Consider the following 56,206-nt stretch of genomic DNA (forward strand, 5'->3'; position numbering starts at 1 on the left):
GCGGCGGGGGGCGGGCTGCGGCGGCGCCCGCCCCCCCGCGCGCCGCCCCCCCGGCCCCCCCCCCCCGCCCCCCCCCCCCCCCCCCCCCACTACAGGGGGAGCTCAGCCGGAGATCGCCAGGCGCTCCTGGCGGTAACGCCACACGGCTACCGCCCACAACAGCACTGCCAGCAGCACCGAAGCGCCCAGGTACACAGCCCATTGCGTGGCCGAAGGCATCTCGCCGCGGGTCACTTTCACCAGCATCTGGTTCTGCGACAGGAACGGCACCGCGTACTGCCACAGCTGGGTGTCCTTCAGCGGATACGCCATCAGTGCGTAACCCGGCAGCATCGGCAGCAACATCAGCCAGACCATGTGGCTCTGTGCTTCCTTCATGCTCTTGGAGCTGGCCGACAGGCACGTCAGCAGGGCGGTGCCGATCAACACCAGCGGCAGCAGGATCACCAGCAGCTTGCCCATCGCCGCGAAGCTCACGTCCAGCGAACGCGCCGCGCCACCACCAATGCTGGCACTGATCTTGAACGAGATCAGGATCAGCAGCATCGACGCCAGACCCAACAACACCGCCGCCAGCATCTTGCCGCTGACCAGCGCGCCGCGTGCTGCCGGCGTGGCCAGCAAGGGCTCCAACGATTGCCGCTCACGCTCACCGGCGGTGGTATCCATCGCCAGATGCGAGCCGCCGATGAAGGCGAACAACATCAGCACCAAAGGCAGCACCACCGACAGGAAGATGCCGCGCTTGGCCTCGGCCGTGGCCAGATCGCGGGTGCCGACATTGACCGGCGCGGCCACCATCGGATTGACGCCACGTGCCAACAAGCGCAATGCGCCCACCGATTGGCCGTAAGCAGTCAGCACACTGCGCACCCTTGCGATCTGCACGTCGCCGGTACGGCGGGTGGTATCAGCAACGATCTCCACCTTGGCCGGCTTGCCGGCCTGCCAATCGGCAGCGAAGTTCTCGTCGATCACCAAGGCCAGATCTTCGCGCTGGCTGCGGATCAGTGCTTCGTAGTCAGCCGGCGCCTCGGTGGCATTGATGCCGCGACTGGCCAGGAAGGCAACCAGGTTCGGGGCGCGGGCGATGCCCACCACCGGGATGCTCAAGTCCTTTTCCAACTGCGTCTCGGCGCGCAGGTTGGTGAGCTTGTTCATGCCCAGGAACAGCAGCGGGTACAGCAGCGGCGCGGTCAGCAAGGTAAGCAGGAAGGTGCGGCGGTCGCGGGCGAAGTCGCGCAGCTCCTTGCGCATCACCGTGAAGATGGCGCGGAAATATCCAGTCTGGCTCATGCGTGCAGGCCCTCCTCGCTGCCGATCAGTTTCACGAACGCGTCTTCCAGGTTGCTCTCATGGGCCTGCTCGCGCAGCTCATCCGGCGTGCCCTGGGCAACCACCCTGCCCTGCGCGACGATCACGATGCGGTCACACAGCGCGGCGACCTCCTGCATGATGTGGCTGGAGAAGATCACGCAGCGGCCTTCCTCGCGCAGTTCCTTGAGGAAGCCACGCAGGCCACGGGTGGTCATCACGTCCAGGCCGTTGGTCGGCTCGTCGAGGATGACGTTGCGCGGGTCGTGGATCAGCGCGCGGGCGATTGCGGTCTTGGTGCGCTGGCCCTGGCTGAAACCTTCGGTGGCACGATCGAGGAAATCCTCCATCTGCAGCGCCTTGGCCAGGCGCGCGGTGCGCTCGACGATGGCGGCCGAACTCATGCCATGCAGTTCACCGAAGTAGTCGATGTTCTCGCGGGCGGTCAGGCGCTTGTACACGCCACGCGCATCCGGCAATACGCCGAGGCTGCGGCGTACCGCATTGGGATCGACGGCGGCATCGATGCCATCGACCAGCACGCGGCCGCTTTCCGGCGTCATCAGCGTGTACAGCATGCGCAGCGTGGTGGTCTTGCCGGCGCCGTTGGGGCCGAGCAGACCGGTGATCTGGCCGTCGTGGGCGGTGAAGCCGACGTCATCCACTGCAATCACCGGCGTCTTGTCCTTGCCCCTGCCGGGGAAGGTCTTGCGGAGTCGTTCTGCAACGATCATGGAAGCAATTCCTCAGTCATGCGGTGATGTCACGGTTCCCAGCCATTGAAGCTGGTGAACGGCGGCACGTAGTTGAGTTTTTCCAGGCAGGCGCCGTCGAGCGCCTTCGGGTCGGTCTTTTCGATGAACTGCGCGAACAGCTTGGGCATGCAGCCAGCGCCGATGACGTTGTGGCCCTGGCCACGCAGCACGAACAGGCGCGCGTTATCCAGATGCTTGACCACTTCTTCGCCATAGCGCGGCGGCGTCACCGGATCGAACTCGCCTTCCAGCACCAGCGTCGGCACCTTGCCGGCCAGCGGCTTGTGGAAGTCAGCCGGTGCCGTGCCCTTGGGCCAGCTGGCACACATCGCGCCCATGGCTTCGGCCATCTGGTTGCCGAGCACGGTGTTCTCGTCGGCGCTGTTGGCGACCATGCTTTCATTGTCTTCGCTGCACACCACCGACAGCTGCATGCCCATCGCCATGGCGTCCTTCATCTCGCCTTGCAGCATCTGCGTCAGTGCCATCAGGTTGTCGTAGCGGCCGCCATTGGCTTCGTGGATGAGCTTGGGCAGCAACGCACCGGCTGCCGGCATGTAGGCGTACATGCGCACCAGGCCGGCAACGGTTTCGGCACGCAGCTCGCCTTGCTGCTGTTCGCCGGTGCTGGCGTCGCGGTACTGCACCGTCACCGGCTGCGCGCGCAGCTTGGCCAGCAGCGTGTCCAGCTCGGCACGTGGATCACCCAGCTTGTCCTTGCACGAGGCGGTCTTGGTGCATTGGGCGAACTGCAGCGCCAGTGCATCATCCAGGTTGCGCGCGAAGATGTTGCCCAGCTGCAGGCTGTTCGGCACCACCGAGTCGAGCACGATGCTGCGGGTGGCCTGTGGATGGCGCATGGCGTACTGCTGGGCCACACGGGTGCCATAGCTGACACCGACCAGGTTGATCTGGGTCGCGCCGATAGCCTGGCGCACCGCATCCAGATCCGCCACCGCCTCGGTGGTGGTGTAGAAGCGCAGGTCGGCCTTCTTTGCCAGCTCGGTTGCGCAGCCCTGTGCGGCGGCCTGCATCGACGCGGTTGTGAAATCGGCATCGTCCGGCGTATCGCAGGCCAGCAGGTTGGATTTGCCGGTACCGCGCTGGTCGACCAGGATCACGTTACGGTGCTTGCGCACCTCGGCAAATGCAGCATCCACCTGCGGATAGGTAGCGACCGCGGCCTGGCCCGGACCACCGGCGAGGAAGAACACCGGATCCGGCTGCAGGTCGCTTTCCTTCTCCGGGGCAACCCAGGCGATGTTCAAGGCGATCTTGCGGCCCTGCGGGTTTGCCCGGTCTTCGGGCACTTCCAGCGTGGTGCACTGTGCTTCCAGGCTGTCGCGGCTGCCGCTCGAGCTCAGGCTGCAGGGTTGGAAGTTCAAGCTGCCAAGCGTTTGTGGCTTGACCGCGCTGGCCGTTGCGACAGCAGCCCCGGCGGCGTCCGCTGCAGGCGTATCGGTTGACCGCACCAGGCGGTAACCGACGATGCCGGCGATCACAGCCAAGGCGAGGATGGTTTGGGTCTTACGGGACATCATCGGAACAGCCCCTCACGGTTGAAGAAAAACGGGTCTACCTGCATCCAGACGCGGGCGCGGCAGCTATGTGACATCAGGAAAGAAAATTTCTTCGATCCGGCTTTCATACAAACGGGCGATGCGGAAGGCCAGCGGCAGGCTGGGATCGTACTTTCCGGTCTCCAACGCATTGATGGTCTGCCGGGATACCTCCAGCTGCTCGGCCAATTCGCCTTGCGACCAGCCCCTGGCCTCGCGCAGCTCGCGCAATCGGTTATCCATCGTCGCGGCTCAGTGGTAACGCCGCGCGACAACACCCTTGGCCAGCCCGTACGACAGGCACACCAAGGGAAACACCCAGATCATCGCCACGTTGGACGGTACATCGATGACCTTGGCCGACTGCAGAAAGCCCCCTGTCAGGTATACCAGCGAAATGAACGCAGTAGCGAAGCTCACCGCTTCCAGCTCAATGCGCTGCTGCAGCTCATCCACATCACGGATGTAGCGGATCATCGCCCGCAGCACCAGCATCATCGGCGGCACCGGCAGCAAGGCGATCAACGCGCGCAGCAGGCCGTCCTCGACCCGCTTGAGCAGCAGGATCGACAGCACCAGCAGGACCACATAGCCGCCCATCGCCAGCATCACCTCGCGGGTATAGCGCTTGCGCAGCTTGGCCGGGGCGGCATCGCAGCCATCGGGCATCAGCCGGCGCAGCAGTGCCGCGATTGCCAGGCCCAGGGCGATACCAAACAGGATGCCGGAGAACCGCGGCTGTGCGCCCATCGGCTGCCAGAGCAGCAGCGCGCATGCGACCAAGGTGAATGCAGCGGCGGCAATCAGCATGCCGACCGTCCAGAGGTTGCGGCTCATCGACCGGCCCCTTGCAGCTGCTGCCGCGAGCCGGACGATACAACAGCACACCGGCGGGCAACGGAGTCCGTCGCCGCGAAACAAACAAGAAACCTGCAATGACGCATGGCCAACTCCTGTAAAGCACGCTTGACACATCCTGAAGTCAGCCGGGTCCGGCTGTCAAGCGACCTTTACAGACAAGCAAGCCAGCCGGCGACCGGTTGCACAGGCCAGTCGGTCAAAGCAGCGCCCATGACGAACAAAGGCGCGACCACAAGGATCGCGCCTTCACATGGATCAACATCAAACCAGCGGCCAGACAAGCCGGATCAACAATTGCGGTGGCGGACCGGTAGCCGCCAACCATCACTTGCTGCTGACGTACTTCTCGCGGCGGATCTGCGGCATCGGCAGACCGGCTTCCTTCAGCGCTTCCACGCAGGTATCGACCATGTCCGGGTTGCCGCACAGGTAGGCGATATCGCGGGCCGGGTCCGGCGCGATCTCGGCCAACTGCTGCTGCACATAGCCCTTGCGGACGTCGGCGTGCGGGTTTTCCGGCAGCTCGCGCGACAGGCAGGGCAGGTAGCGGAAGCCCGGATTGGCGGCGGCGAAGGCGTAGAAATCGTCGCTGTACAGCAGCTCTTCCAGTGTACGCGCGCCCTGCAGCAGCACCACTTCCACGCCGCGCTCGATCATTGCAGTGCGTAATTGCGGCAGCATCGAGCGGTACGGGGTGACGCCGGTGCCGGTGGCGATCAGCAGGTAGCGGCCATTGTGGTCGCCCGGCTGCAGGCAGAAGCGACCGAACGGGCCGCTGCCGCTGATATGGTCGCCGGCCTTCAGGCCCTCGAACAGCGCGGTGGCAGCGCCGCCGGGCACGAAGCTGACCGCGATATCCACCGCCTCACCCGGGCCCATCGCATGGTCATGGATGGTGGCCAACGAATAGCTGCGCTTGGTGGCGGTGCCGTCGGCGTAGTCGAAATGGACCTGAATGAACTGGCCGGGCAGGAAATCCAGCGGCTGGCCGTCGTCACGGACGAACTGGTAATGACCGACGCTTGGGGCCAGCATGCGGCAGCCGACCAGCTTGAGGGGGAATTGGATTGGCACAGGAGGGGAACAGTGTGTAACCGGGTATGGACCACGGGGCCTCCTATAATAGCCGCCTGCACTTATCCGACGCCTGTACCCGGCGCGAAGGCCACAGATTGGACTCCCGTACCCCATCCGGCGCAGCCGCCCTGCGCATCACCGACCTGCGCAAGACCTATGACAACGGCGTCCAGGCCCTGAAAGGCGTGTCGCTGGAAGTCGCCCCGGGCGACTTCTTCGCCCTGCTTGGCCCCAACGGCGCCGGCAAGTCGACCCTGATCGGCATCGTGTCTTCACTGGTGAACCTGAGCGAAGGCCAGGTACAGGTGTTCGGCAGTGATCTGGTGGCCAACCGCAGCGCGACCATGCGCCTGATCGGACTGGTGCCGCAGGAAATCAACTTCAACCTGTTCGAGAAGCCCTTCGACATCCTGGTCAACTACGCCGGGTTCTACGGGATTCCGCGTGCCGAGGCTGAAGTACGCGCCGAGGAAGAACTCAAGCGCGCGCACCTGTGGGGCAAGGCGCAGATGATGAGCCGCACCCTGTCCGGCGGCATGAAGCGCCGCCTGATGATCGCCCGCGCGATGATGACCCGGCCGCGCCTGCTGATCCTCGACGAGCCCACCGCAGGCGTGGACATCGAGATCCGCCGCGACATGTGGAAGACGCTGCAGGAAATCAACGCCGCCGGCACCACCATCATCCTCACCACGCATTACCTGGAAGAGGCCGAGCAGCTGTGCCGCAACCTGGCCATCATCAACCACGGCCAGATCGTCGAGCAGGGCCCGATGCGCGGCCTGCTGGCCAAACTCGACGTGGAAGGCTTCCTGTTCGATATCGACGGTGAGCTGCCCGCGCAGCTGCCGCAGATCGAAGGCGCCACCCTGGTCGCCACCGACGCGCATACGCTGGACCTGGACATGCCGCGTGCGATGGATCTGAACCGAGTCTTCGACGCCTTGAATGCCGCCGGCATCCGCGTGCGCTCGATGCGTACCAAGAGCAACCGCCTGGAGGAGCTGTTCGTGCGCCTCACCGGCAACCTGGAGAGCACCGCAGCATGAGTACCCCCGTTCCCGTGACCGACAGCAGCCGCAACTGGGTGGCGCTGGGCACCATCGTTCGCCGCGAGGTCAACCGCATCCTGCGTATCTGGGGCCAGACCCTGGTGCCGCCGGCGATCACCATGACCCTGTACTTCCTGATTTTCGGCGGCCTGATCGGCTCCAAGATCGGGCAGATGGGCGGCTACAGCTACATGCAGTTCATCGTGCCGGGCCTGGTGATGATGAGCGTGATCCAGAACAGCTACGGCAACATCAGCTCCTCATTCTTCGGTGCCAAGTTCGGCCGCCATGTCGAGGAACTGCTGGTCAGCCCGATGCCGAACTGGGTGATCCTGTGGGGCTATGTTGCCGGCGCGGTGCTGCGTGGTTTGATGGTGGGCGTGATCGTGCTGATCATCGCCATGTTCTTCACTCCGGTGCGCATCCCGCATCCGCTGGTGACCCTGACCACGGTGCTGCTGGGCGCGACGATCTTCTCGCTGGCCGGCTTCATCAACGCCGTCTACGCCAAGAAGTTCGATGACGTGGCGATCGTGCCGACCTTCATCCTGACCCCGCTGACCTACCTGGGCGGCGTGTTCTATTCGGTGACCTTGTTGCCGGGTTGGGCGCAGGCGATGACGCACGCCAATCCGATCTTCTACATGGTCAATGCATTCCGTTACGGCCTGCTCGGCAGCAGCGACGTGCCGTTGTGGGTGTCGTATGCGTTGATGCTGGGTTTTGTTGCCGCGCTTACCGCATTGGCCCTGTGGCTGCTTCGCCGAGGCGTAGGCCTGCGCAGCTGAAAAAAAAAAGGCGCCGAAAGGCGCCTTTCTTTTGTTCTCGTGGGAGCGGCGTAAGCCGCGAAGCTCGCACAAACTCAAGCCAGGATGACTCTGCATCCAGGATATTGCGAACCATGATTCCTGCAGCCGGAAGCAGTGTCAGCTTCGCGGCTTACGCCGCTCCTACAACACCCCCGAACACCTATGATGGCTTCACTCCCCTCTGTTGATGGATATCCAACCCGATGCGCATCCTGATTCTCGGTGCCGGTGGTACCGGTGGTTACTTTGGTGGTCGGCTGGCGCAGGCCGGCGTTGATGTCACCTTCCTGGTGCGAGCCAACCGCGCTGCACAACTGGACCGCGATGGCCTGGTGATCCGCAGCCCGCTCGGTGACGCCGCATTCCCGGTTGCGCATGTCACTGCCGATACCTTGCCGCAACTGGCGAAAGAGCAGCCCTTCGATCTGGTCATCCTCAGCTGCAAGGCCTATGACCTGGACAGCTCGATCGACGCGATCGCGCCAGCGGTTGGCGCCAATACCACCGTGTTGCCCATCCTTAATGGCCTGCGTCATTACGCTGTACTGGATGCGCGCTTCGGCCGCGAAAACGTGCTCGGCGGCCTGTGCTTCATCAGCGCAACCAAGGCCGAGGACGGCGCGGTGCTACATCTGGACAAGCCGGCCAAGCTGACCTTCGGCGAGCGCGATGGCGCTACCGACAGCGCACGCGTCGAAGCACTGGCCAAGGCCTGCGAACAAGCCGGCATCGATCACGTCGCCTCGGCCGATATCGCCCAGGAACAGTGGATCAAGTACACCTTCCTGACCGCGCTGGCGGCCGGCACCTGCCTGATGCGCGCCGACGTCGGCAGCATCGTTGCCAGCGACCACGGCAGCGCCTTCATGCAGGCGTTGTATGCCGAATGTCTGGCGGTCGCCGCGCAGGCCGGCCAGCCGATTCCAGCGAAAGCACAGGAAATCGCGCTGGGCGCGATCACCAAATCCGGCTCACCGATCAAGGCCTCGATGCTGCGCGATCTGGAAGCCGGGCAGCGCGTGGAGGCGGCGCATATCGTCGGCGACATGCTTGGCCGGGCACTTGTCGGCGGGCAATCAGCACCGCTGCTGCAGGCAGCGTATTGCCACCTGCAGGCCTACGAGGCGCAGCGCGCCGCTTGAGGTTTCGGCCTTGCGCCTGCCGTCAGACCGGCGGCAGGCGGAAGAAGCCGCGGGTTGCTGCGGTAGCGTTGGCGGCGGTGACCGCCACGTCTTCGCCGCGGTCGCGGGCCAGTTCCTCGACGATATGCGACAGGAACGCCGGCTCGTTGCGGCGGTCCTTGGGCAGCGGCCGCATCGTGCGCGGCAGCAGGTACGGCGCATCGGTCTCGATCATCAGTCGCTCGGCCGGGATGTGCTTGACCAGTTCACGCAGGTGCGCGCCACGGCGCTCATCGCACAGCCAGCCGGTGATGCCGATATACCAATCGCGGTCCAGGTAATCGAACAGCTCGCGGCGCTCGGCGGTGAAACAATGCACCACCGCCGGGCCGAGCTTGCCGTCGAAGTTCTTCATCATCGCGATGAAGTCGTCATGCGCGTCGCGCTGGTGCAGGAACAGCGGTTTGCCGTTCTCGCTGGCGATCTGCAGCTGGCGCTCGAAGGCCTTGCGCTGGGCTGGACGCGGCGAGAAATCGCGGTTGAAATCCAGACCACATTCGCCCACCGCCACCACTTCCGGATGCGCGTGCAGTGCGCGCATTTCCGCATCGCATTCGTCGGTGTACTCACTGGCGTGGTGCGGGTGCACGCCGGCCGTCGCGTACAGGAAGCCCGGATGGCGCTGCGCCAGCTCCAAGGCCATCGGCGAGTGCTCGCGGCTGGCCCCGGTGATCACCATCTGCACCACGCCTGCGGCGCGTGCGCGCTCCAGCACCGCGTCCAGGTCGCGATCAAAGGATTCGTGGGTAAGGTTGGCGCCGATGTCGATCAGTTGCATTGAGCTGGGGGTGGTGAGGCGGGAACGGTGAATTGTAGAGCGTTGGCCGCTGGCAAGCCCTTCGCAGGATGAACGAGCCGGTGTAGCCGGGTTTCTGGCGGCGTTTGAAGCGCACGGCTTCTACAATGCTGCAATGGCAATAGCATTCCCCATCACTCCGCTGCTCCCCGACATCCTCCAGCAGCTGGCCGCGCACACGCGGCTGGTGCTCGAAGCGCCGCCCGGTGCCGGCAAGACCACCCAGGTGCCGTTGGCGCTGCTGGATGCGCCGTGGCTGCAGGGCGGCAAGATCATCATGCTGGAACCGCGCCGCGTAGCCGCGCGCAGTGCCGCCACCTTCATGGCCAAGCAGTTGGGTGAACCGGTCGGTGAGACCGTCGGTTACCGCATCCGCTTCGAGAACAAGGTGTCCGCGCGTACCCGTGTTGAAGTGGTCACCGAAGGCATCCTGACCCGCATGCTGCAGGACGACCCGCTGCTGGAGGGCGTGAGCGCCCTGTTGTTCGATGAATTCCACGAGCGCCATCTGTCCGCCGATCTGGGCCTGGCATTGGCGTTGGACGTGCAATCGCAGCTGCGTGATGACCTGCGCATCGTGGTGATGTCGGCAACGCTGGATGGCGAGCGGCTGGCGCAGTTCCTGGATGCGCCGCGCCTGTCCAGCGAAGGCCGCAGCTATCCGGTGGAAACAAGCCACTTCCCGGCCCGCCGCGACGAGGCGCTGGAAGCGCAGACCCGGCGCGCGGTGGAACAGGCGGTGGCCGAGCACCCTGGCGACGTGCTGGTGTTCCTGCCGGGGCAGCGGGAGATTGCGCGGGTGCAGGCTGCTCTGCTCCCTCCCTTTGCCACAGGCAAGGGGAGGGCTGGGGAGGGGTCGCTTCGCGCGTCAGACCAAGATCAACAGCACCCCTCTCCCAACCTCCCCCTTCGCTCCGCGAAAGGGGAGGAGCAGAGCTTTGACGTGCTCCCCCTCCACGGCGAGCTGCCAATCGAACAGCAAACCCGCGTGCTGCAACCCGATTCCGACGGCCGCCGCCGCGTGGTACTGGCCACCAATGTCGCCGAATCCTCGGTCACCCTGCCCGGCGTGCGCGTGGTGATCGATGCCGGGCTGGCGCGCGAACCGCGCTACGACCCCAACAGCGGCTTTTCGCGGCTCGATGCAGTGACCATCTCGCAGGCCTCGGCCGACCAGCGCGCCGGCCGTGCGGGCCGCGTTGCTTCCGGTTGGGCGTGGCGGCTGTGGCCGCAATCACAGCGGCTGGAGCCACAGCGGCGTCCCGAAATGGCGCAGGTGGAACTGGCCGGGTTGGCATTGGAACTGGCAGCCTGGGGCAGTGACGAGCTGCGCTTCGTCGATCCACCGCCCAGCGGTGCACTGTCGGCCGCGCGCGAGCTGCTGCAGCGGCTGGGGGCCTTGAGCGCAGACAACACCATCACCGCGCTGGGCAAGCGCATGCTGTCAATGGGTACACATCCGCGTATGGCGGCGATGCTGCTGTCTGCAGGCAATCCGCGCGAGCAGGCGTTGGCCGCCGATGTTGCCGCACTGCTGGAAGCACGCGATCCGCTGCGTCAGGGCGGTGACGCACTGGCCGCGCGTTGGCGCGCCCTTGCCGCCTTCCGCAATGGCCGCGCGCCCTACGACGCCAACCGCGGTGGACTGGCAGCGATTGATACGGCCGCCAAGCAATGGCGCCGCCGCCTGCGCTGCGATACCGCGCCACCGACGGATATCGAAGCGCATGAACTCGGCGACCTGCTCGCCCATGCCTTCCCCGACCGCATTGCCACCCAGCACCCGAATGATCCGCAGCGCTACCAGCTGGCCAATGGCCGCAGTGCCCGCCAGTTCGACAATAGCGATCTGCGCGGCGAGCCCTGGCTGGTGATCAGCGAGCTGCGCCACGACCCACGCGATGCGCTGATCCTGCGTGCGGCACCGGTGGACGAACAACGCCTGCGCCGCGACTTCCCTGATCGCTTCAAGACCCAGGACGTGGTGCGTTGGAACAGTACCAAGCGCGCACTGGAAGCGCGTCGCGAAAGCAGCTTCGAACGCATCGTGCTGGACAGCCGCCCTGCCGGCCAGGTGGACCCGGCCCGTGCCGCACGGGCACTGACAGATGCGGTCCGCGAACTGGGCCTGGGCGCATTGCCATGGACAGAGAACCTGCAGCAGTTGCGCTGGCGGGTGATGGGGCTGCGTCATTGGATGCCGGAACTGGAACTTCCGGATCTGTCCGACGCGGCCTTGCTGGTGACGCTGGACGATTGGCTGCTACCTGCATTCAACGGCAAGACACGCCTGGAAGCCTTGTCCGAGGAAGAACTTGGCGAAGCACTGAAGTCCGGCATTGATTGGAGCAAGCGGCAGTTGGTGGATCGTCATGCGCCGACACGCATCAGCGTGCCTTCGGGAATGGAGCGACGCATCGAGTACGCGTTGGACGATGACGGCGTCAACCCGCGCCCGCCGGTACTGGCGGTGAAGCTGCAGGAGCTGTTTGGCCTGGCGGATACGCCGCGCATTGCCGATGGCCGTATGCCCTTGCTGTTGCACCTGTTGTCGCCGGGTGGAAAGCCCTTGCAGGTGACAGGTGACCTGCGCAATTTCTGGCAGAACACTTATGCGGAAGTTAAGAAAGAAATGAAGGGGCGCTATCCAAGGCATCCGTGGCCGGATGATCCTTGGAGCGCTACGGCGACGCATCGAGCGAAGCCTCGGGGGACTTGATTGGGGATTGGGGGCAGAGGCGAGAGCAAGAGCAACAGCCCCCCTCCCCAACCCTCCCCTTGCCTGCGGCAAAGGGAGGGGGGCGGTTGCTGGCACTCTGGCAGTATGCAGCGCAGCCGCTTCGGCCCCCTCCCTTGCGCACAGCGCAGGGGAGGGTTGGGGAGGGGTAGCTTTTGCCGCTCACTGCCACCGTTACTCCAGCTTCAGCCTTCCACAACCACGCCCAGCGCATCCCGGCTAACATCCCCTACACGGCCCTCTGGTAAGAATGGGGGTCTGGCCCTCATCTACATGGAGTCCCCACATGAGCAAGTTCAGCGATATCACCGGCCCGGCACTGGAGCGTGCACTGGAACTGGTCAACAGCGCCGGTGGCAACATCAAGCACGGTGGTTCCAGCGCAGCCGAATGGCTCAAGACTGGCGCCGCCATTGGTGCGATGAAGACCGGCGGCCGTGCCGTCACCCGCGTCGCCAAGCGCAATCCCACTGCTACCGTCGCGGTTGCGGCTGTTGGCCTGGGCTTGATTGGCTATGCGCTGTACCGCAAGAACAAGCGCGACAACGAGGCGATCGAAGCCAAGTCGCGGCAGATCGCGCAGCGTCGCCGTCATGCGGCCAGCGTGACCGATGAAACCAGCGATATCGGCAGCGACGCCTGAGTTTTTTGGGGTGGTGTTTGAATCAGAAGCACCCCTCCCCGGCCCTCCCCTGCGCGTTGCGCAAGGGAGGGAGCGTGTTCTGCAGCTTGCTATAGACCTAGTTCTGCCAGTACGGCTGCAGTGGATTGACCGACTTCGTCCAGCTGCGGATTGATACGCCCCGGCTCGTTGGCGAACTTGATCGGAATGCCCAGGTGGGTTCCACCCTGTGCATCGGTCCAGACCATTTCGCGCACACGTGTATGCGGATCATTGAAGGCTTCGGTCAGCGTCTTGACCGGTGCCCAGCACACATCGATGTCGTGCAGGAACAGCGTCCACTCCACCAAGGTGCGGCGGGCAAAGGTTTCGGCCAGGAATTCCTTGACCGGGTCCTGACCGCTGCCCGGTGGCAGATGGCAGAGGTGGATCAGGTCGGTGCGGCCTAGCGCATTCAACAGGTTCTCGGCGAATTTGTGCTCGGCGCCGCCGAGTGCGATCCAGCGGTCATCGGCGCAGCGGTACAGTTTGTACAGCGCATTGCCGCCCCAGCTACGCTCTTCCCTGACGACCGGATCGCGGCCAAGTGCGAACGGCGGGCCCAGCACATTCGGCAGCCACGCCATCAAGGCGTCCTGCATCGACAGATCGATGTAGTCGCCCTCGCCCGTGCGCTCGCGGCGGAACAAGGCCATCAGGATGCCGTTGAGCGCCATCAGTGAGCCGGTCATGTCGGCCACCGGCATATGCGGCATCGCCGGCGTACCATCCGGCGCGCGGTTCAGGCTGACCACGCCGGTATCGGCCTGCATCGCCAGATCGTGGGCAGGCCGGTTGACCTTGGGCCCGTTCTGGCCAAAGGCGCTGATCGAGCAGTACACCAGCTTCGGATTGATCGCCTTGCAGCTGGCGTAGTCGATGCCAAGACGCTTGGCGACGCCGGGCCGGAAGGCTTCCACCACCACGTCGGCCCACTCGACCAACCTGGCGAAAGCGGCCTTGCCATCGGTGCTTTTCAGATCCAGCACGATGCATCGCTTGCCGCGATGGGTGTTGCGGAACCAGGTGGAAACGCCGGCCTGCTTGAGCCCGACCTCGCGCACCGGTTCACCGCTGGGCGGTTCGATCTTGATCACGTCGGCGCCATGATCGGCCATCATCATGGTCAGGTGCGGACCGGGCAGGAACAGCGACAGGTCGAGTACGCGTACACCTTCGAGTTTCATCATCGATTCCCTTGCGTCACGCGCCGAGCAGGCGCGTGCGGTCTGCATCGTTGTAACCCAGCTCACGCAGCAATGCATCCGCATCGGCATTGAGTGGCGGGCAGGCATTGCCGCTCAGGCGCTGGCCATCGAGCTTGATCGGGTTACGCAGCAGACGCTGCGTTCCCTGTGCATGCTCGACGTCCTGCAGCATGTCGACATCGCGTACATAGGGATTGTCGAGCGCTTGGGCGATATCCAGCACTGGTGCGATCGGAATACGGCCGGCGAACTTCTGTGTCCAGTAAGCGGTGGGCTGGGTGCTGAGAATCGTGTCGACCAGCACAGTCAGTTCCTCACGCACTTGGCGACGCTCGGCGAAGTTGGCGAAGCGCGGCTCCGCGGCCCATTCAGGGTTACCGATGCCTTCGACGAAGGTCTGCCAGAACTTCTCCAGCATGCACATCACCATCACCCAGCCATCGGCGGTGCGATAGACCTGGCACGGTACGGTGGAGGGATGCGCGCTGCGCGACAGACGCTCGGTGCGGTGGCCTTCGTTGAGATACCACGTGGCCGGATAACTGAGCTGGTGCAGGGCCACATCGAACAGGCTGACATCGACATCGCGGCCAAGGCCGGTGCGCATGGCGCCGATGACGGCGGCCAGCAGACCCATCGACAGGGTGGTACCGGTCATGAAGTCGACCATCGACAGACCGAAGCGGGCCGGTGGTGCGTCCGGCTCGCCGGTAAGCGCCATGAAGCCGGCTTCGGCCTGCATCAGGTAGTCATAGCCCGGCCACGCGGCGCGCTCGTTGTCACGGCCGTAGGCGGACAGGTGGGCGCAGACGATCTTCGGGTTGAGCTTGCTGAGCGTGGCGTAGTCCAGGCCGAGCTTGCCCGGCTGATCACCACGCAGGTTGTTGAGCACGGCGTCGGCGCTGGCGACCAGCTTTTCGAAGACTTCGTGGCCTTCGGCGGCTTTCAGGTCCAGGCGCAACGAGCGCTTGTTGAGATTGAAGGTCTGGAAGAACAGGCTGTCGCCTACGCCCAGGAAGTACGGGCCGGTGGCGCGCGACACGTCGCCACCCGGCGGGGATTCGATCTTGATGACTTCCGCGCCAAGATCGGCCAGATGCATCGAGCCATAGGGGCCAGCACCGTACTGTTCGACGGCAAGGATGCGCAGTCCCTGCAGGGGAAGGTCTTTCATGTGTGGCCTCTGGTTTGTAAAAAGCACCGCGGCGGTTGAGGACCGCGGTGAAGGGATGCTGCTGCGTCTACTTGGCTATTGCTTTGGTTTTGGCTGTTGCTTTGGCTGTTGCTTTGGCTTTGGCTTTTGCTTTTGCTTTTGCTTTTTCTTTGGCTGTCGTCGTGGCTTCGGCTTCTGATCTATCCCTTCTCCCGCTTGCGGGAGAAGGTGCCCGAAGGGCGGATGAGGGGAGCTTTTGACTTCGCCCGTAGAGCTTCCCCTCACCCCAACCCCTCTCCCGCAGGCGGGAGAGGGGCTGCAGCGCTTCTGGCTTTGCTTGTAGAGCCTCCCCTCACCCCAACCCCTCTCCCGCGAGCGGGAGAGGGGCTTTGCGTCTGATGCATTTGGGAGAGGGGCTTTGGTCTGCTTGGGCTGTTAGATCTTGTTTCTTGCCACCAATTGCTTGGCAATGATGATGCGCTGCATTTCATTGGTGCCTTCACCAATGCACATCAGCATGGCATCGCGGTGGAAACGCTCGATGTCGTATTCCACCGAGTAGCTGTAGCCACCAAAAATCCGCATGCCTTCCTGCGCGCAATAGGCGCCAGTCTCGGTGGCGAAGTACTTGGCCATGCCCGCTTCCATGTCGCAGCGCTCGCCCTTATCGTAGGCATTGGCGGCGCTCTCGATCAGCAGCTTCGATGCTTCAACCTTGGCCGCCATCTCGCCCAGCTTGAGCTGGATGGCCTGGTGCTCGGCAATCGGTTTGCCGAAGGTCATGCGCTCCTGTGCATAGCGCACCGACAAGCGCAGTGCGCCCTCGGCAATACCACAACCGCGCGCAGCGACATTGATACGACCCAACTCCAGTCCACCAACCGCATGCTGGAAGCCCTGCCCTTCAACGCCACCGAGCAGGCAGTCCGCCGGCACCTTGTAGTCCTGGAATACCAACTCGCAGGTGTCGATGGCGCGGTAGCCGGACTTCTTCATCTTCTTGGCGACGATGAAGCCCTCGCCCTTCTCGGCGATGAACATGGTCATGCCCTTGTGGCGCGGCTGCGCCTCCGGGTCGGTCTTGACCAGCAGCAGCACCATGTCGCCATACATGGAATTGGTGATCCAGGTCTTGGCGCCGTTGATTATGTAATGATCACCGTCGCGCTTTGCAACACTGCGGATCGCCTGCAGATCGGTACCCGCATTGGGCTCGGTCAGACCCAGCGCGCCACGCAGCTCACCGGTCGCCATGCGTGGCAGGTATTTCTGCTTCTGCGCCTCGGTGCCACAACGTTCGATGGCCGCGGCCATGATCAGGTGAGAATTGAAGATGCCGGTCGGCGCCATCCATACCGAAGACACCTTGATCACGATCTTCGCGTAGATGCGCGCTGGCAAGCCTAGCCCACCGTACTCCGGTGAAATGGTGGCGCCGAACAACCCGAGGTCCTTCATCTCCTCAACCAGATGGTGTGGGTACTTGTCTTCGAGGTCGTATTCCTGCGCGATTGGCGCGACGGATTTCTCCACCCAATGATCGATCGAGTCGAGAAGCGCCTGTTCTTCGTCGGGGCCCCACAGCTGTTCCGGTTCGGTGCTCATCATCACGCCCTCAGTAGTTGACCTTGTCTTCCACCGAGTGGCCACGCTTGGCGATCAGCATGGTGCGGTTGAAGGTGCAGACCAACTTGCCGTCCTGGTTGAAGCCATCGGTACGGCAGGTGACGATGCCCGCGCCCGGACGCGATTTGGACTCGCGCTTTTCCAGCACTTCTGATTCGGCCACCAGGGTGTCACCGACAAACAGCGGATGGGTCATCTTGATCTCACTCCACCCCAGGTTGGCCACCGCCTTCTGGCTGACGTCAGTGACGCTCATGCCGACCATCAGCGCCACGGTGAACGGCGAGCAGACGATGACCTTGCCGAATTCCGAGGCCTTGGCGTATTCCTTGTCGAAGTGCATCGGATGGGTGTTCATCGTCAGCAGGGTGAACCAGGTGTTGTCGGTTTCGGTGATCGAGCGGCCGGGGCGGTGCTCGTAGATGTCGCCGACATTGAACTCTTCGTAGTAGCGGCCGAAGGTTTCGCGGAAGCGGTTTTCGGAAATCTGCTTGACGTTCTGAACCATGACAATGTCCTTTTGGTGCGGGTTGGGCTGGCGCTGAGCGCAGCTTGGTCAAAGAGGGGGCGATCAGGCGTTCAATGAAGCGTTGCGGTCAGCCGGCGCGTACGCCGAGTGCACCGAGTGCGATTGCGCGTTCTGCGGCAATTTCGATGGGGCGATCCACCAGTTTGCCGTCGAGCTGGATGGCTTCGCCGCCGCTTGCGGCCAGTGCGGCGATGACGCGCTGGGCGCGCTCGTACTCGCCTGCGGTTGGCAGGTAACGGTTTTGGATGGGATCGACCTGGGCCGGATGGATCGCTGCCTTGGCGGTGAAGCCGAGGTCGATCACGCGGTCGGTTTCATCAACCAGGCCTGCTTCGTCCTTGATGTCGAGGAAGGGCACATCGAGACAGCCGATTCCCGCCTCGGCGGCAATCGTTGCCAGCTGCACGCGCGGATGGAAGAAACTCTCCCAGCCGGCGCGGCCACGCAGCGCGACGATGTAATCGAAGCCACCAAACATCAGTGCCTGCAAACGCGGAGTTGCCGTCGCAAGCACGCGTGCATCCAGCAAGCCCTTCGGCGTTTCGATCTGTGCGATGAACACGGTGTCGATGGCAGCAAGCGCGTTGTCGGCTTGCTGAAGCTCGGCCACGGTTTCGACCTTTGGCAACATCACGAAGGCCGGATTCAAACCGGATGCCGCCAATGCTTTCAGATCCGCTTGGCCCAGCTCGGTGGACAAGGGATTGATGCGCAGGCCTATCTCACCACGGCTTTCTGGCTTGTCCGCAAGAAACGCGAACAGCGAAGCACGCGCACTTTCCTTGTCGCCCGGCGCAACCGCATCTTCCAGATCGATGCAGACCTGGTCGGCACCGGTGGCGACCGCCTTGGCATAGCGCTCCGGGCGCGAGCCCGGCACGAACAGCAGGCAACGACGCGGGTTGTTCAATGCAGCGCTCATGGTGCAGCCACCTGTGAAGCAAAGTGTTCGGCAATCTGACGACGGGTGGCGTACCAGGTACCCGGCTTCTGCGCGACATACTGCAGGAACTTCTCGAACGCACCGATGCGACCCGGGCGGCCGATGATGCGCAGGTGCAGGCCCAGCGACATCACTTTCGGTGCGTGCTCGCCTTCGGCGTACAGCGTGTCGAAGCTGTCGATGGCGTAGTCCAGCCAGTCCTTGGGCAGGTAGGACGGGGCAACCCACATCTTCATGTCATTGGTATCGAGCTGGTACGGCACCACGATCATTGGCTTGTCGCTGCCGTCGACGTCGCCCCAGAACGGCGCATCGGCCGAGTAGTCATCCATGTGGTACAGGAAGCCTTCTTCCTGCAGCAGGCGACGGGTTGATGCGGTATGCAGGTAGCGCGACAGCCAGCCAACCGGGCGTACGCCGGTGGTCTGTTCGATGCTGGCGGCGGCGTCGCGGATGAACTGGCGCTCCTGTTCCTCGTTGAAGCGGAACTGGTGGATCCAGCGGTGGCCGTGCGAACACACTTCGTGCCGGCTGCCACGCAGGTAGTCGGCGATTTCAGGCGCGCGCTCCAGCGACACCGCAGCAGCGGTATAGGTGCTGGTGACGTTGTACCTGTCCAGCAGCGCGGATACGCGCGCATGGCCTTCGTTGACGCCGTAGCGGTAGTTGGATTCGTTGCCGTAGTTGCGCACCGGCTTGGACAGGGTGACGTGCAGCTCGTCCACCGGCTCGGTGATCTTGTCACCCTGGCCCACGTTGTACTCGGACAGCTCTTCAACATTGACGACCACGGACAAGGCCAGGCGTGCGTTGTTGGGCCACTGGTAGGCGGGTTTGGACATGGTGGTCTCGGTGCGGTTGTTGGTTGCGTGGTGGGGTTGCTGCTTTGCTTCTACGCCGTCATTCCCGCGAAGGTGGGAATGACGACCTGATGATTGCTCGGTGATACCTCAATGGTTCTCCTCACCACCCGAAACATTGATTGCCTCACCAGTGATGTAAACCGCGTCGTCCGAGCACAAAAACGCCGTAGCAGCGGCCGTATCCGAAGGCAGACCCGCACGCCCCGCCGGAATGCGCGCACGCATGTCCGCCAGGTACTGCTCCACGCTCTTGCCCTGCTTTTCAGCGAAGTATTCGTTCTGCCAAGCGCCCAAGCCGGTGGTCACATGGTTCGGGCACACCGCATTGACGTTGATCCCATGCGCTCCCAACTCCAGCGCCGCGACCCGGGTCAGGCCGACCAGGCCGTGCTTGGACGAGCAATACGCCGCTGCATGCGGGAACGCCGACTTGGCCGCCTGCGAAGCGATGTTGACGATGCGGCCGCCACCCTGGGCAATCATCTGCCGGCCGGCATGCTTGATGGTCAGGAAAGCGCCGCGCAGGTTCACACCCAGCACCGCGTCCCATTCCTTGGCATCGATGTCGACCAGCGACTTCATCAGGTAACCGATGCCGGCGTTGTTGACCAGGATGTCGAGGCGGCCGAAGCGCTCGACCGTGGCCTTGACCACCGCCTCCACCTGCGCCTCTTCCAGCACATCCAGGGCCATCGCCACGCACTCGCCACCGCTGCTGGCAGCCAATTCGGCGGCAACCTGGGCCAGCTCCTCGTCGGTACCGACTGCAGTGACCGGCATCTCGGCGCCACGCACCTGGCCGATGTCGGTCAGCACCACCTTGCAGCCTTCCTGCAGCAGGCGCCGGGCAATGCCCTCGCCCAGGCCGGCGCGGCGACCAGCGCCGGTGATGAGTGCGACCTTGCCCTGCAATTCGGGGAAACGAGCCATGACCAATGTTCCTTGTGCGCTTACAGCGCGCTGGTGAGGATGAACAACGGATTGTCAGCGTATTGCTGGAACTGCGCTGCACCGGCCTGCACGGTCGGGTCGGCGAGGTCGGCGCCGAACGCGGCCATGTCCGGAATGCGCATCAGCTCGATGTAGTCGTACGGGGAGCTGCCTTCACCAATCAACAGACCGCTGGCCTTGAGTACCTCGAACTTCTCCACCGACGGCAGCGCGTTGACCACCGGCAGGTCGCTGGCACGCGCCCAGGCCTCGTACTCCTCACGGCTGACGCCGGCTTTGAGGTTGAACAGGACGATCACGGTTTGCATGGCTTCCTCCCGGGTAAAAGACTGTGGCACACTTTGTCCGGACAAAGTGTAGGCATGCCATTCGCTCCCGGTCAACGTCGGCGGCGGAAATCCCCCACCGGCGTATCTACCTGCCATAACCCAACTCTTGAGGTGCGTCGATGAAGTTGAAGCGTTATTACCCGTGGTTGATGGCGGTGATGGGGATGCTGGTGCTGCTGGTCTCCAACGGCCTGACCGTGACCGGCCTGACCGCTTTCGACGAATCCCTGCTCAAGGACTTCGGCTGGAGCCGCAGCGAGCTCAAGCTGCGCGACCTGATCACCCTGGTGCTGGCCGGCTGGATGGCGCCGTTCCTGGGTGCGCTGATCGACAAGGTCGGCCCGCGCAAACTGGTGCTGGCCGGCATCGCGCTGCTGGCGGCGCTGTACGCGGCCTATGCGCACATCCATTCGCTGGCCCACCTGTACTGGATCCACGTCGGCTTTGCCGCGGTGTTGGTCGCCGCCGGCCTGAATGTGGCGGTGATCTTCGTCTCGCAGTGGTTTGCCACCCATCGCGGCACTGCAATTGGTATTGCCCTGGTCGGCACTAGCCTCGGCGGCATGGTGTTTCCCAAGCTCGGCGTGCAGCTGATGCAGAGCATGGACTGGCGCACAACGCTGCTGTGGGAAGCCGCAATTCCATTGGCGTTCCTGATCCTGGCCTTCCTGTTCGTGCGCAGTCCGCGCCCGGGCGGCATCCAGCCCTGGGGCGCGGACACGCTGGCCGCCAAGGCCGCCGCCGGCAAGCCGGCCGCGTCCTCATTGCCGGACCTGAGCTACCAGCAGGCGATGCGCACCCGCACCTTCTGGATGCTGGCCTTCGTGGCGATGACGACGTTCTTCTCGATCATGGCGGTGGCCTCCAACCTGTTCCTGCACATGCGCGACCTCGGCTTTGAGCCGGCAACCGCTGGTAATGGCCTTGGCCTGATGTTCGGCCTGGCAATGGTGGGCAAGTTCATCTTCGGCTTCCTCGCCGATGTATTGCCGGCCAAGCGCGTGTTCCTGGTCAACCTGGCGATCATGGCGGCAGGTGCATTGATCCTGGCGACGATGCGCGCCGACCTGATCTGGTATTCGCTGGCCTTGTTCGGCCTGGGCTGGGGTGGCCTGTACACGATGATCCAGCTGCTGGCGGTCAATGCCTTCGGGCTGAGTTCGGCCGGCAAGATCCTCGGCACCATCACCCTGCTCGATGCGACCACCGCCGGCCTCGGCATCTGGGTGACGGCCAAGATCTTCGACATCACCAAGAGCTACCACATCGCTTTCAGCCTGATCTGCGCGCTGATCGTGCTGGCCCTGCTGGCCGCAACCCTGGTACGCGACGAACGCGCGCGCGCTTCGGCCGCCTGATCCCCACTACTGCAACGGAGAGAGCCCATGCCCGTGATGGAAACGTCCAACCTCACCGCCCGCCAGTACTGGGAGCAGGTCAAGGCCAACCCCAACCGCGCCAAGTTCGGCTTCGGCGCGCGCCCGGCCATCGTCAACATCGATGTGCAGCGCGCCTATACCGATCTGGCCGCGTTCAAGACCGCGTATGAGACCGACCCGCGCCAGATCGAGCACATCAATGCGCTGTCGGCGCAGGTGCGCGCGCTCGGCCTGCCGGTGGTGTGGACCTATGTGGCTTACCTGGAATCGGGCGAAGACGCCGGCACCTGGGGCACCCGCACCAACACGCCGGACTCACTGCAGAACATCAAGCACGGCTCCGAGCGCGCGCAGTTCGATCCACGCGCCGACGTGCAGCCCGGCGATATCGTCATGCACAAGCGCATGGCCAGCCCATTCTTCGAAACCAACCTGTGGTCGCTGCTGACCTTCCACAAGATCGACACGCTGATCATCACCGGCGGCTCGACCTCGGGCTGCATCCGCGCCTGCGTGATCGACAGCCTGTCGCGCGGCTACCGCAGCATCGTTCCGGAGGAATGCGTGGCAGACAAACACGAGATCCCGCACTTCGCCAACCTCAGCGACATCATGCTCAAGTACGGCGACGTGGAGCCGGTCGAGCACGTGGCCGCACAGCTGCAGGCGCTGCGCGCATGAACGCCACGACCAAGTCCGATCCGGGCCTGTTCGACTACTGGCCCTACGACAGCCGTCCGAAGATCGAATGGCCGGGCGGTGCCCGCGTGGCGCTGTGGATCGCGCCCAACATCGAGTTCTACGAGTACGCGCCGCCGGCCAACCCGCAGCGCAAACCATGGCCGCGTCCGCTGCCGGACATCCAGGGCTATGGCACGCGCGACTACGGCAACCGCGTCGGCCACCAGCGGATGATGCGGGTGATGGACCAGTACGGCCTGCGCGGCTCGGTATCGCTGTCCACGGCCATGCTCAAGCACCACCCGGAAGTGATCCAGATGGCGGCCGAGCGCAACTGGGAATTCTTCAGCCACGGCATCTACAACACCCGCTACACCTACGGCATGGACGAGGCGCAGGAGCGGGAGATGATCGCGCACTCGATGGCGCTGATCGCCGAGCACACCGGCCAGCACTGCGACGGCTACCTGGCACCGGCGCTGTCGCATTCGGACGCCACCATCGACCTGTTCGCCGAGGCCGGTGGCCTGTACACCTGCGACCTGTTCCACGATGACCAGCCAACACCGGTAAAGACCCGTTCGGGCAAGCGCTTCGTGTCGGTGCCGTACTCGCTCGAGCTCAACGACACCATCGTCTACGTCACCAACAAGATCGAGCCGCGCCGTTACGGGCAGATGATCAAGGACGCCTTCGACCGCCTGTACGCCGAAGGCGAGAACTCCGGCACGGTGATGTGCGTGCCGCTGCACGCCTACCAGGTCAGCCACCCGCACCGCTTGGCCGCTTTCCACGATGCGATGGACTACATCTGCAGCCACGACAAGGTGTGGAAGGCCACCGGCCGCGAGATCGCCCAGCACTATCTGGACAAGCATTACGACGATGCGCTGGCCTCGATGGCAGCGATCAACGCGGAGGACGCGGCATGAGCCTGGATCGCAGCTTCCTCGAATACCCGCGCCTGCGCCATGGCATGGACCATGACCGCTACAGCTGGTCGATGCTGGCGCAGCGCCCGGCCGTGCGCTGGCCCGGCGACAAGCCACTGGCGGTATGGATCAACCTGAGCCTGGAACACTTCCCGCTCAATCCCAAGGGTGAGGGCTTCAAGCCGAACGGTTCCATGGTCATGCCCTACCCGGACCTGCGCCATTACACGCTGCGCGACTACGGCAACCGGGTGGGCGTGTTCCGCGTACTGGATGCGCTGGAAAAGTACGGTCTGCGCGCCAGCACTGCGGTCAACGGCGAACTGGCCGAGCGCTACCCGGCCCTGCTGCGCCGGCTCAAGGCGCGCAGCGCCGAGCTGGTGGCGCACGGCTGGAACATGGACAGCGTGCACTACGGCGGGCTGGACCCGGCGCGCGAAGCTGAATACATCCAGCGCAGTTTGGCCGCGCTGGCCCCGTATTCGGACGGCCCCATCCAGGGCTGGTTGTCACCGGCCAGATCGCAGTCCGAGAACACCCCGGAACTGCTGCAACAGGCCGGTTTGCAGTGGTTTGGTGACTGGATCAACGACGAACTGCCCTACCCCTTCCAGACCGCCAACGGCCCCCTCACCGCACTGCCGTTGTCACTGGAATTGGAAGATCGCTTCATCGTCGGCGAAAATCTGCATGCCGAGGCCGAGTATGCGGACCAGATGGTCGATGCCTGCGATTTCCTGCTGGAGGAAGCGCAGCGCAGCGGACAGGGTCGCCTGCTCGCGCTCAACATCCATCCGTGGGTGATGGGCCAGCCGCACCGCATCAAGCACCTGGAACGCGTGTTCTCCCATCTGGCAGACAACGCAGGGCTGATCTGGAACGCTGCGCCTTCGCAGATCATCGCCGCCTCACGTTGAGGCGGCGGTTCCAGGCAACCGTCGTCGCCAGAAAACGCGCCGGCCTTTACCCAAGAGCCCTTGCATGAACACTGAAGCCAACACCGCCCTGCCGCCGCGCGAAGCGATGGAATTTGACGTCGTCATCGTCGGCGCCGGCCCTGCCGGTCTGGCCACTGCCATCCGCCTGCGTCAGCTCGCGGTGGAGAAGGGCCAGGAATTGTCGGTGTGCGTATTGGAGAAAGGCTCCGAGCCCGGCGCGCACATCCTGTCCGGTGCGGTGATGGACCCGCGCGCGCTCAACGAGCTGTTCCCGGACTGGAAGGAACGCGGTGCGCCGCTGCGGCAGGCCGTCACCCGCGATGAATTCCTGTTCTTGAATGAAACCGGCGCCAAGAGCACCCCGCACGCCCTGCTGCCGGAATGCTTCCACAACGATGGCAGCTACATCATCAGCCTGGGCGAAGTCAGCCGCTGGCTGGCGCAGCAGGCCGAAGCGCTGGAAGTGTCGATCTTCCCGGGCTTTGCCGCCGCCGAAGTGCTGTACGACGAGAACGGCGCGGTGATGGGCGTGGCCACCGGCGACATGGGCATCCACAAGGATGGCACGCCGGGCCCGAACTACGAGCGCGGCATGGAACTGCATGCCAAGTACACGATCTTCGCCGAAGGCTCGCGTGGCCACCTCGGCCGCCAGCTGATCAGCAGGTTCAAGCTCGACGCCGGCAAGGACCCGCAGGCCTATGGCCTGGGCATCAAGGAACTGTGGCAGATCGATCCGGCCAAGCATGAGCCGGGCCTGGTGGTGCACGCCGCTGGCTGGCCGCTGGACAACGATACCTACGGCGGTGCCTTCCTGTACCACGCCGAAGGCGGCAAGGTTTCGATCGGCTATGTGGTCGGCCTGGACTACAAGAACCCGTGGCTGAGCCCGTTCGAGGAATTCCAGCGCTTCAAGACCCACCCGGCGATCCGCAAGCACCTGGAAGGCGGCAAGCGCATTGCCTACGGCGCACGTGCGATCACCGCCGGCGGCATCCTGTCGCTGCCCAAGACCGTGTTCCCGGGTGGCGCGCTGGTCGGCTGCGAAGCCGGCTACCTCAACGTCAGCCGCATCAAGGGCAGCCACGCCGCAATCAAGACCGGCATGCTGGCCGCCGAGGCCGCGTTCGATGCGCTGGTCGCCGGCCGCTCGCGCGATGAGCTGACGGCATATCCGGAAGCCTTCGAAAACAGCTGGCTGAAGGCCGAGCTGATGCAGGCCAAGAACTTCAAGCAGTGGTTCAAGAAGGGCCGCACCCTGGCCACACTGATGACCGGCATCGAACAGTGGCTGCTGCCCAAGCTGGGCATCCGCAATGCGCCGTGGACCATCCACCGCACCAAGGCCGACCACGAGTGCCTGGAGCCGGCCGCCAGCCAGCCGAAGATCAACTATCCCAAGCCGGACAACGTGCTGACCTTTGATCGCCTGAGCTCGGTGTTCCTGTCCTCGACCAACCACGAAGAAGACCAGCCCAGCCATCTGACCTTGAAGGACGCCAGCGTACCGGTGAACGTCAACCTGGCCACCTATGGCGGCCCGGAAGCGCGTTACTGCCCGGCTGGCGTCTACGAGTTCGTCGGCGAAGGCAGCGATACCCGCCTGCAGATCAACGCGCAGAACTGCGTGCACTGCAAGACCTGCGACATCAAGGACCCGACCCAGAACATCGTGTGGGTGACCCCGCAGGGTGGTGGCGGACCGAACTATCCGGCGATGTAAACGTCGCCATCAACCCACAGGAGTTTTGATGAGCATTGTCAGTCCAGGCGCCCGCTTCCGCGAAGCGCTAAAGCAGGAAAGCCCGTTGCAGATCCCCGGTGCGATCAACGCCAACCATGCGTTGCTGGCCAAGCGGGCGGGCTTCCGCGCTGTCTACCTGTCCGGTGGCGGCGTCGCCGCCGGCTCGCTGGGCCTGCCGGACCTGGGCATCAACACCATGGACGACGTGCTCACCGACATCCGCCGCATCACCGACGTCTGCGATCTGCCGCTGCTGTCGGACATCGACACCGGCTTCGGCCCGAGCGCGTTCAACATCGCGCGCACGGTGAAGTCGCTGATCAAGGCCGGTGCGGCGGCCTGCCATATCGAAGACCAGGTCGGCGCCAAGCGTTGTGGCCACCGCCCGAACAAGGAAATCGTGTCGCTGGGCGAGATGATGGACCGGGTCAAGGCCGCCGCCGATGCCAAGACCGATGCGGATTTCTTTTTGATCGCGCGTACCGATGCGATCCAGATGGAAGGCGTGGACGCAGCGATCGAGCGTTCGCTGGCCTGCGTGGAAGCCGGTGCCGATGGCATCTTTGCCGAAGCCTCGTATGACCTTGAGACGTACAAGCGCTTTGTTGATGCGGTGAAGGTGCCGGTGCTGGCCAACCTCACCGAGTTCGGGCAGACGCCGCTGTTCTCCACGGAAGAGCTGGGTTCGGTGGGCGTTGCGATGTGCATCTACCCGCTGTCGGCGTTCCGCGCGATGAACAAGGCCGCGGAGAACGTGTATACCGCGATCCGCCGCGATGGCCACCAGCGCAATGTGGTGGACACCATGCAGACCCGCGAGGAGCTGTATGAGCGGATCGGGTATCACACCTTTGAGCAGAGTCTGGATAGGACGTTTGCTGGGAAGAAGTGAGGGTTGGGGTTCAGGGTTTAGACATTGGAAGCTTGAAAGCTTGAAATGCTAAGAGCTTAAAAGCCGCCCTCACCCCTACCCCTCTCCCGCATGCGGGAGAGGGGCTACTTCGACGACATTTTGCTTGGGCCGGCATCGCTGGCTTCGGCGCACTTCGCGAACTCTGTCCGGAGCCGGAGACCCACAGCTCAAGCAATGCTCTGAAGCATCCCTTCTCCCGCTTGCGGGACGACAACCCGGCAGGATTGCCGAGTTGCACGGCGAAGCCGCCCGAAGGGTGAGGCACATGAATGTGCCGAATGCAGGTGCCCAACGGGCGGATGAGGGCATTCTTGCTTGAGCCTTTGCTTCCACTCCCAGCGCCAGCCATCATTGCCAACGCCGCACCACCACGGCCGCCATCGCAATGAGAAAGCAATGCCCCGCCTGTCACTAATCGCCCTTGCCTGCCTGATGCTCAGCGCCTGCGGCCAGCGCGATGCCTTCAACCACAGCGCAAGCGCTGATCCGCATCAACGTGAACTCGAACGCGCCTTCGCCATCTGTGCCGGTTGCCACGATACCCGCGCCAACCTCGGCCACCGCGTCGGTCCCAACCTGCATGGCGTGATTGGCCGCAAGGCCGGCACCGCTACCGGCTACAACTACTCCGACGCCATGAAGGCCAGCGGAATCACCTGGGATGCGCAGACCCTGGATGCCTTCATCAAATCACCGACCAAACAGGTGCCCGGCAGCAAGATGGTCAACGCCACCGCCGACCCGGCGCGTCGCCAGGCCGTGATCGAATTCCTGTCAACACTACCCGAATAGGCAACGCATCAATCCAGCGTCTGTACGCCGCCACCATTGACGAACAAAGTCTGGCCGCTGACCCAGTTGGAGATCGGCGCAGCAAAGTACAGCACCGCACCCGCAATATCATCGGCTTCACCCAGCCGCTTGATCGGCGTATGCGACAGCATCCGCTCCTCGATCTCCGGCGTCAGCACCGTCGCCAAGGCATCGGTGCGCACCGCCCCCGGCCCCACCGCATTGACCCGGATCCCCGCAGGGCCATAGTCGTGCGCCAGGTTCGCAGTCATATGGTTGATTGCCGCTTTAGACGCAGCATAGGCACTGATCGCTGGGCTCCTGTTGATCGAGCTCATCGACGACATGTTGATGATCGAGCCGTAGCCGGCTTTCTTCATGTGCGGCGCGCACAGCTGCGACAAGCGCCAGGCACTGAACACGTTGATCTGGAACGGCCGCTCGAACTGCTGCAGGGTGATCTCGAACGGGCTCTCGCGGCCAGCACCACCGCCACCGGCATTGTTGACCAGGATGTGGATGCCGCCAAGTTCAGCAGCCGTGCGTTCGACCACGCGCACCAGATCTTCGTCCTTGAGAACATTGCACTCCAAGGCCAAGGCCTTGCCACCGGCCTCGATGATCTCCGCAGCCACTTTCTCGGCCGCCGCCAGCTTTAGATCAGCGATGGTCACGGCCGCGCCGTAGGCGGCCAGCATCAGGGAACTGGCGCGGCCGATGCCATTGCCACCGCCGGTGACGATGGCCACTTTGCCAGTGAGATCGAAATGCGCTTGCGGGATCATGGTTGCGTGCTCCTGTCCGGGCGATTCATCGACCCGGACACCATACACCCCGCTACCAGAAGCGGGGTGATGTGCCGCCTTTCCGCAGGTGCTGCCGGCACCCTGCAGGCTTACTGCCCGATGTTCTTCGCCAGAAATGCTTCCAGCGCACGATAGAACGCCGCGCTGTTGTCGTCGTTGTAGAAACCATGGCCTTCCCCCGCCACCGCCATCCACTCGGGCGGCTTGCCAGCGGAGACCAGCGCCGCGCGCATTGCATTTGCCTGGGCGATTGGCGTGCGTTCATCACGCTCGCCATGGGCAAGGAACACCGGTGCCTTGATGCTGGACGCCAGCGTGGTCGGTGAATTGCCCGCCAACTCCTCGTCGTTGCGTCCGATCACCCGGGTCAGGTAGTTCCGGCCATAAGCGTTGTCCTTTATGTCGCCCTTCTTGTACATCATCTTCAGGTCGTAGACACCGGCAAGGCCCACCGCACAGCGGATGAGCTCGGGCTGCCGCGCGGCCAGCATCATCGCCGAGTACGCACCGAAGCTCGCGCCATAGCTGCATACACGCGAGGTATCGGCCAGGCCCAGGGTTGCCGCATGGTTCAAGCCATCCAGCACGTCCTGCTGGATGCGCGTTCCCCACTGCAGGTAACCAAACTCTTCGAATGCGTGGCCGCGGCCACCACTGCCGCGGTAGTTGACCTGTACCACCAGATAGCCGCGATTTGCCAGGAACTGCGCGTCGTTGTCGTAGAACCAGTCATCGCTTACACCGTGCGGGCCACCGTGCGGCAGCAGCACGGTCGGCAATCGACGGCCCTCGCTGTTGCGTGGGATGGTCAGGATCACCTCCAGCTCTGTTCCGTCGCCGGCCTTGAAACGTACCGGGCGGCGTTCGGCCATCAGCGCCGGATCGATTCCATCGCGGGGTGACAACACCTTTTCCAGCTTGTTGGTCGCGCGCCGGAAGACATACCAGCCGCCAGGGTCACGGTCACTGGCCAGATGCACCAGGATCGTCTGGCCGTCGCGGCTCACGTCATCAAAGGTCACGTGCTGTGTCGGTAGCAGGTCTGCCAAAGCCTTGTGCAGTTCCGCCTCCGGCTTGCCCGGATCGAAATACTGCAGCTGCGGGCGCCCCGCCACCGGCGAGGCAGCAAACGGTATCGCCGGATCGCGCGTCCATTGCGACAAACCGACGTTGCTGAAGCCATCCGCGACCAGGGTGTCCCGGTCACTACCGTCCGCAGCGCTGGATACCAGTGATACCGGCCCGTCGTTGCGACTGAAGCGCCCATACACACGCTGGTTGTCGGCCGAGAACGCATAGGGCGTCCAGACGCCCCCGACGTTTTCCTGTAGGACCGGCTGCCAACGCTGCCCGTCCCCGGAGGCGTACAGCAGGTAGTTGTCGTCATCGTCGCGCCCCCATGCGTAGCGCGCTACGCCATTGCGGTCGATCACGAACTCCAGGCTCGGCACATTGATGCTGGCAATCAACTTGAAGTTGGGACGTGGTCCCGCATCCACCAGGTACAACATCGAGTTGGTGGGGTTGCGCTTGAGCTGACGCATGTAGAAGCGGTCATCATTGCCCTGGGCCACGCCCTCGATGAAACCGAAGCCACGGTCCAGGCCCGCAGCGGCATTCTGCTGCTCGTAGCCGTAGATATAGCGCTGGTTCTGTCCGTCGAAATCGCTGGCGACGATCTCGCCCATCGGTAGCGGCTTTTCAAGCGAACCGTACTTACGCCCTTTGGCGATAACCAGCCGTTTGTCGCTCACCCAGATGATCTGGTACGGGCTTTCAAAGCGTGGCAGCCGCAGCACCGCCATGCGCTGCATGTCGCTCAGGCGCAATATCTGCACCGCGTGGTTGCCTTCACCAAAGTCGGTGCCCATTGCCAGGTATTCGCCACTCGGCGACAGCGTCGGCATCGAGAACGGGCTGGCCTTGGCAAACACCTCCACCGGTACCGGTTGCGCCGCTGCCGGCCACGCTAGGCAGGCCAACAGCAACATGGATCGGAACATCGCTTTCCCTGCTTTTCCCATGACGCGTTCCCCAACGGTCGTATTCCTGAATGCGAGCCTATGTCATTTCTTCATCGACTAGAAGACTGCATCTGAGGGAGATGCAACAACCGCGAACTTGGGCAGGCGCACGCCATGCAACCTTGCAGCTTTTCTTCGTGCCGGCATTCTGATATTTATTTGTCCGGACAAATACCGAGCCTGTTACATGGACGGCAAACGGGCCGCACCCGCCCAGCCGACGCCACCTCCTTCCAGCTGCCCGCTGTCCTCCCACCCTTCTGGTTTCCTGCAAGGTCCCGCCATGCGCTCCATGTTGATCATCGTCGCCTTATTGCTCGTCATTGGCTGCAGCAAACAACGCGAGCCGGTCGCCGCCAGTGCCTCAACTGCAGCTCCTACCGCGGCCGAAGCAAAGACAGCGCCCGCCGCGACCACCACCGCAATCAGCGGCGAACAGGCGTTTGCGATGTGCGCGACCTGTCACAGCCGCGATGCCGGTGCAGCGCAAAGGATGGGGCCGAACCTGCACCGCCTGCTCGGACGCAAGGCCGGGAGCAATCCCGGCTTTGACTACTCGTCTGCCTTGCGTGCCAGTGACATCACCTGGGACGCCGCACAGCTGGATGCCTATCTGGCAGCACCGTCGAAGCGGGTGCCTGGTACACGCATGGTCATCGCCGTGCCCGATGCGGCCCGCCGGCAGGCACTGATCGAGTATCTGTCGGCACCCTGACCTTGTTCCCGTCAGCACGGCAGCAGAACCACCACCGATGGCGACCCTACGCAGCAACGAGGAGTGACATGAACCTTCAGTTCGAGCGCTTCACCCTGTTCTGCCGCGACCTGGAGGCTTCGCTGCGGTTCTACCGCGACACCTTGGGCTTGGTGGTGGTCGAGGAAAAGATACTGGAAGGACCGATGGCCGGCGGACTGCTGCAGCTGCCTGCTTGCCGCATCCGAATCGCAATGCTCGCGGCCGGTACGGAAGCGGCGGTCATCGTCGGTCTGTTCGAGATCAGCCAGACCGCGCTTAACTCGCTTGCACCGCCGCTGGGCAAACCTGCCCACGGACAGGCTGCGCTGGTGCTGTCCACTGATCGCTTCGATGCGCTGCATTGCGCGCTGGGCGCAGCCGGCTACCGCTTCCTGACGCCGCCGCTTGCCTATCCCAAGCGGACCGCTGGCGCCCGCTCGCCGGCCGGTTTGTACCGCGAAATGATCGTCTACGACCCGGACCACGTGCCGGTGAGCATCCTGCAGATTGAACCGTTCCCCGAGGAGACCACGGCATGACCGGTATCGCCCGTTCCATCACCGGCAGCATCCAGTACACCAGCAACCAAAGCCACCGGCAGGGTGCCGAACGCGGCCGCGAAAGCTTCCGCCTGGACGTGCACCGCGACGGCTCGCGCGTGCTGGCCGCGCACTGCGAGATCGACGATGCGCCCGCCGTCGTGCGCGACGTCAACCTGCGCGTGGATTCCAGCAACATGCCACAGGAGTGCTTCGTGCGCATCGCCGTTGGCGGCCAGTTCCGCGGCTCGGGTTGGTTCACCTTCAACGCCAACGAGGCCCAGTGCGAATCCGCCACCACAGTGGAGGGGCGCATCTGTCAGCGCTTCCCGCTGCAGTCGCCGCTGCGGGCCTTCGGCAACCACGCCATCATCAACGATGCCTATGCGATGTCGCTCTACGATCTGGCGCAGGGGCCTGGCAAGCAGCACTTCTTCATGCTGCTATCCTCGCCGGACCATCGTGGCGCGACCGGTCCAATGATCTACCCGGTGCAACTGGCCATTGAATACATCGGCGAGGAAGAGATCGACGTCATCGCCGGCCGCTTCAAGGCGCGACACTTCCGCATCCTCGATGTCGGCATGCCCGAAGAACACCCTGACTACGATCTGTGGGTGAGCGCCGATGAGCACTACATCCTGTTGCGCGCCAGCGTCACCGGCTACATGCAGACCGCCTACGAGCTGAGCAGCTATCACCTGCAGGAGCACTGAGGTGCTGCCGCAGATCCTGCTGGTCGCGCACATCGCCGTGCTTGGCTACTGGCTGGGCTCGGAACTGGTGATCAACAGCACCTACCGCTACGTCTGCAATGGCAGCAACACTCCCTTCGTAGAGCGCAGCCGGCTGATGGAGCATGTGATGCATGTGGACCAGCACGTGCGCTACGCACTGGTGTTGCAGGCCGGGCTGGGATTCTCGCTGGCCGCGCTGTATGGCTTGATACCCGGTGCTTACGCCACCGCCGCCATCACCGCTGTGCTGTGCGTGCTGTGGTTGATCTTCGTCGAAGCCGTGCACCAGTTGCGGCATACCCGCCTGGGTGCACGCTTGGGGGCGGTCGACCGCGGCTCCCGTTACCTGTTCATGGCGCTGCTGCTGTGCCTGGCCACCGGCCTGCTCGGCGGCGGCTGGGACATGCCGGCATGGCTGCGCTGGAAGCTGGCGTTGTACGCCGGGGTGATGGCGTCCGGCGTGGGCATACGGCTGGCGCTGATCGCTCACTTCCGTACCTGGAAGGTGATGGCGCAGGAAGGCCCGAGCGATGCCAGCAACGCCATCATCCGCCGCACCTACGTCAAGGCGACTTCGGTGCTGTGCGTGCTGTGGCTGTTCATTGCCGCAATCGTGTTCGTCAGCGTGTTCAAGCCAACATGACGGTGAACGATCACAGCGTGCTGCTGGCAAACCTGCGCGGACTGCTGGGTGAGGACGCGGTCCTGTGCGATGGCGACACCTTGCGCTTGATGGCCGGCGACCTGTACAGCAGCGGGCCGCTGCCGCTGGCGGTCATCAGCACGCGCGACAGTGCTTGCCTGGCGCAGGCGGTTGCACACATCACCGCTGCGGGGCTGTCGGTCATCCCGCGTGGCGGCGGCCTGAGCTATACCGGCGGTTACCTGTGTGAAAGCAACGGCAGCGTGCTGGTGGATCTGTCCGCGATGAACCACATCGAGCATATCAGTGCCGAGGACATGTACGTGGTGGCGCAGGCAGGGGTGACCTGGAAACAACTCCATGATGCACTCACACCACTGGGCCTGCGCGTGCCGTACTTCGGTACGTTCTCCGGTGCAGGCGCCAGCGTCGGTGGCGGGCTCAGTCACGGGGCATTGTTCTTCGGCAGCGCGCGCTATGGATCGGCCGCCGACAATGTACTCGGCGTTGAAGTCATCACCGCCAACGGCAGCGTGCTGCGCACCGGACAGTGGGCGCTGAAAGCAGCGCCCGAACCGGTGTTCCGCAACTTCGGCCCGGACACCACCGGCCTGTTCATGCATGACGGCGGCGCTTTTGGGATCAAGACCCGTGCTGCGTTCCGCTTGATTCCGCTACCAGCACACGCTGGCTACGCCTCCTTCGCGTTCACCGATTTCGAATCTGCCGGGCGTGCATTATCAGCCGTTGCCCGCGCTGGCCTGGCCGAGGAAGCGTACGTGCTGGATGCAGGGGCGGTGGCGGCGAATGTCGAGCGCGCCAGCAGCGTGGCTGGCGCGCTGCGGGCGCTGCGGCAGGTGCTCGAGAGCACCCCGGGCGTTGCCAGCAAGTGCAGTGCCTTGCTCGGCATGGCCAGGGCCGGGCGCCGGGTCGTTCCCGCCGATGCCTTCAGCCTGCATCTGGTTGCCGCGGGCAATAGTCCGGCGGCGGTTGAACATGATCTGGCAACTGCGCGGGCGCTGGCCCATCAACACGGCGGCAGCGAGATCGCCGCAAGCGTGCCACGTATCGCCCGCGCCGATCCCTTCCCCGGGCTCAACGCGGTGCTGGGCGCCAACGGCAGCCGTTGGGCGGCGTTGAACGTGAAGGTGGCGCACTCACGCGCGCCAGCGCTTATCCGCGCACATCAACAGCTGATCGCCGCGCACGCTGCCGAGATCGAACACTGTGGCGTGCGCGTTACGTATCTGTGCTCGGCGCTATGCAACTACAGCTTCAGCTTCGAGGCGGTGTTTCATTGGCAGGACAACTGGCAACCGCTGCACGAGGCCACGGTGCAGCCAGCGCTGCTGCAGACCTTCACTCAAGGGCCGGACAATCCCGCCGCGCGGGCCTTGGTCGAGCAGCTACGGCAGCTGACCTGCACACTGTTCGCACGGATGGGTGGCGCTTCCAATCAGATTGGGCGCACCTATCCGTTCCTGTCGGAACTGGAGGATCCGCCTGCCGCCCTGCTGCGGGACATCAAGCGGTTGCTGGATCCGCGGCGTCGCATGAATCCCGGTGTATTGGGGCTCTGACCGTAAGATGTGGCAGGATCACTGTTGACGCATCCCTCAGGGGGGAATCCTCCACATGTCTGTTGCTTCGCCGGGACTGGCCCGGTTGTTATCCATTGCCACCCTTTCCATGGTGTCGCCGGCAGCACTGGCCATGGCCCAATGTCCGCAGGAATCCACCAAATCTACTGCGTTCTGGCTGCTGGGCTGGTCGATCTTCGCGCTGTTCGTTGCCGCCGGCATTGTGTTGCTGCTGTTGATCTTCCGCGCGACACGCAATGCGCGGCCGCGGCCGCGCTGGCTGCTGCGCATCGCCGGGGTTCCAGCGATGCTGGCGATGTGGATGCTGGGCTTCGGCATTTTCCTGGGCCAGTTCGTACTGGTGTGCTGAAGCAGATCCTCAGGCGGGCGGGAACCACCAGGGTGAGGCCGTACCTGTGTTGATCAGCAGCGCGCGTGCACGCACAAAGCGCCGGATCGATGCCGTGCCCATGCGTGAGCCGCCCATGCCGGAGAGTTTGAAGCTCTGCTTCTCGGCGGTCTGCACCATGCCGGTCAGGCAGGCGTCGTTGATCGAGATGCCGCCGGCCTGCAGCTGACGCGCTACCCGCTGCGCGCGCTCGGGACTTTGCGTGAACACCGCTGCCGACAAACCAAACTCGGTGGCATTGGCGCGCGCGATGGCTTCGGCTTCATCGGCCACCACCATCACCGGCAGAACGCTGGCAAAGCTCTCATCGGCGACCACGGCCATTTCGTCGCTGACATCGACCAGCACCGTCGGTGGACACCAGATACCACCATGATCGATCAACTCGCCGCCGGTCAGTGCACGTGCGCCTTTTGCCTTGGCATCGGCCAACTGGGCACGTACAAGCTCCACCTGCGAGGCCGCAATCACCGGGCCTATCTGGCCTTGCTTCGGATCCGGCCACGCCAGCTCCAGCGCTGAAGCTTCCTTCACCAGTGCCGCGATGAAAGCATCGGCCACCGGTGCTTCCACGTATACGCGTTCGATCGACATGCAGCTCTGGCCGCCATTGACGAAGCTGCCCCACGCCAGGGCGCGGGCGGCATGCTCGATGTTGGCATCGGACAAGACCAACGCAGGGTCCTTGCCGCCCAGCTCCAGCGAGGCCGGAATGAAGCGCCGCGCGCAGGCTTCGCCAACCTTGCGGCCAGTGGCGACCGAGCCGGTGAAGCAGATCTGGTCACTGGCTTCGATCACCGCCTGGCCGGTAGCGCCAGCGCCGGTAACCAGCTTGAACACCTCTGCCAAGCCAGCGTCCTCCAAAGCCTCACGCAGCAGCGGCACGAAGCGCGAAGTGACTTCGCTTGGCTTGGCCAGGATGCTGCAGCCTGCGGCAAGCGCCGGCACCGCATCGATCAGGGTCAGCATCAGCGGGAAGTTCCATGGGCTGATGACGCCCACCACCGCATACGGCACCCAGGTCTGCTGGCTGTGGATGAAAGGAATGGCCTCCTGCTGGGCAGGCTTTTCCGCCAGACACCCTGCCGCCTGCTGCGCCCAACGGCGGATCGCGCCGACCGTGCCATCCACTTCAATCTGCGATTCGTGCCAGCGGCCGGTATCGGCCAGCAGCACGTCGAGGAAGCCATCGCGGCGTGCGACCAGCGCATCGGCCAAGGCGTTCAAGCGCGCGCAGCGCTGCTCGATGCTGTGTTCGGCCCAATCCAGCTGGGCTTGGCGCAAGCCGGCACCCAATGCAGCAACCTCGGCAGCGGAGGTGACCGGCAGTTCGCCATCGAACAGGCCGCTGCGCGGATTGCGCAGCGACAGTGTGGTTGCGTCAGTCATTGCCCAGTACTCCGGCGCTCAGCAGTGCATCGAGGGTGGCTTTCTGGCGCGCGGCGAAGTCAGCGCGCTGCGGGATCTTCACACTGTCGCCCTCCAGCAGTGCATTGGGCTTCAAGGCGGTGCTGGCCAAGCCTGCATTGATCGCCCCTTGCGGCAGGCGCGACAGGAAATTGCCCATGCCCGGGCGCAAGCGGCGACGACGCAGGCCGGCGATGTCCAGGTCGGCATACGCCGCCATCGACTCGCCGGTACCAGCGGCGGACAGCACCCGGCCCTGGTCATCAACGATCTTGCTCATGCCATCGGCACTGCCCAACGGAATATCCACGCCACTGATACCGGCGGTATTGGCCGAGACCACATAGGCCATGTTTTCCAACGCGCGGGCGCGCTTGGCGATGTCCTTGGGCGTCAGCTCCGGGCTGCCGACTTCGCTGGTGGAATGCAGGATCACCTCCGCACCGCGCAGGCCCATTGCACGCGCGATCTCCGGATAGAGGATTTCCTCGGAGGCGATGCAGGACAGACGACCAATCGGGGTGCGCGCGACCGGGAACACGCCATCGATGCCGTACACATCCAGGTACTTGTCCCAGACATCATGCGGACTGGGTGCGTACAACGAGATAAGCCGGCGGTAGCGCAGGATCTGGTTGCCGCTGTCGTCGAGGATCACCGATGACTGGAAGTACAGCTCGGGGAAGTTGGGATCGCGCTCGTAGGCGTTGGAACACAGGTAGACGCCGTTGTCCTGGGCGATGCGGCCCAGCTGCGCGTACTCGCTGCCGTCCATCGAGAAGCAGCCCTTGGCCGCCCAGCCCGGAATGGTGTCGCCCAGCGGATAACTGGTGGCGAAATATTCCGGCAGCACCACCAGTTTAAGGTCGGCGCCGATGAAGGCCTTGGAGGCGCGGATCTGCCGGCCTACACGTTCGATGTTGTCCGCCACCGCGGCGGCGGCGTCTTCCGGCGTGGCGCAGGCATTGATGGCACGGCAGGTGGTCTGCAGCGCCAGCGCGCGATATGCATCGATCATGGAACCTTACCTTCGGTAGCAGTGTCGTTGAGGGCTTGCGTCTGCACGCCATCGGCCAGCAGCACGCGGAAGTTGCCGGTGCCAGCGCGCAGCGGCTTGATCGCGGCGTAGTCGGGGCTGTGCCAGAACGCCAGTGCGGCCGCGCGGTCTGGCCACTGCGAGATCACGGTGCGGGCTGGCGCGTGTTCGCCTTCAAGGCTCTGCTGGACACCGCCCATCACCAGGTAACGGCCGCCGTAGCGCGCGGCGACGTCTGGCGTTGCGCGGGCGTAGGCAGCGAAACCCTGCGGATCGGTGATGTGCGCTTCGATGATCAGGTAGGCGGTCATGGCAGGCTCGATTGGAGGACGGTGCTGGAAAGCTCTTTTGGGGAGCTCACTTGAAGCGCGGGGCGCGCTTTTCCAGGAAGGCAGCAGCGCCTTCGACAAAGTCGCTGCTGCTGAAGGCGTCATTGAAGGCGGCGTCGGCCTGGGCGAGGCTGATGCTGGCATCGCCACCGAGGTGGCCAAGCACGGTCTTGATCGCGCGACGGGCCTGGCCGGAGGTGGCCAGCAGCTGCTGCACCTGCGCCTGCTCCAGCGCTTCGATGCCTGCTTCGCCCGCCACTTGGTTGATCAAGCCCCAATCCAGCGCGGTGGCGGCGTCGAGCAGACGTCCGGTCAACAGCATTTCCCGGGTACGCGCCATGCCGACGGTGTTGAGCAACCGGCGACTGTCATCGGCGCTGTAAACTAAACCGAGCTTGGCTGGGGTGATAGCGAACCGGCTGCGGCTGCTGGCCAGGCGCAGGTCACAGGCCAAAGCCAGGCCAAGGCCGCCGCCCACGCAGGCACCGTCGATGACGGCCAGCGTGGTCTGCGGCAGGCGTTGGAGCTTGAGTTGGGTACGTTGGACCTGGGCGTTGTTGGCGGCAAAGGCGGCCGGAGCGGTGAGCAGCTGGCCGAGTTCGTCGATATCGGCGCCGGCACTGAAGGCCCCCGACACGCCCGACACCACCACGATCTGGGCGTCACTGGCGGCGATTTCGTCCAGTGCGGCCTCGATTGCCGCCCAGTGGCGGGTGGCCAGGGCGTTGCGCTTGTCGGGTCGGTGGATGCCGATGCGGGCGAGCGCACCGTCACGGCTCCAGCAAATCACGGTTTCTTCAGTGACCATGGCCTATCCTATTTGTTCTATCGTTATAGCATTAAGCCAAATGAGGGTGAAGCGAGATGTCCCAAGACACACTGGCCACACTATTGAGTGCCAACGCGCACAAGCTGTTGCGCAATGACTTGCCGACGCCGCTTTACCACCAGATGTTCAGTCTGCTGCGCGACCGCATCCTCAATGGCGAGATCCCGCGCGGCGCCCGCATCCCCACCGAGTTCGACCTGGCCGACGGCTTTGGTGTGTCCCGCATCACCGCCAAGCGGGCGCTGGACGAACTGGCCGCCGAGGGGCTGGTCGAGCGCCGCCGCGGCAAGGGCACCCACGTCATCCACCGCTCCCGGCCCAAGCCGATGCACAGCCCGCTGACCGGGCTGCTGGAAAGCCTGGAAGTGCTGGCCGAGCACACCAGGGTGCAGTTGCTGCAATTCCGCCGCGCGGTGCCACCGGAGCCGATCCGGGCGCTGTTCGACACCGGCCCGCGTGAACTGCTGGTACATGCGATCCGCCTGCGTCTGCGCGGCGATACCCCGTTTGGCTACTACAACAGCTGGACCAACACCGATCATCCGGATTTCAGCGAAGCCAAGCTGTCCAACAGCTCGCGTTTGAAGCTGTTCCAGGCAGCTGGCATCCAGATAAAGCAGGTGGAACAGGTGCTGTCGGCGGTCAACGCCGATGCGATTGCCGCCCTGCATCTGAAGGTCGAGCCGGGTACCGCGCTGTTGGCCCTGGAGCGCCGCTCGTATGACGGCGACGGCAACATGGTGGATCTGCTGAGCGTGCAGTACCGGCCGGACCAGTTCACCTACCAGATGACCCTGGATGTGGATGCCGGCGGGCATGATTGAAGGCAGCCAGGCCGTGTAGTGCCGAGCCATGCTCGGCTGGAGCTCTCCCGGTCACGCCCATGTAGTGCCGAGCCATGCTCGGCAGGGGGCATCACCCATGTAGTGCCGAGCCATGCTCGGCAGAGACTCTACCGGTAACGCCCTTGCCGAGCATGGCTCGGCACTACATGGGTGATGCCCCCTGCCGAGCATGGCTCGGCACTACATGGGTGATGCCCCTTGCCGAGCATGGCTCGGCACTACATGCGTGATGCCCCTTGCCGAGCATGGCTCGGCACTACATGCGTGATGCCCCCTGCCGAGCATGGCTCGGCACTACACCTGCCCCCAACCAGACCAGCTCCACTGGACAGTTTGTCCGGACATATTGCAGGATCGGAACAGGTATGACCTTTCCACGTTCCTGATTCAGGAGTCCGGCATGTTGTCCGAAGTGAAGGCAGTCACCCTTGGCGTAAGCGATCTGCAGCGAGCCTGCGCCTTCTATGAGAACGCACTCGGCTACCGCGTGCAGACACGCGGTACGCTCGCCACGGAACTTGCGCCACTATGGCGTTTCGATCCCAAGCTGCGCGGCGAGTACGCCGTCATCGCGCCCGACGACTCCGGCTTGGGCAGAATCCGACTGCTGGCCTTCGACGAACCCGGGCAACGGCTGTGGAACGCAGACAACCTCTACAACGGCAGCGGCTACTACGCACTCAACTTCCGCTGCCGCGATGCACTGGCAACGATGCAGGCAATCACCGCCGCCGGCGGCAGCAGCGCGCATGAACCCAGCTACTGGGAAGTGACCGACGAGGTCGCGGTACGCGATTCGATCAACGATGACCCCGACGGCATCCGCCTGGATGTGTTCTCCTACGAACGCGGTGGCGAGCTGCGCGGCCCGTTGAACACCGATGTCAGCGTGGTGCAGACGATTGCGCTGGCCACTCGCGACGTCCCACGTTCGGTAGCTTTCTACAAGGCGCTGGGCTTCGAGGTGCTGTTCGACCGCGTGCTCGATTTCCCCGAGCTGCAGACCCTGCTCGGCACCGACCGGCCGGTGCGCATCCACAACGTCAACCTGATCAAGGACGGCCACATCGTCCCCGGCCGCGTGGAAATGTTCGCCTATCTCGATATGCAGTACCTGCCGGATGCGCCGCTTCGTGACATCGCAGTGCCGCCCAATATCGGCATCCTCTCGGCCAGTCTGCTCAGCGATGCGCTGGATGCCGATGTCGCGATGCTGCAACAGCTGGGCGCGCAGTTGATCGCACGCGATGCACTGGACGTACCTGGTTTTGGACACTGCGCCATCGCCACCCTGCTGGGGCCGGATGGTGAGCAGCTGGAATTGTTGCAGCCCAGCTGATCCCGCGTTGGTGCAACCGCCTGAAGGCGGCTGCACGGCGCCGTGTCAGCGTGTCGCCAAGCGCTGCGCCAGTGCCGCCATGCGCCCCTGGTAATCGTCCTGTGCATCGGCATGCAGCGTTACCGGCACCTGCAGAGCCAACAGCTGCTGCGCGCTGTCTGCCACTGCAAGCCCTGCAAACAGCACCGGCAACTGCGCACCGATACGCAGCAGTTCGACCACATTGGCATGCACCTGCGCGGTATCCGGCGCGGCCACCAATCTTCGCGCGGCGGCGCTCGGTGCCAGCCACGGCCACAGCAGATGCCGCTCCCGCTCCCACTGCCAAGCTTCCGCCATATGGCCACCGCCCGCGTGCACGGCGGGGTCGGGCAGCTGCGCGAGCAGGCTGGCGCACTCATCGATCTCCAGCAGCCATGGTTTGTGCAACACCACTTCGGTCAATCGCGATCCCAGATACGTGGCCAGCGCTGGTACATAGGCTGTTGCGGCCTCATGCGCATGGATGGCGATTGGCTGTGCGGGTACCAGTTCATCGAGCACCTCACGCAATGCAACGTGCATGGTGTCCGCGGTCAAAGGCGCAGTGATCTCGGCCGAGCCGGCGTGACCGGGCAGCTCAATCGCAATCTGGGTACGGCCATCCACGTGCAGACTCTGCGGCCGTGCCGGTGCCTGCCCTGGCGCATGGATATGCAGTACCGCATCGGCACTGCCGCGTCGCAACCATAGGGCCACTTCGCCTACTGGCGTGTGGACCATGCGTCGCGACCAGCCCTGCGTCTCGCGCGCAGCCAGTGCCACCGGCATTGATGGCGGCAGCGCGCATTGCTGCAGGATTGCGTCCATGCGCCGATGCAGGCCATCGACACCTTCGGGCTCTTCCACGCTGACCACGTTGTCCGGCAACACCGGCAGGCGCTGTCGATGGCTCAACAGCACATCGTCATGCCGGTACACCAACCAGGTCGGACAACGCAGCTCGCCAACACGCTGGCGCTCGCTGTAGCGGAACGCAGCGCCATAGCCGCTGCGGTAGTTGTCGCCGACATCGAGGATGTCCATCGCCGCCTCATGCGTGCCCTGCGCGCTATACGGCTGCAGGGCAATCGCACACTCGACGGAAGGATCGCACCACGGGAAGAAGTACAGCTGCTCGCGCATGCGCGACCACAGCCAGCGCAGGTGCGCGCCATCCCATGTAGGCGCGAATGGTGGCAGGTAGTTGTCACCGTAGCGTGCGCGTTCGGCGTCATTGAACAGCGCGTAGCCATCGATGATCAGGCAATGCAGGCGCTGTGGCGCAATCCACGCCAGATGCATGCCGATCAACCCGCCGGTATGCATGCCGAACAGCGCAAAGCGCTCGATACCCAGCGCATCGGCAAACTCCAGCGTGGCCTCGGCGAAGCGATCAATGCCTGGCTCCGCATCCGCCAAGGGATCGGAGTAACCGAAGCCCGGCGTGTCCGGTGCAATCACCGTATAGCGATCGGCAAAGCGCTCGATCATCTGCAACCACATGCGTGAGTTCTGCGGCGACTGATGCAACAACACCAGCACCGGACCCAGCCCTGCATAGCGGTAATGCACGGTGCGCTCACCGATGCGGATGAACTGGCGACGGACGGATGTGGCGCTCTGCATGGAGGTGATCACCGTGGCTGCAATGCTTATTGTTATATCAATAAACAAACAAAGCCGACATGCGGGGCATCGTGCTGCCCTGCTCGATAGGCATGTTTGTTGCGCTCGCAGCAATTACTGCAAATGACCTATCGACAACACCTATAAGACAAAGAATACGGCGTATTCATTATTTCAAAATCCATTTATTTCAATGAGATGCCGTCGTTTCCATGGCTTGATGGGCGGCGTAAAAAACCTGCAATAGTCCTGTTGATTGTCCGGACAAATGGCGGAATACTTCTTAGGAAGCATTGATATATCTATATATCCTTGCCTGCCCCCACCCGAACGAGCTTTTCCTTCATCACGCTACGAGGCGAGTCATGAAAGATGTTCTGTACCGGAGTGCGTTAACTGTTGCGATCATGACGGCCATCGGCAGCGGCGATGCCTACGCCCAGTCGTTCGACAACGAAGCTGTGCAGCTCGACCAGGTCAGCGTGACCGCCCAGCGCCGCGAGGAACAGGTCCAGAAGACCCCGCTGAGCATGAGCGTGATCAGTGGCCCGGCACTGGACCGCATGCAGATCAAGCGCGTGGATGACATCAAGTTCACCACGCCCAACATCATCATCGAACAGAACACCGGCACCAGTTCGGGTGCCAAGATCATCATGCGCGGCGTTGGTGCCGACGAGTCGATGTTCACCAACGACCCGGCGGTCGCGCTCTACATCGACGACGTCTATATCGCCCGCCAGAACGGTGCGATGTTCGACCTCTACGACGTGGACCGCATCGAAGTGTTGCGCGGCCCGCAGGGCACGCTTTACGGCCGCAACGCCACCGGCGGCGCGATCCGCTACATCTCGAAGAAGCCGACCGGCGAGGAGAAGCTCAGCTTCGACGGCAGCATCGGCAACTTCGGCCGGCTCGATGGCCGCGCGATGTTCACCACCCGCATCGGCGAGACGCTGGACGTCTCGGCGGCGGTGCTGAGCCGCAACCGCGACGGCATCATGCATGACATCACCAACGGTCGCTGGGTCAATGACCAGGACGTGCTGGCCGGGCGCCTTGCCTTCGCCAGCACCTGGGGCGAGTCGTCCTACGCGACGCTGAGCATCGATCGCCTGCGCGAGCGTTCCACTCCGGCCTGGGGCACACCGGTGACTCTGGACAAGGCGACCGACACCGTCTCGCCAAAGCTGGGCAGCTACTACAAGACCGAAACCGACACGCGCGGCATCAACGATCTGGATCAGTTCGGCATTGCGCTGACCAACGAAACCGACTTCGGCGCGTTCTCCTGGCGCAGCATCGCGCACTACCGCACGCTCGAGCACCACTTCTACATGGACGTGGATGGCACCAGCCAGATGCGCTACCACCTGGAGCAGGACCAGAAGCAGAACCAGAAGGGCTATGAAGCACAGTTCACCTCGCAGCTGGACGGTCCAATCAGCTGGGTGGCGGGCGTATTCGCCTTCTGGGAGCACAACAACCAGCCGACCCGCAACGACATCTTCACCCGCGGCGGCACCAACTTCGTCGAGCAGGACACCTCGGCCTATGCGCTGTATGCGCAGGGCGACTACAAATTCAACGACAAGCTGACCGTGACGCTTGGCGGCCGCTACAGCTACGAGAACAAGGATTTCTCGGTGCGCTCGGTGAAGGCCAACGGCGACCCCAACTACAGCAAGGCGCTGGAGAAGAGCTGGAACCGGCCAGACTGGAAGGCGCTGCTGTCCTATGACTTCAGCGACAACGTGATGGGCTATGCCAGCGTCACCACCGGCTTCAAGAGTGGCGGCTTCAACGGCCGCGGCACCACCTATGCCACGGTGACGCCGGTCGACGCGGAGACCCTGCGTGCTTACGAAGTTGGCGTGAAATCCACGCTATGGGACAACCGCCTGCGTTTGAACGCCGATTACTACCGGCTGGATTACGACGGCATCCAGTTGACCGCGGTCAACTCGGACGGCGTGTTCGTGATGACCAACGCCACCGGCGCGCTGATCCAGGGCATCGAAGTCGAAGCGCAGGCGCAGCTGACCAGCAAGCTGCGCGTGGATGCGAGCATCGGCACCATCGACGGCGAGTACAAGGATTACGCAGCGGTCAATGCCGCCTACTTCAACGGTCGTTCGATGAAGAGTTCACCGGACATGCAGTGGACCCTGGCCGGCACCTATGTGCAGCCGGTTGGCAATGCCGACCTGGTGTTCAGCGCGCAGGCGCGCCACACCGATGAGTACTACCAGAACCAGGACACCTCGCGGCTGATCATGACCCGCGCCAATACCGAGTACAACGCACGCATCTCCTATGAGCCGCGTGATGCCAACTGGTCGGTGGCGGCATGGGGCAAGAACCTGGGCGACAAGTTCTATTCCACCGGTGGCTTTGATATTGCCGGGCTTGGCATCGGCGTGATCTACCCGAACGTGCCGCGCACCTACGGCGTCGAGTTCAAGTACCGCTTCTGGTAAGCCTTGGCTTTCTGCTGCACCCATCGCTCCCAATCGGGAGCGATGTCTTTTGGAGATCACGATGGACTACCAACTGCTGTTGTTGCTGCACCTGCTGATCGGCGGCTATTGGCTGGGCGGCGACCTGGGGGTGTTCTACATCGCCGGCAAGATTGCCGATCCGGCGCAGCCGCTGCCGGTGCGGTTGTTCTCGGCCAAGGCGATGATGCTGCTGGACATGATCCCGCGCACCTGCCTGATCATGGCATTGGGTACCGGCCTGACCATTGCCAGCAAGGCCGGCCTGCTGCCCTTGGATGGCTGGTTGTGGCTGGTGTGGTTGGGCACGCTGGCGTGGCTTGGCCTGGCCTGGGCCGCCTTCATCAAGGAGCATTCCGCCAGTGGCCTGCGTATCGCACGCGTTGATTTCTATCTGCGCCTGCTGGTGTTGATCGGCTGCGTCGCGGCCGGCATCGATGCGTTGGGCGAAGGCGGTTACGTCGCGCAGAGCCGTTGGCTCGGCACCAAGCTCATCCTGTTCGCGGGCATCATCAGCATGGGCTTGTTGGTGCGCATCCAGCTGCGTCCGTTTGGTCCCTTGTTTGCCAAGGTGGTGACCGGTGCTGCAAGCGATGCCGAGCAACAGTCACTCAAGCAGCTGGTGGCGCGGGTGAAGATCCCGGTGCTGTGCATCTGGTTGATCATTCTGCTGATCATGGCGCTGGGCAAGCTCAAGCCGTTCTGAGTTGCGGAACAAGCTATGAACGACAAAGGCCCGCGCAAGCGGGCCTTTGTCGTTTTCCATCCCCAGCCCCGACAAGAAGCTGGCTCGGCATTGTAGGAGCGGCGTCAGCCGCAAAGCAGGGGCATCATCGGATGGCAGGTATGCCGAGCGCTCCAGCAATATCGGCTTCGCGGCTGACGCCGCTCCTGCAGTGCACACCACCCTTCAGGTTGCAGGGTGTCTTCGCGCCCTCAAGCCACCCCACGCGCGACGACCGAATCTGCTTTCGCACCCTCGCCCGCTGCTCCTGCAAACGCCAGCCGCCGCTCATCACGCACGAAGAACGAGGCCAGCAGACCAATCGCCACCAGCACCGCGATCACGGTGAACGCAACGTGGTAATTGCCGAAGTGATCGAACATCACCGCGGTCAGCCAGATACCCAGCCCGGCGGACGTAGCGTCCATCAAGGAGATCGTGCCGAGGATTTTGCCTGCGGCGCTCAGCCCGAATGCCTCGACGATCTGCAGCTGCAGGATCGCGTACAAGCCACCCCATCCGAGTCCCATCACGATCAGCCCGCTCCACAGCAGCTCGCGCTGCTGCAGGGCGATGATCATCGAGCCCAGCGCCATCAAGGCAACGTTGCAGACGAATACCTTCTTCGAAGTGGTCACGTCGGCAAGGAAGCCAAACAGGAACTTGCCGACCATGCCCAGGCCGAACAGCAGGAACATGCCGTCGCCCGCCTGTTCGCCGCTGAAGCCCAGATCCTTCATGTTGAGGATCAAGTGCGAGGACAGCGACATGATTCCCCAGAACGTGGTCACCGCCACCACCACCAGCGCCCAGAACGTGCGGGTGCGCAACGCCTGCCGGTAACCCAGGTCCGGCAGGCTGCTGGCACGGCCCGGTGCGCTGCTGTTGCTTGCCTGGCCGTCTCCCCAGGGGCGCAGGCCCTTGCCGTCGGGTGAACGCACCAGTGCCAGGCAGAGCACGAACAGCGCCACTGGTATCACCGCCATCAACAGGAAGCTGCCGCGCCAACCGTGCTCGGGCAACAAGGCGATGATGATCTTGGGCACCAGCATCCCACCCAGGCTGCTACCCACCAGCGCGATGCCCAACGCTGTGCCACGCCGTGTCTGGAACCACTGCGACACCATGATCACCGCCACGCACAGGCCGCTGCTGACCACCACTGCGGCAAAGCCGACATGGATCAGATACACGTGGGCGATGGAATGCACCTGCGAGTAGGTCGCGTACAACACCGCCAGCAGCAGGCTGCCAAACAAGGCCAGGCTGCGTACGCCTACGCGATCGATCAACGCGCCTACGAACGGTGACATCAGCGCCGCCAGCAACAGGTTGAACATGTCGCGGAACTTGAGCTGGCCACGGCTCCAGCCGAACTCGTCCAGCAGCGACGGATCGAAGGCGGTGATGCCGGTCATGGTCATGCCATTGGAGATCGCCAGCATCAGCATGGCCACGATGCAGATCAGCCACGGGTAGAAACGTTTCATCGGCACACCTGTTGCGAAAGGGTGAACGGGGAACGCACGGCACTGGACTAATGTCCGGACAAAGAATGGCACAGACCGGGCGTCGGATACAGCCCCGGGCGGCGATTGCAGTCGGCCTCAAATATAGTTATATAGATATATCATTAAGATTATCGCGAGCCCGCCGGAGCCACGCCATGGACCCGTTCACCACCCAATCCCTGGAAGGCATCCTCCGGCGCGACGTGCATGCGCCGCTCTACCACCAGTTGCAGGGCTTCCTGCGCGGTTTGATAGAGCGCGGCGAGATTGGCGACGGCGAGCAACTACCCCGTGAAGAGGAACTGGCCCGGCGCCTGCGCATCTCGCGCGTCACCGTGCGCCAGGCACTGCAGTTGCTGGCCAGCGACGGGCTGCTGGTGCGCCAGCGTGGCCGTGGTACCCGCGTGGTTGGCGGCGGCGCGCGCAGCTCGACCATCCCGATGCCATTGAAGACACCCCTGGGCGAACTGCTGCACAGCCTGGATACGCTGGCCGGCAATACCCAGGTCCGCCTGCTCGGCTGGGAGCGCGTACTGCCACCGCAGCCAATCCGCGAACTATTCGGCAGCCAGCCAGGGCAGACGCTGGTGCGCTGCGTACGCGTGCGCAGCCGCCACGGCCATCCGTTCGGCTACTACGCCAGCTGGACCCGCACCGCACACCCTGAGTTCAACGCCGAGAACCTTGCCTATGGCTCGCGCATCGAACTGTTCCGCCGCTGTGGCATCGAGGTAATGAAGGTGCAGCAGACCGTTTCCGCCACCCGCGTTGACGCCTTGGCGGCGATGCACCTGCAGATGTCGACCGGGCAGGCGGTGATGACGCTGGACCGGCACTCCTTCGATGCCAACCAGCAGCTGCAGGACGTACTGGAAATCCAGTACCGCCCGGACCAACTGCGCTACCAGATGCGCATGGACTACGAAACCAACACCCCGGAGACGCGCGTTTGAGTGCGACCCTCAGTACGAATGCGGCGGCAACGCTTGCCGAGAAAATCCTCGCCCGTGCCTGTGGGCGCGAAACGGTGCGCGCCGGTGAGATCCTCACCGCCAGGCTCGACCTGCTGATGATGCATGACTCCGGCGGGCCGCGCCGGGTCGCCTCACGGCTGGAAAAGCTCGGCGCCAAGGTGTGGGACCCGGACAAGGTGGTGGTGGTCTCCGATCACTTCGTACCCGCCGTGGACATGGAAAGCGCCGACATCCTCGCCCTGACCCGCAAGTGGGCGCGGGCGCAGGGCGTCACCCATTACGACATGCTCGGCATCTGCCATGTGGTGCTGCAGGAACACGGCCACGTGCAGCCGGGCATGTTCTGCGTCGGCGGTGATTCGCACTCGCCCAGCGGCGGCGCGTTCGGTGCCTTCATGGTCGGCATGGGCGCCACCGACATCACCGGCGCACTGGTTACCGGTGAAGTGTGGCTGCGCGTCCCGCAGACCACCCGCGTGCAGCTGGACGGCATGCTCGGCCGCGGCGTCAGTGCCAAGGACGTGATGCTGATGCTGTGTGGCCAACTCGGCATGGGCAACGAGGGCCAGGTATTTGAGTACGGCGGCAGCGCGGTGCAGGCGATGCCGATGCATGAGCGCCTGACCCTGTGCAACATGGCTGCCGAACTCGGCGCCGAAACCGGCATCGTCGAACCGGACGCAACGACTCTGGCTGCGCTGGAACAGGCCGGCAAGCCCTTCCACGGTGAACTGGCGCAGTGGCGCAGCGATGCCGGTGCCAACTACCTGCACCACTACCGCTATGACGCCGCTCAAATCGCACCACATGTGGCCGCTCCGCACAGCCCGGCCAACAGCCGCCCGGTTGGTGAGCACGGCAAGGTGCACATCGACCAGGCCTATATCGGCGCCTGCACCGGCGCCAAGCTCACCGACCTGCGTATGGCGGCCGAAGTCTTGAAAGGCCGCACCGTCGCCACCGGCACGCGCCTGCTGATCGCTCCGGCCTCGGTGGCGATGACGGCACAGGCGGCAGCCGAAGGCACCCTGGCGACGCTGACCGAAGCCGGTGCCATCCTGCTGCCGTCCGGCTGCGGCGCCTGTGCCGGCATGGGTGCCGGCATGCTCAGCGGCGGCGAGGTCTGCATGTCCACCACCGCGCGCAACTTCAAGGGCCGCATGGGCTCGGCCGAGGCACAGGTGTATCTCGGCTCGCCATACAGCGTTGCCGCCGCCGCGGTGAAGGGCGAAATCTGCGATCCACGCGAGTTGTTGGGAGAGAACGTTTGAACGTTCGTGGCAAGGCCTTCGTGTTTGGCGACCGCATCGATACCGATGTACTGGCGCCAGGCCCCTATATGCGCGAGCCGATGAGCGTGCTCGCCAGCCACTGCCTGGAAGCGGTGGACCCGGACTTCGCCAGCGAGGTGCGACGCGGCGACATCGTGGTCGGCGGCGAATCCTTCGGCATCGGCTCCTCGCGCGAGCAGGCGGTGCAGGCACTGGCCGAGCTCGGCGTAGGCGCCATCATCGCCAGGTCATTCGCACGCATCTTCTACCGCAATGCACTGAATCTCGGCGTTCCCGCGCTGGTTTGTGCGACGCTTGAAGCATCGCGCGGCGATGAACTGGAAGTGCGACCGGTGGAGGGACGCATCATCAATCACAGCACGGGCCGTGAATTCGATTGCGAGAAGATTCCCACCGAGTTGATGGCGATCGTTGCCGGCGGCGGTCTGATGCCATGGCTGGAGCGCAAGCTGGCGACGGAGCGGCGCACATGAACGCGCCGCATTTAAAACAGGGCATCATCCATGCGACCTTGATTGCGCCGGACCTGCAGCAGGTCTGCGATGCCTATGTCGCGCAGCTGGCGCTGCAGGTGCGGCAGCGCGGCACCCTCGACGCCGGGGATGCTGCAGCACTCGACCTGCAGGACCTGAGCGGCGCGCCGCTGGCATGGCTGGGCAACAGCACGGGCGAACCGGTGCTGCGGGTGATTGAAGACCCGCACGCAATCGTAGCCGAACCCATGTTCCGCCACGGCTGGTTGTCACTGGAAATACTGGTGGGCGATATCGACAGCTTGGCTGCCGGCCTGCGGGCTCCCTTCAAAGTACTGGGACCGGCTGCGAATCTGGAACTGAGCGATGCCATCCGCGCAGCGCAAGTGCTTGGACCGTGTGGCGAACTGCTCTACCTCACCCAGATCAAGGCAGCGGTACCGCCGTTTGATCTGCCGATGACGGACGCGACGGTTGCAAGCACCTTCATCGGGGTGATGACCACGCCGGATCGTGATGCCTCGCAACGTGCCTGGTCTACATTGTTGGGCGCCAAGGGTTGGGCTTTCGATACAAAAATAACCGTACTCAATCGTGCCTATGGACAGGCATTGGACGGCCGCTACCCGGTGGCGGTGGTGCCGATGCCAGGGCAATGCATGGTGGAGATTGACCAGGTGGATCTGCCTGCTTCACCCAAGCTGCGGCATGCGGGTCAGTACAGCCTTGGTCTGCGTTTGCCGGCGGTGGACGCCGCTGCGCTGGCTGAGGCCGGCTGGGTGGTGATGGATGCCGGTGAGCGCTGCAGCCTGCGTGGGCCGGCCGGGGAGCATGTGGAGTTGCTTGCTGGGTGATGGTGTTGGGTTGTTTGTTGGTGAAGGCAACAGCAACAGCTCAAAAGCACCCCTCCCCAACCCTCCCCTGCGCTACGCGCAAGGGAGGGGGCTGCTGGCTGCGCTCCGCCAGATCAACGCGCCGCCGCTTTTACCCCCTCCCTTGCGCGCAGCGCAGGGGAGGGTTGGGGAGGGGTCGCTCTTGCCTTGCTTCATCTGCTGCTTCAGCCCACCCCATGACCTTTGCCATGTGTAACCACCACTACACAGGCATAGCGTCAGCGCTTGCCCCCAGCGCCTGAGGTAGAGCAATGCGGATCCAGACTCTTGCCGTCGCCATCGCCGCCATCACCACGCTTGCAACAGCTGCGACGGCAACCGCCCAGGTCACGCCGATGACACCCGACATCACCGGCAAGAAGTTCATCGCCCCGCAGCCAGTCCGTGACTTCGAAAAGCGCGAGGTGATGATCCCGATGCGCGACGGGGTCAAGCTCTATACCGTGATCATGATTCCCAAAGGCGCGCACAACGCGCCCATCCTGTTCACCCGCACGCCCTACAACGCGGCCGGCCGGGTTGATCGCACGCCGGGCGCGACGCACCTTGTCGATGCCCTCGCCCAAGGCGATACCGTGTTTGCCGAGGACGGCTATATCCGCGTGTTCCAGGATGTGCGCGGCAAGTACGGCTCGGAAGGCGACTACGTGATGACCCGGCCGCCACGCGGTCCGCTCAACACCAGCAAGATCGATCACAGCACCGATGCCTGGGACAGCATCGACTGGCTGGTGAAACACCTGCCCGAGTCCAACGGCAAGGTCGGCATGCTTGGCTCCTCCTACGAAGGCTTCACCGTGGTGATGGCGCTGCTCGATCCGCACCCCGCCTTGAAAGTGGCTGCGCCGGAGAGCCCGATGATCGACGGCTGGATGGGCGATGACTGGTTCCAGCACGGCGCCTATCGGCAGGTGAACCTTGGCTACTTCAGCGGACAGATGACGGCACGCGGTGCCGGCGCAAAAATCGCCATGCCGACCGGCGACGACTACAGCAGCTTCCTGCAGGCGGGTTCGGTCGGAGCCTTCGCCAGAACACTGGGATTGGAACAGATACCGGCGTGGCACAAGGTCAGCGACCACCCCGCCTACGACGCGTTCTGGCAGCAACAGGCGCTGGACAAACTATTGGCCAAGCTGCCGGAGATCAGCGTTCCCACCATGTGGGAGCAAGGCCTGTGGGACCAGGAAGACATCTATGGCGCACACACCGCCTGGGCCGCACTGGAACCGAAGGACCACGACAACACCCGCAACTTCCTGGTGATCGGGCCCTGGCGGCACAGCGGGGCCAATTACAACGGCAGCTCGCTGGGCGCGTTGGATTTCAATGGCGATACCGCATTGCAATGGCGGCGTGAGGTGCTCAAGCCGTTCTTCGATCAATACCTCAAGGACGGCGCGCCGGTCGTCAACACGCCGCCGGTGTGGGTATACAACGCCGGCAGCAACCGTTGGGACAGCTACAGCAACTGGCCACAGAGCTGCACGCAGGGCTGCACTGCCAATGCACGCAGACTCTATCTCAACACCGACGCGCAGCTGGCCTTCAACAGCGTCACTACTGGTGCGCAGTACGCAGAGTACATTTCCGATCCTGCCAAACCTGTTCCGTTCGTGCCACGTCCGGTCAACATGGGCGACCGTGATGTCTGGACGACGTGGCTGGTGCGCGATCAGCGCTTCGTCGATGGCCGCACCGACGTACTCACCTATACCGGCCCGGTGCTGGACAAGCCGATGAAACTGGCCGGCATTCCGCAGGTACAGCTCAGCGCATCCACGTCCGGCAGCGACAGCGACTGGGTAGTGAAGTTGATCGACGTCTATCCCGATCAGTATCCCGACAACCCGAAGATGGCCGGCTACCAGCTGCCGTTGGCCATCACCATCTTCCGCGGCCGCTACCGCGAGAGTTTCAGCCAGCCGAAAGGGATCACACCGGATGCGCCGCAGACTTACAGCTTCGATCTTCCCAACGTGAACCAGACCCTGCAGCCCGGGCATCGCTTGATGGTGCAGGTGCAGTCCAGCCTGTTTCCGCTTTACGACCGCAACCCGCAGCACTACGTGGACAACATCTTCTTCGCCCAACCTGGCGACTATCGCAAGGCCACGCAGCGGATCTGGAACAACAGTGAGCACCCGAGTTACATCACGCTTCCGGTTATTGAGTGATGGTGCTGGATCGCTGATGTGCGCGGCGAATGGCAGCGCGAGATCGCGCGTGATGTGACCGTTGCCGCGCGTGCCGGCATTGTGAATTCGCCGCGGCGGAAGTGATGTTCACTTCGCGGCTTACGCCGCTTCCACAACGGGCGAAGGCCTTGCTTGTTTCGCTGGCGTTGCTGAAGGCCATGCTATAGCAATAGCTCGCATCACTGCCTGCAACGCAAGGGAGCATGTATGAAGCGCAGAAGGCTCAGCCAGCGCAGCATCATCCTGATCGGCATCGCCGTCATCGCCGCTGTCGTCGCGCTATCAGTAGTGCCTTGGTAGTTGTTAACACTGCGTGGCATAGCGCGATGCAGCACACATCATGGTCGCGATGCAGTTCAAGCAATACGCCGCGATATCCGTTTATGCGTATTCACGCATTGCTGCCTGTTCACGATCCCGGCTATAGCTGTGAAGCCAGATCAGGGATCACCTACCGGAGAGATCCATTGGACAAGATCAAGTTTTTCCTCGAAGGCCCCGGCCGCCAACGTCGCCTGGTGACCCTGCTGGCTACCGAATCCAGGAATATCGCCAAGGGCAGCAGCGACGGCCGCCGTGTCGCCACCATGAGGCTGAGCGACGTCTGCTTCCATACGATGGTCGATGAGCACGGCAACATCGCCAAGCAGATCGATTTCGATGGCTACCGTTTCAAGTTCCGTGATTCCAACCTGCCCTGGGATCTGATGATTGCCTGATCCGCAATGCGCAGCACGACTCCTGCATTACGCTACCTTTGCGTTTCCTGCACCTGCTCATCACCGGATACAGGCATCCGCTTAATCGGCCTACGTGCAGGCTGCAGTTGGAGCATCGTTGCTCTGATCGGAGACACGACATGGATACCCGCAAGATGAAGCAACTGCTGTTCGCAGGCATGATCGCCGTTGGCTGCGCAGGCACTGCCCTCACCGTGCAGGCCGCAGGTCAAGCCGCGCAGGGTCATGAGTCCGAACAGCCCGGCACCGATACCTGGATCACCACCAAGGTCAAGGCCGAGTTGCTGACCACCAAGGATGTGTCCGGCATGGAGATCAAGGTCGAGACCGTCAACGGCGTGGTGGCACTGAGTGGCACCGTCGCCAGCAAGGTCGAAGCCGACCGTGCCATTGCCGCCGCCAAGGCCATCAAGGGCGTGAAAAGTGTGGACAGCTCGGCGTTGATGGTAGCTGCCGCGCGTTGATGCGTTGGCAACGGCGCAAGCCTGCGCTTGATCGAATACACGGAAAGCGGCACCGCAGGGTGCCGCTTTCCTGTTGCATGCAAGCCTGCCGTCGCCTTCACCGAGAGCGACAGCTCGCCGTCCGCATCAGATCAGTTCAACCCGAACCGCATCCTGTACCAACAACTCGGCATCCATGCCGGAATGCTGGTAGATGACATACGAATCGCCACCGATGTACTGCTTGCCCATTGATGCCCAGTCGCCCAGGTCCTGGCCGCCAGCGCCGAGCAGATCATCCAGCGTGACCACGTCGCCAGCGTTGCCCTTCACCATCATCTGCACCGTCTGCTTCGAACCTTGGTGAAACAGGTCAACCTGCCCATTGGCAAGCACGTCCCGCAGCGACAGACTCAAGCTGTTGTTGCCGGTGCCAGTGATATCGAAGATCTCGATGGAATCCATCCTGTCCTTCAACGTCGCAAGATCCAGCTGCTGGTTGGCGCCGGTCAGCTTGAGCGTGTCCACCCCTGCACCACCGGAAACACCGCCGCTGCTGGCCGCGGTCAGGTTGGCGACATTGTCCAGCGAAAACACGTTGTCCTCGTCACCGCCATGGTAGGTTCCAGCCTTGCCAGCGATCACCTGATTATTGAGGACGTTGAGCTCGCTGGCGCCGCTGCGGATCTGGAAGTCATCCAGGCCGATCCAGTCCCACGAACCAATACCCGTGTAGCCTGGCACCTTGTAGCCGGTGCTCACCACCATGTACGAGAAGTCCTGCCCGGCTGGCGCCTTGAACGATGCATTCAAGGAGTTTGGCCAATACGCAGACAGCGACAGTTGCCCGACCACCGCGCCACTGGCCGCGTAGAACGTGACCACCGACGGGTCGAAGTAACCGGCCTGCAGGTTGGTCACCAGGAACGAGAGCTCGGAAACCGGACCTTCGGTGAAGTCGATGCGGGTGCGCCCGGTGACGCCGATCTTCATGCCGGTGTAGACCGCTGGGTCGTAGCTGGTCAGTCCTGTGATGGCGTCTGGTATCTGCCAGACATCATGATCGATCTCGGAGGTGATCCGCAGGCCGTTGTACGTCGTGCTTTTTCCGCTACTGAGGTTCACGTAGCCGGCACTGTTGAAGTCGATGAGCTTGTTGTCGCCCATGTCACGGTACTTCGAGCTGTTGCCCGCCTGGTCGATGATGGCGGCCATGACGTCGCCACTGGCGACAGCAAACCCCGAGTAGATCCGCACGCTTCCAGCAGCCACCTCCTTGACGGTGAGTGCATGGTCGAAGCGCTGTCCATTCAATACAACACTGACGATGTCGCCAGCGGACACCCCTGCTGTCTTGAATGCCACCGTCAGGTAGGAGCCGTCGACACTGAGTTTTGTCGGTGCATCCGGTGCCAGCGTATCGAGGAACACAGCACGCGATTCCACTTCACCGCTGCGGCCAGCGTCATTCACCACCTTGGTCTGGATCGACCAGTCGCCGTTGTGGCTGTTGTTGTCCTGCGCCGCCCAGCTGAGGCCATCCACCGACGCCACACTCCAACTCACACCGCCATCGGTGGAAACCAGCAGGCGTTCATCGGCGGCCAGCTGCGCGCTGAGTGAACCCTGCATCAGGCGTCCTGCTGTACCGTCGTTGGTCAGCCAGTCGCTGCTGTTGGCGCCCGAGTCCTTGCCCATGGCGGTGACGGTGGCGATCTGTGCTGGCACAGCAGCCTTGACCACGATGATGTGCTTCTCCGAACGGTCGGAA

The 56,206-nt window shown here is 63.6% G+C and carries 54 protein-coding genes (1 of these 54 cut by a window edge); 30 read left to right on the plus strand and 24 right to left on the minus strand.

Going from position 1 to position 56,206, the window contains the following annotated elements:
- Positions 1-102: 102 nt before the first annotated feature.
- The 6 genes from ACVOLS_RS01655 to ACVOLS_RS01680 form a co-directional block, all read right to left on the minus strand.
- Positions 103-1,296: an ABC transporter permease gene (locus tag ACVOLS_RS01655; RefSeq protein ID WP_481544193.1), complete on the minus strand. Its 1,194-nt coding sequence runs from the start codon at positions 1,294-1,296 to the stop codon at positions 103-105.
- Positions 1,293-2,048, minus strand: a complete 756-nt coding sequence (locus ACVOLS_RS01660) for an ABC transporter ATP-binding protein (protein ID WP_282271996.1) — start codon at positions 2,046-2,048, stop codon at positions 1,293-1,295. Before ACVOLS_RS01660 ends, ACVOLS_RS01655 begins: the two co-directional genes overlap by 4 nt.
- Before the next feature lie 29 nt (positions 2,049-2,077).
- A complete protein-coding gene (locus ACVOLS_RS01665; protein WP_481544194.1) occupies positions 2,078-3,607 on the minus strand; it encodes an alpha/beta hydrolase in 1,530 nt (509 codons plus the stop codon).
- Positions 3,608-3,673: 66 nt separating this feature from the next.
- Positions 3,674-3,871, minus strand: a complete 198-nt coding sequence (locus tag ACVOLS_RS01670) for a helix-turn-helix transcriptional regulator (protein WP_296246663.1) — start codon at positions 3,869-3,871, stop codon at positions 3,674-3,676.
- Between the two features lie 9 nt (positions 3,872-3,880).
- A complete protein-coding gene (locus tag ACVOLS_RS01675; RefSeq protein WP_481544195.1) occupies positions 3,881-4,465 on the minus strand; it encodes a hypothetical protein in 585 nt (194 codons plus the stop codon).
- A gap of 348 nt (positions 4,466-4,813) precedes the next feature.
- On the minus strand, positions 4,814-5,524 hold the full coding sequence (locus ACVOLS_RS01680; protein WP_481544196.1) for a ferredoxin--NADP reductase: 711 nt from the start codon (positions 5,522-5,524) through the stop codon (positions 4,814-4,816).
- Between the two features lie 137 nt (positions 5,525-5,661).
- Between ACVOLS_RS01680 and ACVOLS_RS01685 the strand changes: the two genes are divergently transcribed.
- From ACVOLS_RS01685 to panE, 3 genes are all read left to right on the plus strand, one after another.
- Positions 5,662-6,615 (plus strand): ABC transporter ATP-binding protein, encoded by a 954-nt coding sequence (locus tag ACVOLS_RS01685; RefSeq protein ID WP_481544197.1) that lies wholly within the window; start codon positions 5,662-5,664, stop codon positions 6,613-6,615.
- On the plus strand, positions 6,612-7,406 hold the full coding sequence (locus ACVOLS_RS01690) for an ABC transporter permease (protein ID WP_282272006.1): 795 nt from the start codon (positions 6,612-6,614) through the stop codon (positions 7,404-7,406). The genes ACVOLS_RS01685 and ACVOLS_RS01690 overlap by 4 nt, the downstream gene beginning before the upstream one ends.
- A 224-nt stretch (positions 7,407-7,630) precedes the next feature.
- The gene (gene panE / locus ACVOLS_RS01695) at positions 7,631-8,569 is read left to right on the plus strand and encodes a 2-dehydropantoate 2-reductase (RefSeq protein ID WP_481544198.1); all 939 of its coding nucleotides are present in this window, start codon (positions 7,631-7,633) and stop codon (positions 8,567-8,569) included.
- Between the two features lie 22 nt (positions 8,570-8,591).
- On the opposite strand, the gene ACVOLS_RS01700 is transcribed toward panE, so the two are convergent.
- The gene (locus ACVOLS_RS01700) at positions 8,592-9,386 is read right to left on the minus strand and encodes a TatD family hydrolase (RefSeq protein ID WP_481544199.1); all 795 of its coding nucleotides are present in this window, start codon (positions 9,384-9,386) and stop codon (positions 8,592-8,594) included.
- 133 nt (positions 9,387-9,519) lie between these two features.
- On the opposite strand from ACVOLS_RS01700, the gene hrpB reads away from it, so the two are divergent.
- Both hrpB and ACVOLS_RS01710 read left to right on the plus strand, forming a co-directional pair.
- Positions 9,520-12,123, plus strand: coding sequence for an ATP-dependent helicase HrpB (gene hrpB / locus ACVOLS_RS01705; RefSeq protein WP_481544200.1), 2,604 nt, complete (start codon positions 9,520-9,522; stop codon positions 12,121-12,123).
- Positions 12,124-12,427: 304 nt separating this feature from the next.
- Positions 12,428-12,784, plus strand: a complete 357-nt coding sequence (locus ACVOLS_RS01710; protein WP_282268299.1) for a hypothetical protein — start codon at positions 12,428-12,430, stop codon at positions 12,782-12,784.
- An 89-nt stretch (positions 12,785-12,873) separates the two neighbouring features.
- On the opposite strand, the gene ACVOLS_RS01715 is transcribed toward ACVOLS_RS01710, so the two are convergent.
- The gene (locus ACVOLS_RS01715; RefSeq protein WP_481544201.1) at positions 12,874-13,989 is read right to left on the minus strand and encodes a CaiB/BaiF CoA transferase family protein; all 1,116 of its coding nucleotides are present in this window, start codon (positions 13,987-13,989) and stop codon (positions 12,874-12,876) included.
- Between the two features lie 16 nt (positions 13,990-14,005).
- Complete coding sequence (locus tag ACVOLS_RS01720; RefSeq protein WP_481544202.1) at positions 14,006-15,184, minus strand: CaiB/BaiF CoA transferase family protein; 1,179 nt, start codon at positions 15,182-15,184, stop codon at positions 14,006-14,008.
- Between the two features lie 71 nt (positions 15,185-15,255).
- Between ACVOLS_RS01720 and ACVOLS_RS01725 the strand changes: the two genes are divergently transcribed.
- Positions 15,256-15,423 carry a hypothetical protein gene (locus tag ACVOLS_RS01725; protein ID WP_481544203.1) on the plus strand — a complete coding sequence of 56 codons (168 nt, stop codon included), beginning with the start codon at positions 15,256-15,258 and terminating at the stop codon, positions 15,421-15,423.
- A gap of 175 nt (positions 15,424-15,598) precedes the next feature.
- On the opposite strand, the gene ACVOLS_RS01730 is transcribed toward ACVOLS_RS01725, so the two are convergent.
- The 6 genes from ACVOLS_RS01730 to ACVOLS_RS01755 form a co-directional block, all read right to left on the minus strand.
- Positions 15,599-16,768, minus strand: a complete 1,170-nt coding sequence (locus ACVOLS_RS01730) for an acyl-CoA dehydrogenase family protein (RefSeq protein ID WP_481544204.1) — start codon at positions 16,766-16,768, stop codon at positions 15,599-15,601.
- A 10-nt stretch (positions 16,769-16,778) separates the two neighbouring features.
- The gene (locus ACVOLS_RS01735; protein WP_057634054.1) at positions 16,779-17,297 is read right to left on the minus strand and encodes a MaoC family dehydratase; all 519 of its coding nucleotides are present in this window, start codon (positions 17,295-17,297) and stop codon (positions 16,779-16,781) included.
- Between the two features lie 88 nt (positions 17,298-17,385).
- Positions 17,386-18,240 (minus strand): HpcH/HpaI aldolase/citrate lyase family protein, encoded by an 855-nt coding sequence (locus tag ACVOLS_RS01740; RefSeq protein WP_481544205.1) that lies wholly within the window; start codon positions 18,238-18,240, stop codon positions 17,386-17,388.
- Complete coding sequence (locus ACVOLS_RS01745) at positions 18,237-19,103, minus strand: polysaccharide deacetylase family protein (protein WP_481544206.1); 867 nt, start codon at positions 19,101-19,103, stop codon at positions 18,237-18,239. The genes ACVOLS_RS01740 and ACVOLS_RS01745 overlap by 4 nt, the downstream gene beginning before the upstream one ends.
- 108 nt (positions 19,104-19,211) lie before the next feature.
- A complete protein-coding gene (locus ACVOLS_RS01750) occupies positions 19,212-20,054 on the minus strand; it encodes an SDR family NAD(P)-dependent oxidoreductase (protein WP_303747968.1) in 843 nt (280 codons plus the stop codon).
- A 20-nt stretch (positions 20,055-20,074) separates the two neighbouring features.
- A complete protein-coding gene (locus tag ACVOLS_RS01755) occupies positions 20,075-20,383 on the minus strand; it encodes a hypothetical protein (protein ID WP_296246630.1) in 309 nt (102 codons plus the stop codon).
- A gap of 140 nt (positions 20,384-20,523) precedes the next feature.
- Between ACVOLS_RS01755 and ACVOLS_RS01760 the strand changes: the two genes are divergently transcribed.
- The 7 genes from ACVOLS_RS01760 (at position 20,524) to ACVOLS_RS01790 (ending at position 27,783) form a co-directional block, all read left to right on the plus strand.
- Entirely contained in the window at positions 20,524-21,762 is a 1,239-nt protein-coding gene (locus ACVOLS_RS01760; protein ID WP_481544207.1) for an MFS transporter, read from the plus strand.
- A gap of 27 nt (positions 21,763-21,789) precedes the next feature.
- The gene (locus ACVOLS_RS01765; RefSeq protein WP_303747971.1) at positions 21,790-22,464 is read left to right on the plus strand and encodes an isochorismatase family protein; all 675 of its coding nucleotides are present in this window, start codon (positions 21,790-21,792) and stop codon (positions 22,462-22,464) included.
- Positions 22,461-23,396: a polysaccharide deacetylase family protein gene (locus tag ACVOLS_RS01770; RefSeq protein ID WP_481544208.1), complete on the plus strand. Its 936-nt coding sequence runs from the start codon at positions 22,461-22,463 to the stop codon at positions 23,394-23,396. The genes ACVOLS_RS01765 and ACVOLS_RS01770 overlap by 4 nt, the downstream gene beginning before the upstream one ends.
- The gene (locus ACVOLS_RS01775) at positions 23,393-24,313 is read left to right on the plus strand and encodes a polysaccharide deacetylase family protein (RefSeq protein ID WP_481544209.1); all 921 of its coding nucleotides are present in this window, start codon (positions 23,393-23,395) and stop codon (positions 24,311-24,313) included. Before ACVOLS_RS01770 ends, ACVOLS_RS01775 begins: the two co-directional genes overlap by 4 nt.
- Positions 24,314-24,377: 64 nt before the next feature.
- Positions 24,378-26,057 carry an electron transfer flavoprotein-ubiquinone oxidoreductase gene (locus tag ACVOLS_RS01780; RefSeq protein ID WP_481544210.1) on the plus strand — a complete coding sequence of 560 codons (1,680 nt, stop codon included), beginning with the start codon at positions 24,378-24,380 and terminating at the stop codon, positions 26,055-26,057.
- A gap of 28 nt (positions 26,058-26,085) precedes the next feature.
- The gene (gene prpB, locus ACVOLS_RS01785) at positions 26,086-26,970 is read left to right on the plus strand and encodes a methylisocitrate lyase (protein WP_481544211.1); all 885 of its coding nucleotides are present in this window, start codon (positions 26,086-26,088) and stop codon (positions 26,968-26,970) included.
- 417 nt (positions 26,971-27,387) lie between these two features.
- Positions 27,388-27,783, plus strand: a complete 396-nt coding sequence (locus ACVOLS_RS01790) for a c-type cytochrome (RefSeq protein WP_481544212.1) — start codon at positions 27,388-27,390, stop codon at positions 27,781-27,783.
- Between the two features lie 8 nt (positions 27,784-27,791).
- Here the strand turns inward: ACVOLS_RS01790 and ACVOLS_RS01795 are convergent, their stop codons facing one another.
- Both ACVOLS_RS01795 and ACVOLS_RS01800 read right to left on the minus strand, forming a co-directional pair.
- The gene (locus ACVOLS_RS01795; RefSeq protein ID WP_481544213.1) at positions 27,792-28,568 is read right to left on the minus strand and encodes a glucose 1-dehydrogenase; all 777 of its coding nucleotides are present in this window, start codon (positions 28,566-28,568) and stop codon (positions 27,792-27,794) included.
- 110 nt (positions 28,569-28,678) lie between these two features.
- A complete protein-coding gene (locus ACVOLS_RS01800) occupies positions 28,679-30,592 on the minus strand; it encodes an alpha/beta hydrolase family protein (protein ID WP_481544214.1) in 1,914 nt (637 codons plus the stop codon).
- A 304-nt stretch (positions 30,593-30,896) separates the two neighbouring features.
- Here ACVOLS_RS01800 and ACVOLS_RS01805 point away from each other — a divergent pair, with 304 nt between their 5' ends.
- The 6 genes from ACVOLS_RS01805 to ACVOLS_RS01830 all read left to right on the plus strand — a co-directional run bounded on the left by ACVOLS_RS01805 (position 30,897) and on the right by ACVOLS_RS01830 (position 35,218).
- Entirely contained in the window at positions 30,897-31,328 is a 432-nt protein-coding gene (locus tag ACVOLS_RS01805) for a c-type cytochrome (protein WP_481544215.1), read from the plus strand.
- 68 nt (positions 31,329-31,396) lie between these two features.
- Entirely contained in the window at positions 31,397-31,888 is a 492-nt protein-coding gene (locus tag ACVOLS_RS01810) for a VOC family protein (protein WP_481544216.1), read from the plus strand.
- Entirely contained in the window at positions 31,885-32,604 is a 720-nt protein-coding gene (locus ACVOLS_RS01815) for a hypothetical protein (protein ID WP_481544217.1), read from the plus strand. The genes ACVOLS_RS01810 and ACVOLS_RS01815 overlap by 4 nt, the downstream gene beginning before the upstream one ends.
- Position 32,605: 1 nt before the next feature.
- A complete protein-coding gene (locus ACVOLS_RS01820) occupies positions 32,606-33,268 on the plus strand; it encodes a hypothetical protein (protein WP_481544218.1) in 663 nt (220 codons plus the stop codon).
- Entirely contained in the window at positions 33,265-34,848 is a 1,584-nt protein-coding gene (locus ACVOLS_RS01825; RefSeq protein WP_481544219.1) for an FAD-binding oxidoreductase, read from the plus strand. Before ACVOLS_RS01820 ends, ACVOLS_RS01825 begins: the two co-directional genes overlap by 4 nt.
- 55 nt (positions 34,849-34,903) lie before the next feature.
- Positions 34,904-35,218: a hypothetical protein gene (locus tag ACVOLS_RS01830; protein ID WP_481544220.1), complete on the plus strand. Its 315-nt coding sequence runs from the start codon at positions 34,904-34,906 to the stop codon at positions 35,216-35,218.
- A 9-nt stretch (positions 35,219-35,227) separates the two neighbouring features.
- Here ACVOLS_RS01830 and ACVOLS_RS01835 read toward each other — a convergent pair whose 3' ends face one another.
- The 4 genes from ACVOLS_RS01835 to ACVOLS_RS01850 are packed head-to-tail and all read right to left on the minus strand — an operon-like array spanning position 35,228 to position 38,837.
- Positions 35,228-36,646: an aldehyde dehydrogenase family protein gene (locus ACVOLS_RS01835; RefSeq protein WP_481544221.1), complete on the minus strand. Its 1,419-nt coding sequence runs from the start codon at positions 36,644-36,646 to the stop codon at positions 35,228-35,230.
- On the minus strand, positions 36,639-37,682 hold the full coding sequence (locus ACVOLS_RS01840; protein WP_481544222.1) for a nitrilase-related carbon-nitrogen hydrolase: 1,044 nt from the start codon (positions 37,680-37,682) through the stop codon (positions 36,639-36,641). The genes ACVOLS_RS01835 and ACVOLS_RS01840 overlap by 8 nt, the downstream gene beginning before the upstream one ends.
- Complete coding sequence (locus ACVOLS_RS01845) at positions 37,679-38,011, minus strand: DUF1330 domain-containing protein (protein WP_481544223.1); 333 nt, start codon at positions 38,009-38,011, stop codon at positions 37,679-37,681. The genes ACVOLS_RS01840 and ACVOLS_RS01845 overlap by 4 nt, the downstream gene beginning before the upstream one ends.
- Before the next feature lie 46 nt (positions 38,012-38,057).
- Positions 38,058-38,837 carry an enoyl-CoA hydratase/isomerase family protein gene (locus ACVOLS_RS01850; RefSeq protein WP_481544224.1) on the minus strand — a complete coding sequence of 260 codons (780 nt, stop codon included), beginning with the start codon at positions 38,835-38,837 and terminating at the stop codon, positions 38,058-38,060.
- Between the two features lie 56 nt (positions 38,838-38,893).
- Here ACVOLS_RS01850 and ACVOLS_RS01855 point away from each other — a divergent pair, with 56 nt between their 5' ends.
- Both ACVOLS_RS01855 and ACVOLS_RS01860 read left to right on the plus strand, forming a co-directional pair.
- Positions 38,894-39,682, plus strand: coding sequence for a GntR family transcriptional regulator (locus ACVOLS_RS01855; protein WP_481544225.1), 789 nt, complete (start codon positions 38,894-38,896; stop codon positions 39,680-39,682).
- 421 nt (positions 39,683-40,103) lie between these two features.
- The gene (locus tag ACVOLS_RS01860; RefSeq protein WP_481544226.1) at positions 40,104-41,042 is read left to right on the plus strand and encodes a VOC family protein; all 939 of its coding nucleotides are present in this window, start codon (positions 40,104-40,106) and stop codon (positions 41,040-41,042) included.
- Between the two features lie 45 nt (positions 41,043-41,087).
- Here ACVOLS_RS01860 and ACVOLS_RS01865 read toward each other — a convergent pair whose 3' ends face one another.
- On the minus strand, positions 41,088-42,689 hold the full coding sequence (locus ACVOLS_RS01865) for an alpha/beta fold hydrolase (RefSeq protein ID WP_481544227.1): 1,602 nt from the start codon (positions 42,687-42,689) through the stop codon (positions 41,088-41,090).
- 365 nt (positions 42,690-43,054) lie between these two features.
- Between ACVOLS_RS01865 and ACVOLS_RS01870 the strand changes: the two genes are divergently transcribed.
- A complete protein-coding gene (locus ACVOLS_RS01870) occupies positions 43,055-45,169 on the plus strand; it encodes a TonB-dependent receptor (protein WP_481544228.1) in 2,115 nt (704 codons plus the stop codon).
- 61 nt (positions 45,170-45,230) lie between these two features.
- The gene (locus ACVOLS_RS01875; RefSeq protein ID WP_481544229.1) at positions 45,231-45,893 is read left to right on the plus strand and encodes a hypothetical protein; all 663 of its coding nucleotides are present in this window, start codon (positions 45,231-45,233) and stop codon (positions 45,891-45,893) included.
- Positions 45,894-46,123: 230 nt separating this feature from the next.
- On the opposite strand, the gene ACVOLS_RS01880 is transcribed toward ACVOLS_RS01875, so the two are convergent.
- Complete coding sequence (locus tag ACVOLS_RS01880; RefSeq protein WP_481544230.1) at positions 46,124-47,401, minus strand: MFS transporter; 1,278 nt, start codon at positions 47,399-47,401, stop codon at positions 46,124-46,126.
- Positions 47,402-47,577: 176 nt separating this feature from the next.
- On the opposite strand from ACVOLS_RS01880, the gene ACVOLS_RS01885 reads away from it, so the two are divergent.
- The 7 genes from ACVOLS_RS01885 to ACVOLS_RS01915 all read left to right on the plus strand — a co-directional run bounded on the left by ACVOLS_RS01885 (position 47,578) and on the right by ACVOLS_RS01915 (position 54,456).
- Complete coding sequence (locus ACVOLS_RS01885; protein ID WP_481544231.1) at positions 47,578-48,375, plus strand: GntR family transcriptional regulator; 798 nt, start codon at positions 47,578-47,580, stop codon at positions 48,373-48,375.
- On the plus strand, positions 48,372-49,667 hold the full coding sequence (locus tag ACVOLS_RS01890; RefSeq protein WP_481544232.1) for a 3-isopropylmalate dehydratase large subunit: 1,296 nt from the start codon (positions 48,372-48,374) through the stop codon (positions 49,665-49,667). The genes ACVOLS_RS01885 and ACVOLS_RS01890 overlap by 4 nt, the downstream gene beginning before the upstream one ends.
- A complete protein-coding gene (locus ACVOLS_RS01895; protein WP_481544233.1) occupies positions 49,664-50,161 on the plus strand; it encodes a LeuD/DmdB family oxidoreductase small subunit in 498 nt (165 codons plus the stop codon). Before ACVOLS_RS01890 ends, ACVOLS_RS01895 begins: the two co-directional genes overlap by 4 nt.
- Positions 50,158-51,015 (plus strand): hypothetical protein, encoded by an 858-nt coding sequence (locus ACVOLS_RS01900; protein ID WP_481544234.1) that lies wholly within the window; start codon positions 50,158-50,160, stop codon positions 51,013-51,015. The genes ACVOLS_RS01895 and ACVOLS_RS01900 overlap by 4 nt, the downstream gene beginning before the upstream one ends.
- Before the next feature lie 296 nt (positions 51,016-51,311).
- Positions 51,312-53,231, plus strand: a complete 1,920-nt coding sequence (locus ACVOLS_RS01905) for a CocE/NonD family hydrolase (RefSeq protein ID WP_481544313.1) — start codon at positions 51,312-51,314, stop codon at positions 53,229-53,231.
- Between the two features lie 488 nt (positions 53,232-53,719).
- The gene (locus tag ACVOLS_RS01910) at positions 53,720-53,971 is read left to right on the plus strand and encodes a hypothetical protein (protein ID WP_481544235.1); all 252 of its coding nucleotides are present in this window, start codon (positions 53,720-53,722) and stop codon (positions 53,969-53,971) included.
- A 179-nt stretch (positions 53,972-54,150) separates the two neighbouring features.
- The gene (locus ACVOLS_RS01915; RefSeq protein WP_481544314.1) at positions 54,151-54,456 is read left to right on the plus strand and encodes a BON domain-containing protein; all 306 of its coding nucleotides are present in this window, start codon (positions 54,151-54,153) and stop codon (positions 54,454-54,456) included.
- Positions 54,457-54,582: 126 nt separating this feature from the next.
- Here the strand turns inward: ACVOLS_RS01915 and ACVOLS_RS01920 are convergent, their stop codons facing one another.
- Positions 54,583-56,206: the 3' portion of an Ig-like domain-containing protein gene (locus ACVOLS_RS01920; RefSeq protein WP_481544236.1), read on the minus strand. 647 nt of this gene lie beyond the right edge of the window; the window shows 1,624 of its 2,271 coding nt (coding positions 648-2,271); the start codon falls outside the window, past its right edge — the gene reads right to left on this strand; its stop codon occupies positions 54,583-54,585.

Source organism: Stenotrophomonas sp. STEN038 (assembly GCF_056759895.1).

What these genes read in the sequence shown, in the direction of transcription:
- ACVOLS_RS01655 (WP_481544193.1), bottom strand. Translation starts at nt 1,296, where the DNA reads ATGAGCCAGACTGGATATTTCCGCGCCATCTTCACGGTGATGCGCAAG.
- ACVOLS_RS01660 (WP_282271996.1), bottom strand. Translation starts at nt 2,048, where the DNA reads ATGATCGTTGCAGAACGACTCCGCAAGACCTTCCCCGGCAGGGGCAAG.
- ACVOLS_RS01665 (WP_481544194.1), bottom strand. Translation starts at nt 3,607, where the DNA reads ATGTCCCGTAAGACCCAAACCATCCTCGCCTTGGCTGTGATCGCCGGC.
- ACVOLS_RS01670 (WP_296246663.1), bottom strand. Translation starts at nt 3,871, where the DNA reads ATGGATAACCGATTGCGCGAGCTGCGCGAGGCCAGGGGCTGGTCGCAA.
- ACVOLS_RS01675 (WP_481544195.1), bottom strand. Translation starts at nt 4,465, where the DNA reads ATGAGCCGCAACCTCTGGACGGTCGGCATGCTGATTGCCGCCGCTGCA.
- ACVOLS_RS01680 (WP_481544196.1), bottom strand. Translation starts at nt 5,524, where the DNA reads ATGCTGGCCCCAAGCGTCGGTCATTACCAGTTCGTCCGTGACGACGGC.
- ACVOLS_RS01690 (WP_282272006.1), top strand. Translation starts at nt 6,612, where the DNA reads ATGAGTACCCCCGTTCCCGTGACCGACAGCAGCCGCAACTGGGTGGCG.
- panE (WP_481544198.1), top strand. Translation starts at nt 7,631, where the DNA reads ATGCGCATCCTGATTCTCGGTGCCGGTGGTACCGGTGGTTACTTTGGT.
- ACVOLS_RS01700 (WP_481544199.1), bottom strand. Translation starts at nt 9,386, where the DNA reads ATGCAACTGATCGACATCGGCGCCAACCTTACCCACGAATCCTTTGAT.
- hrpB (WP_481544200.1), top strand. Translation starts at nt 9,520, where the DNA reads ATGGCAATAGCATTCCCCATCACTCCGCTGCTCCCCGACATCCTCCAG.
- ACVOLS_RS01710 (WP_282268299.1), top strand. Translation starts at nt 12,428, where the DNA reads ATGAGCAAGTTCAGCGATATCACCGGCCCGGCACTGGAGCGTGCACTG.
- ACVOLS_RS01715 (WP_481544201.1), bottom strand. Translation starts at nt 13,989, where the DNA reads ATGAAACTCGAAGGTGTACGCGTACTCGACCTGTCGCTGTTCCTGCCC.
- ACVOLS_RS01720 (WP_481544202.1), bottom strand. Translation starts at nt 15,184, where the DNA reads ATGAAAGACCTTCCCCTGCAGGGACTGCGCATCCTTGCCGTCGAACAG.
- ACVOLS_RS01730 (WP_481544204.1), bottom strand. Translation starts at nt 16,768, where the DNA reads ATGAGCACCGAACCGGAACAGCTGTGGGGCCCCGACGAAGAACAGGCG.
- ACVOLS_RS01735 (WP_057634054.1), bottom strand. Translation starts at nt 17,297, where the DNA reads ATGGTTCAGAACGTCAAGCAGATTTCCGAAAACCGCTTCCGCGAAACC.
- ACVOLS_RS01740 (WP_481544205.1), bottom strand. Translation starts at nt 18,240, where the DNA reads ATGAGCGCTGCATTGAACAACCCGCGTCGTTGCCTGCTGTTCGTGCCG.
- ACVOLS_RS01745 (WP_481544206.1), bottom strand. Translation starts at nt 19,103, where the DNA reads ATGTCCAAACCCGCCTACCAGTGGCCCAACAACGCACGCCTGGCCTTG.
- ACVOLS_RS01750 (WP_303747968.1), bottom strand. Translation starts at nt 20,054, where the DNA reads ATGGCTCGTTTCCCCGAATTGCAGGGCAAGGTCGCACTCATCACCGGC.
- ACVOLS_RS01755 (WP_296246630.1), bottom strand. Translation starts at nt 20,383, where the DNA reads ATGCAAACCGTGATCGTCCTGTTCAACCTCAAAGCCGGCGTCAGCCGT.
- ACVOLS_RS01760 (WP_481544207.1), top strand. Translation starts at nt 20,524, where the DNA reads ATGAAGTTGAAGCGTTATTACCCGTGGTTGATGGCGGTGATGGGGATG.
- ACVOLS_RS01765 (WP_303747971.1), top strand. Translation starts at nt 21,790, where the DNA reads ATGCCCGTGATGGAAACGTCCAACCTCACCGCCCGCCAGTACTGGGAG.
- ACVOLS_RS01770 (WP_481544208.1), top strand. Translation starts at nt 22,461, where the DNA reads ATGAACGCCACGACCAAGTCCGATCCGGGCCTGTTCGACTACTGGCCC.
- ACVOLS_RS01775 (WP_481544209.1), top strand. Translation starts at nt 23,393, where the DNA reads ATGAGCCTGGATCGCAGCTTCCTCGAATACCCGCGCCTGCGCCATGGC.
- ACVOLS_RS01780 (WP_481544210.1), top strand. Translation starts at nt 24,378, where the DNA reads ATGAACACTGAAGCCAACACCGCCCTGCCGCCGCGCGAAGCGATGGAA.
- prpB (WP_481544211.1), top strand. Translation starts at nt 26,086, where the DNA reads ATGAGCATTGTCAGTCCAGGCGCCCGCTTCCGCGAAGCGCTAAAGCAG.
- ACVOLS_RS01790 (WP_481544212.1), top strand. Translation starts at nt 27,388, where the DNA reads ATGCCCCGCCTGTCACTAATCGCCCTTGCCTGCCTGATGCTCAGCGCC.
- ACVOLS_RS01795 (WP_481544213.1), bottom strand. Translation starts at nt 28,568, where the DNA reads ATGATCCCGCAAGCGCATTTCGATCTCACTGGCAAAGTGGCCATCGTC.
- ACVOLS_RS01800 (WP_481544214.1), bottom strand. Translation starts at nt 30,592, where the DNA reads ATGTTCCGATCCATGTTGCTGTTGGCCTGCCTAGCGTGGCCGGCAGCG.
- ACVOLS_RS01805 (WP_481544215.1), top strand. Translation starts at nt 30,897, where the DNA reads ATGCGCTCCATGTTGATCATCGTCGCCTTATTGCTCGTCATTGGCTGC.
- ACVOLS_RS01810 (WP_481544216.1), top strand. Translation starts at nt 31,397, where the DNA reads ATGAACCTTCAGTTCGAGCGCTTCACCCTGTTCTGCCGCGACCTGGAG.
- ACVOLS_RS01815 (WP_481544217.1), top strand. Translation starts at nt 31,885, where the DNA reads ATGACCGGTATCGCCCGTTCCATCACCGGCAGCATCCAGTACACCAGC.
- ACVOLS_RS01825 (WP_481544219.1), top strand. Translation starts at nt 33,265, where the DNA reads ATGACGGTGAACGATCACAGCGTGCTGCTGGCAAACCTGCGCGGACTG.
- ACVOLS_RS01830 (WP_481544220.1), top strand. Translation starts at nt 34,904, where the DNA reads ATGTCTGTTGCTTCGCCGGGACTGGCCCGGTTGTTATCCATTGCCACC.
- ACVOLS_RS01835 (WP_481544221.1), bottom strand. Translation starts at nt 36,646, where the DNA reads ATGACTGACGCAACCACACTGTCGCTGCGCAATCCGCGCAGCGGCCTG.
- ACVOLS_RS01840 (WP_481544222.1), bottom strand. Translation starts at nt 37,682, where the DNA reads ATGATCGATGCATATCGCGCGCTGGCGCTGCAGACCACCTGCCGTGCC.
- ACVOLS_RS01845 (WP_481544223.1), bottom strand. Translation starts at nt 38,011, where the DNA reads ATGACCGCCTACCTGATCATCGAAGCGCACATCACCGATCCGCAGGGT.
- ACVOLS_RS01850 (WP_481544224.1), bottom strand. Translation starts at nt 38,837, where the DNA reads ATGGTCACTGAAGAAACCGTGATTTGCTGGAGCCGTGACGGTGCGCTC.
- ACVOLS_RS01855 (WP_481544225.1), top strand. Translation starts at nt 38,894, where the DNA reads ATGTCCCAAGACACACTGGCCACACTATTGAGTGCCAACGCGCACAAG.
- ACVOLS_RS01860 (WP_481544226.1), top strand. Translation starts at nt 40,104, where the DNA reads ATGTTGTCCGAAGTGAAGGCAGTCACCCTTGGCGTAAGCGATCTGCAG.
- ACVOLS_RS01865 (WP_481544227.1), bottom strand. Translation starts at nt 42,689, where the DNA reads ATGCAGAGCGCCACATCCGTCCGTCGCCAGTTCATCCGCATCGGTGAG.
- ACVOLS_RS01870 (WP_481544228.1), top strand. Translation starts at nt 43,055, where the DNA reads ATGAAAGATGTTCTGTACCGGAGTGCGTTAACTGTTGCGATCATGACG.
- ACVOLS_RS01875 (WP_481544229.1), top strand. Translation starts at nt 45,231, where the DNA reads ATGGACTACCAACTGCTGTTGTTGCTGCACCTGCTGATCGGCGGCTAT.
- ACVOLS_RS01880 (WP_481544230.1), bottom strand. Translation starts at nt 47,401, where the DNA reads ATGAAACGTTTCTACCCGTGGCTGATCTGCATCGTGGCCATGCTGATG.
- ACVOLS_RS01885 (WP_481544231.1), top strand. Translation starts at nt 47,578, where the DNA reads ATGGACCCGTTCACCACCCAATCCCTGGAAGGCATCCTCCGGCGCGAC.
- ACVOLS_RS01900 (WP_481544234.1), top strand. Translation starts at nt 50,158, where the DNA reads ATGAACGCGCCGCATTTAAAACAGGGCATCATCCATGCGACCTTGATT.
- ACVOLS_RS01915 (WP_481544314.1), top strand. Translation starts at nt 54,151, where the DNA reads ATGATCGCCGTTGGCTGCGCAGGCACTGCCCTCACCGTGCAGGCCGCA.